A 53,894-nucleotide genomic window follows, 5' to 3' on the forward strand; every position below is an offset into this window, starting at 1 on the left:
CTTATCTCTAGACCGATGATGGGGCCCAGGGCGGGTCCCAGCCCTGAAATTGATCCAACAACCTGAGCCATATACATTCTGGATTTAGAGAAACTATTTATCCTTTGCCGTGATATCTAGGGTATTATATCTCTGTGGGTCTGTTGACGGACGGTGAAGTAAGCGGAGAACCACTTCCTCAGGCTCCACTTGCTGGAGTTCCATGGGAAGTGGAAGTCCATCCCGGAGAGCCTGTGCTTCATCGTCCTGAAGACCTGTTCAACCCTGTTCCTCACGAAGGCGATGTGCTCGTGTTCAACCGATGCTGGGAAGTTGTATGCGGGGAGGTCGTGGACGTAACTGGCCTTCACCCTTAGCTTAACCTCTCTCACTGCCCCTACTAGCTCGTCCAGACCTGACCTGGCCTCGTGAAGAAGGGCAAGACCCCCGTGTTAAGACCCATCACGACCCATAGATGGTACACCACGCCCTTCACAGCTTGGTCTCGTCCACCGAGTACTCTCCCGCTGACACGTCAACTCTCGCGCTGGACAGCCTTCTCCGGTAGTAGTGAACAGTGCTCCTGGTTAACCTGAACCTCCTGAGCGAGTGGCCCAGATAGTAACCAGCAAGGGCCCTCACCAACTCCAGGGAGTGGAACCTTGCAAGGTTATTAACCCTGAGAAGGTAACACGTTGGGTCAGGACGGGGAGAGACGCGATATTCACGCTCTCACCCAAACTTAACCCGTCCTGGCCCAACTTAAATTGTCTATTATAGCAATATTGTTGGACACACTCCTGTGAAATCTAGTTTAGATTTATTAATAGGTGAATATCACCATTATTTAGAGTGCGGCCGTAGTCCAGCCTGGATTAGGACGCTGGCCTCCCAAGCCAGAGATCCCGGGTTCAAATCCCGGCGGTCGCACTTGTCCAATTGTGGGGGCAGAGCCCCCATGCCCTCATTTTCTTTCAGTTTTGGGTAACCCTAACTTTACCGAGATAAGGTACAAGTAAGACAACGTGATTATTCGCAAGGGGAAAAGGATGTATTACGTTAACGTATTGGAGAACGTGAACGGTGAGATGAAGGAGCTTTACCTCGCTCCTTTAGATGACGTTGTTAAGTCTTGCCTTTAGGGTTACCACTTCACGCACGCAGATAATTGGCAGCCATCAAAATAGCCTGGCTTGAAGGCAGATTATAGGAAGTATGCAAAAATCATGTAGAGTTAGGAAAAACACAGGTGCCTCATGGAGCTACTGGGAGCTCTCCCGTCCTGTCCATCCCTCTACCCTCTCGAGGCAATACTCCATAAATCTATGGCTATTGTCGAAGGTCTTTCCGTCCAGCGATTCACATTCCACCCTCATGTATATCTCGTTATCCTCAACGAAAGTTCTGAGACGATCATTGTTCAGTAGGTCGTAGACTGGTTTACCGAACATGTCCACAAGATCCACAAGGAGATACTCCTCTTCTCGACGAGGAATAAAACCCATTCACCCATTTCGATTACATTCTCGTTAGTCCCCTGAGCCTCAACGTCCAGTAGTTATAACGTGTCTTTGTTCGATCTGGACCAAGCATCACTAACTATTCCTATGTGGAGGACGTATATCTCGAACGTTGCCTAACCTGTAGAAATAGAATATCTCTATTTCCAGAATCTAGCTGATAATATAACAATTATTGCCTTGTATAAATTTGTTTATATTATTTTTAATATAGGTAAACAGATCAGTCATACCGTTCTTCCTCATGTTACCTATGGATAATAGAAATAAGTTACCCCTTACAATACATTCAGGCCGTTCATCGCCATACTCCATTTCCGGTGAGAAAAGACCAAAGATCAACATGCCTGACAGGCTTGGTACTCTCGAGCTGAGTATCTCAATCACTTTGGATGCGTTGAACACTCCCCTGTCCCAGTCATATGCGGTTAAACTTACGTGAACTATTTCTATCATAGTATATGATTTAATTCCGTTATTTTCCAGTCCTTTCTTAAAGGTCTCTAGGACAGATCTATCGATCTTATTAGTGCTGACCAGTAATACTTCCAATGTCGGGGTCCCTGGAGACCCTAATTCACAGACACCCTAATAAGGGTACTCCTCGGGTGTCGCCGGACCCCCACTGAACCATGCGGAACAAAAGTTTTAAGTTTAGGCTCGTAAATCTAGATCCGTGCCGCCGTAGCTCAGCCCGGGAGAGCACCCGGCTGAAGACTTTGGTTTAGAGACCGGGTTGTCCGGGGTTCAAGTCCCCGCGGCGGCACTTACGTGGTTCTCAAGTTTGATTGAAAGGATTTAACGTTCTTATAAAGAGAAGGTAATTTAATGCCCAACGTTTTTTATTTAACGCTTAAGTTCCCCAACTAAGTAGTTGGCAGGATGAGGGTAAACGTAAAAACTACTAACGAGTTAATTGAGGGACACGGTCAACATGGTTAACACGGACGCGGTAGTCAAGACTCTTCGTGAGGGAGTGTGGGGAAGACAATGCTATTCGAGTTCGTGGAGAGGTTCGCCAGGGAGAGGAAGGGTCTGCTTAGGGAGATCGCGATGGATCTGGAGGGGAGGTGCAGGACCATGTATTTACCGTCTAGCGTGCTTTACGAAGGGAATTACTGGTGGACTCCTTCCTCCTTAATTCTCCCGGGAAGACCAGCCTGGAGATCATGATGGAGAAGCACAGGCTCAACGCTGTGAGCCTTGGACCTGTGGATAGGTTGAAAGTGTTCGTGAAGGCTAGGATTAGGGCGAGGACTAGGAGGTTCCAGGAAAGGTGGACCAAGAAGAGGACCAAGTCACACTTCGGCCTGAAGATCTTCTTCAATTTCCACGACGCTCTTCGTTCACCTTGGGGCAGAGTTCGCCAACTTCCTCGAAGTGAGGGTTGTCCAGAAAGGGACTTAAGCTCGTGGACCGGAATTTCAATGGACGCGGTACCTTCGCTTCCCCGTGCCTAGAGGGGCACTGGAGGCCCTACGCTGAGAGCAACATCAGGAACGAGGCATTCATCTACATGATAGACATCACGTACGATATGGTTCACTTCCTCTCTATCCAGAGGAGGACTCCTCTCCACCTACGGGCAATACAGCTCCCCTGACGTCCTGGAACGTGAAGGGTCAGGGCGTACACTATTTTAAAAATTAAGTATACCAACCAAACTCACTATAGATTTCTCCATTCAAATACGATTCTATAGCTCTCCTTACATATTGCACCATATTTTGTGGTAAACTTGATAATAAAAACCAATCTAAGGCGTCAGCTTTATCTGGTTCCATAATTTTTGGTTCGACACCAATTTTTGAAGTTCTAAAGAAGAAATCAACTCTTTCTTGGTTTTCAAACCTATGCATAAAATAAACTGGCTTTAATTCCTCTGGTTTGAAATCAACTCCTAACTCTTCTTTTGCTTCTCTAATTATAGCATTAGTAGCGCTTTCTTTTGCATCTACATGACCAGCTGGAACACTCCAATAACCATCCATATAACCAGTATTATATCTCCTTTGAAGTAAAATTTTATCATTTACAATCCAAAAGAGATGTACAGACAAAACCTGCGGATAATACTTTCTCATAATCTATGTTTGTTATAAGAGTTTTTAAATTTAATTGAAGTATTTTACCCTTATTATAGTTAAAATTAGCAAAATAAGAACAATCAAAAGAATAAAAATAAAAATATAACTAGGATAATAAAATGATATAAACAGAAAAATGGAAAGTGACAGAGAAGATTCTCTGGTGAGAAGAAATGTACATGCAAAAATTTCTTTCTTTTTCATTAACTATATTTACTTATAAAAACGCTGAAAGAGGATATAAACTCGGTATCTCCATAGATCATGAGAGAATCGGGATGAATCTTTCTTTACTATTGATGTGTTAGGGAAAGAGTACTACGGAAAAGGAGGGAGCGTGTCCGTAGTCTCTTCATAAAGTTATAAATTCTGGCATTAGCCCCCTCTTCCACAGAACGAGACCTACGGAGTACCTCATCATCTCAAAGCTTCTGTTAACCCTAGTTGCCCTCTTGAACCTCACGAGCCTGTCCCTGAGGGATTCGTTGGGGTTAACGGGTGACACCACCCTGTGTTCGGAGAGGAAATAGAGATGTAGTCGTCCGTGACCCTGTCCCCTTTTCAGATGCGCGAGCTCCTGAAACACTCGCTCCTGTCTCCCACGGAGAACGCGACGTACATTCCCTTCCTTGATACGAATCCCGTAGACCCACGGGTAAAACGCCTTCACGTTCCTCCTGAAAGTTCACATCTCGTCCATCTTCACGTCCTCGTTTAGCTCATCCTTGGCCTTCCTTCATTCCACTAGCTTTGCTCACTCTTCCCTCCGTACCTCTTGATCCACGTGAAGACCGTGCCAAGGGGGACCTGAAGTACCCTGGAGATCTCATGCTCATCCCGTTCGCGTACATCCTGAGGGCCCTCTCCCTCACGCTCCTATCGTAACGATGTTTAGCTCCCTCCACGTCCTCCCGCACTCCCTGCACAGGTAGAACTGCCTCCCCATTATCTTCCCGTTCTTAACCACGTGATTCCACAAGAGGGACAGCGAACGTCCCTGTAAACAGGTTTCCTTCCCCTCCTGGCCATAAGTGATATCCCTTTACAAATATTTATACCTTAATGACGACACTATGGACGCACTCTACGCTATCATGTTAATCAATGACTCGTTAGTTTAACTAATCTAACACTGAGTGTCCTGGGTTCAAGTCCCCGCGGCGGCACTCACACGCTTTTAGATATCCACTACAAACGTAATCTCAACCTTTCCGTTTGTCTTTATGGACATTTCGTGATATGTCATTGCCTTGACCACAGTTCTTCTTTCGTGTTTCTTCTCATCAAACCTCTCTCCAAAGGCCTGGGCCTTCAAGCTTAATCCGTCTATTTTGACCTGAAATTTGCTGAATAATAATAACTCCGTATCGTAATAGAACAAAAGAGATTCAATCCATCTATAAAGAAGATTCTCAAGGTCATATCCCTCCACTTCCACATCCACTGAAACCTTTGGCTCCACCTTGGAGGTGTCAGTCATGATCTCAAAAACAGCCAGCGCTGAGTTCTCAAATGCCTCTTCTAGAGTATTTCCCCACGCCTTAATTCCCACATCTGCCGTATGATCAAAGAACTGGAAACCCATAACAGATTTTATAACCCCGAGAACTTTAACGTTATAGATTAACATGGGAGGAAGACAAAAAACTACTATATTCATGAATAAGGAAGTGAAGAAAGAGAAGAAGCAATCTAATCAGCAAGCCCAGAAGTGATTCTTGGAAGCAGAAATATAGCCAAGGCTATGACCAAGGAAATTATAGAGAGACCCAGATTTTTTGTTTCGATATAGGAGATTATGGACGCATAAACTAGCAGGAAAATCATCAAGGTCCTCGATTTCATATTATAACACCTAGAGGAAATCCACAGGTATAGGTAGCCTTGAATACGACCCCGATATAACTGATCCGATTCCCACGGATAGCGAGGCCAGAATACCTAGATAGACCAGGGGCATTAACACTGTTCCCTCAATATAAGCCGGAATAACTTGAGTAGCGAGTACAGTGAGATTATCTGCAGAACCCACAGTGCTTTGAAGGACATTCACGTTGAAGGCACTGAGGAAGGAGGGCAAGAGCGGAAGGCCTACATAGAAAACTATGGAAAAACCTATGAACGATCCGCCGATTGACCTCCCTATCCTAAATGGAATTGATATCATCAGTATACCCAGAGCTAAGATGAGTCCTACATAGTTATACACCAGCTGAGATATAACAATTAGGGTCCCTGTGATGCTCATGAAACCTGATATTAATGACAGGAATAGGCTAAGGGGTCCCACTATTGGGTTTATTCCTCCGTATGGAAAGGAGGTTATGGTGGCGTAAAGGGTCCTTATCAAGGTGTAAACCTGAAGCTCTCCAGTCAGAAGCTGGTAAAGCCAGCTGATATAGTAGGTCCAATTGATCCCCAGATAATTTCCCAGCTGAACCACGAACAGAATTAAGGTTTCGTATAGATTAACTAAAATTGAGGAATATATCCCATCAACAATAAGTTTGGGCCCCCACTTTTTGACCCCATAAACGGGTACTGGAATTGCCATCAGAAGAGTCCCGAGAAAGTATGTAAGTCCGGCCAGATCTTGTGAAATTGAAAGAATTTGAAAAACATTCATTAAAATCACCTAGAATTGACCCGCGAAATAGGAGATCAGGGCAAATACCGTGGTTCCTAGGGCCAGCCAGAATGCTGCCATTATGGCATCCTCAATGAAATCCTGACCTGCTCTTTTCACCTTAAATATTGGAATTGGCGATCCTCTTAACGCCCATCCAATGGCCCAAGCTAATATAAAAACACTCCACGATATCTCCGTAACCTGGGTTGTCAACTGTTGTATGAAAGATTCTACTCCAGCCATCAATCATTTCTATGCTAATTATTTACGGGGAGTCAACTGAATGTGAGAATCCAAAAAATATTCGATAAGGCCCAATACCCTCTCGGGAGAAAGTTTGGCGGTATTAATCACCAAATCATAGAGGGAGAGATCCTGAATATCTATTCCGTAATATTTCCAGAATCTGTAGTAGTGACTCTGTTCCCTCTCTAGGATACTCAACAATGCCTTTTCATAGGAGATACCGTCTCTCTTTGAGATTCTTCTCGCCCTTTCGTCCAATGGTGCCCACAGGTAAATACTAACTGTGGATTCCCCGGCAAGTATCCACCCAGCTATATGGGATTCAATCACAACATTGGATATCTTGGCTTGGTTTAGTATCTCCCTATCAATAACCTTGTCTATATCGAAGTCCTTCTCAGCCTCCCTGTTTAGAGAAAGTAGATCCAAACCCATTGCCGATGCTTTCTCCCTAAAAATTTGACCTCCTGAAATAAATCTAAGCCCGTACTTGAGGGACAGGGATTTAGCTATCGTGGTTTTCCCGCTTCCTGATGGTCCGCTAACCACAATTATCATGAAATTCCTCTCATTGATAATTTAATGAGGTTCTGGAGACATTTGTGGCAAAGATAGCCTCCGAACATCCGCTGTTTTGATCCCACGTTACCTCTCAGAGGTTTCTTGCACATAGCGCACTTTGCTACACCCTGCTTCTTTTTCCTGAAGATAACCCCAGTTTTAGAGGAAGGTAGCCTTCTATAAACCTTCTTTAAAGAAGATGTCCTCTGATAAGGCTTCATGAGATCACCTTTGTAGATCATTTTGGGGTTTAGTTTATATTTGCTTTGGGCCTGCGCAAGGACAGTGGAGTGAAAAGTAAGAACGATAGAATGTAGACTAGAATGGGACCTTCAAGCACCACATGCTTGGACGAAACAGTTTGTGTTAAAACCGGGATAGAAAATGGCAGATAAACTGGAAAATTCATTGAAAAAATAAAAAATAAACCAAGAATATATAGACCAAGAAGGGCAAAGGATTGTAACATGGAATAGAAATATAATCCACTATTATATTTTCTTATATCTTTGGAAAGTTTTCTATACACTCTTTCCCTTCTCTTCGAGGTAATTTTGTTTATCCTAGAGTTAAGGTCCTCAAGAACTACCATATACTGTAAAATTTTCCTTGAGATATAATACCTGTAGAGCAGATATAAAACAAGATTCAGAACAAAAGAAAAAAGGAAAATCTCAAGTATTTGTGCAATCATCCTAAACCAGCGACTTAATTATTTGATGCGCAGCTATTGATGGATCCCCTTCCACGTTTTTCACGACCTTTACCGAAGCGCCAACCAGAACAGCTGAGGCCATGGCGGAATATCTTGCAAAATCCATAGTTTCCCTGATTACTGCAGGATCCGAGTAGTCGGTCCTAGCCCTGGTTTTGTCGTTCTCCTGCCTCTTCAGGATCAGCTCAGGGTCACTCTCTATGAGAAATATCACCTGAGGTTGAAGTATCTCCACAATATGTTTTGGTAAACCTGGCAGATAACCTCCTGGAGTGCGAACCACTGCGTGGGTATCTAGAAATGAGAGACCGTCTCCTAGAGACGATGCGTCCTTATATATGTTCTTCGCTGCTTCAAGCTGGAGTTGTCTCTGCACTGCAAGCGGTAATTTCCTCATTTCGTCCCTGTTATTAACATATTTTAGTTCCATTGCCGTCTTTAGCATGTAGTCACCATAGTTCATTATTAAAAATTTTGAATTTTCCTTGGAAAGGATTTCCTTAATGGTATTAAGAATTGTTGTCTTACCAACACCAGGTATCCCAGTTACGATACCCAACTTCACGGCTATTCACCTATCAATCTCTTTAACAAGGGATACATCTCTATAGATCTTTCGTATGCTAACAGACTATAGTACTGCATTGCAATGGAGACCGCCAAGAGGATACCCACACCTGTACCGTATACCCCCAACAGTGTAGCTCCCACAGCTATCACGCTAACGATTAGGGAACTAAAGAACGCCAGAGGATAAATGTACTTAGCCAAGATGGCCTCTATCATTTTTGGGTTATTCCTCATACCGGGAATCTCTATTCCAGCGTCCACAAGATTTTGTGCTTGGGTAGCTGGATCTAGACCAGATACTTCTACCCAAACTATTCCGAACAATATGCCCAGTACAATAAAAACTACAGAATAAATGACAGCTCCTATAGGATCCAATACTACGGCGTAAACACTATGTGGAATTGTGGTGCTGGGTGGTGGAAATATAAACGCGGATTGAATGGCATTAAGAACGCTACTGGCTGAAGAAGATATGTAGGAGGTTAAAGAGGAGAATAGCTCTATATCTGCACCAAGTACGCTGACGAAAATGACAGGTATGCTACTCACGTAAAGGAAATTAAGCGGAATCGTTCTTCTTATTCCTCTCAACTTCTGGGAGGTAATTGGTATTTGAACGTTTATAGAAGTAAGATATATTATCAGAAATATCAGCCCTATAGTTGTTACAAGTCCCACCAGGTCTGGCTGGAAAGCCTTAGTGGTGTTAACTATCAGATTGAGGAGATTACCGTGATCTATTATGGTTGTAACCAAGGATGGGAAGAATCCAACTGGAAGGTTCTGGGACTGAACGTTAACTATTCCAAACATGTACCAGAATATAATCTTCATTGTTCCGGCTAAGATGAATAGACTGACCCCTGAGCCAAGTCCCCAGCCCTTCTGTATTAGTTCGTCAAGCAAAAGTATGAGATAGGTGGCCACAATTAGTTGCCCAGCTACTATCAACGGAATGTTAATGTTTGAGAGTCCACTTGACCTAGTTAGCGCGAAAGCGAACAGGAATGATTCTAAGAGAATGAAAAGGAAAGCCAGACCCTTCTGTGCCTCTGTAAACTTGGCCTTATCATCCTCATTATTCAAGTTAAGGTTGAGAAGTTTAGATCCAACCAGAATCTGCATTATTAAGCCCGCGGTAATTATGGGACCTATTCCCAATTGGGCTAACGTTCCCGCCGTGGATGCAAATATAACCTGTTCTAGGAGAAAATTGCTAAGAGAGGTGCTCTGGATCCCGTAAAGAGGAACTGAAGACATTAAAAGGTAAACTACTACCCCTACGATGGACCATAATAGCTTCTTGTTTAATGTTGGCTTTTCGTCAGGCTTTCTAACAGCTGGAAGTACCTGACCTAGCTTGGCCAGTGCGTCCGTAAGTGACATGAACTAATCAAAACAGTTAGCTTTGGGGGGTTAAAATAACTTGCCCACCAGATTTTTCTATCTTTTCTTTTGCTTTATTGGTCACTGCCGATACTTTAACGATCATGGAAATCTTAACTTGACCTCCTCCCAATAACTTATCATATCCTAACTTTTCAAGATCCACCTCAAATTTTCCATCCTTATTTGTAACTTGTATCTTTCCGGACTCGATTAACTCTCCAAGTTTCCTTAAGGATATTGCATTTAATTTTCTCGCTGTAGGATTGATAAATCCATGTTTCCCATACCAATCCTTTCCATACTTTACTATCCACGACCACTTCTCCTTATGCATTCCCACATGTCTTCCACCCTCAGCACCTCTATCCCTATGTTGCCCCTTTGTACCCCAGCCCATGGTCCTATGGGCTCTCATCTTCCTAGATTTTTTTGCACGTCTAACTACCATCTTATACCATCCTCCTTACAAGTTCATTTATTTTTTCTCCCCTATAGCCTAGTTCGCCTCCGGATCCAATGAAGGAGTTGATTTTACCCTTAAATCCTTTCCTAGGTGGATGAAGCCTTATTGGTAATTTTAAGGAGGAAATGGAATTCAGTTTAATCTCCCCTTCCACAAGCTTCTTGATGAAGTCCTCCATGGATAATCCTAACTCCTTCTCCACAAACTGCTGATCAATTACACCCTTAGCAGTCTCAATCCTAGCCAATAACGCCTTAGCGCCATCCATGTTGAGCTCGCCCCAAGTAACGTAGGATTGAACCTTTCTTATCATACCCACAATATCATCTCTTTTTGGATATACCATAGCGCTGTATTGCTTGCCTAACCTCAGCATCTCCAAGACCTCCTGAAGATCCCACGGCGCGGAGGCATTTCCCCTTATTCTTACGACAAGAATTGATGGCATAACCTTCACTTCCTCCTTGCCCAATCTATTGGAGTAACGAATCTATATGTGTTATAGAGGGCTTTGTACCCTGCCATAATGAAATTGTCGGTAGTCCTAGTCTCACCCCTGCTAAATGACCAAACGTCCTTTATTCCAGCATAGGTTAGCAATGTCTTCAAAACCCCTCCCGCAACCAGACCGGTTCCCTTGGGCGCAGGCCTTAGCACCACCTCCGCACTGCCAGATTTTCCGGATACCAGGAAGGGCAAACTATGCGATTCACCGCATGTACATTCCCAGCTTCCGCATCCCCTCCTGACAGGGATCACGTGCATCTTAGCATCTCTGACCGCCTTCTGGATAGCTACCCTTAACTGCTTTGATTTACCTACTCCTATGCTCACATAGCCGTCATAATTACCCATCACTACCAATACCTTATACCTAGATAACTCTCCTGCATCCGTCTGTTTCTGTACCATTCCTATATCAATTACTTCGTACTTCATATTGGGCAACAGAACGTCAATGATTTCGGGTTCCACAATACTCATGTTCCTAGCATAGAGCTCCTTTATGGAGGTTATCTTACCCTCCTTTACTAACTGCCCGATTTTAGTCCTAGGCTTCCACTCCTCTACATTTGAAACAGGCACTTCCTCTGCCATCATTTCTCACCTGACTTAATCGAATTCAGAACCTCCTTGAAATGGGAGGGCAGATCCTTAGGATCCAAACCTCTTGCCAAATACCTTGAGAACAACCTTCTGTATTTCTCGGGATCCTCCTGCTCAAGCTTCTGTGCATATTCAGCTACATGCTTTCCTGTGATCCTTTCATTACTAACTCCGACATCTCCCATGGGAACCTTAACACCACTGTCAATAACTCCCTTCAATGCGTAGAATATCCTTGCTCCCTTAGTGGGAGTGAATAACCCAATGTCCGCATTGGCCATGGTCATCCCTGATTTCTTAGCTCTGAGACCAGCTAAGTATCCAGTTAAATAACAAGCAGTGGAATTATTTTCGTCGCCCTTCCAACCGAACTTCTCAAGTTCCCTTGAATGGGCAGCGGCCACAGTTACATCCCCCTTCGGGTCAAATTTCATAAACTGAACTATCACATATTTATTTGTCAATCTAACAACCACCCGATCAGTCCTGTTCAGCACATAAGTATATCTCCTGTAATAGTTGGTTTTTCCTTCTCTCCTTCTTCTAAACTTAACCTTGTAATTTGGACCTTGTGCCATCTACGATCACTCCTTCAATTTACCCATCTGCTTAAGCACAGTCTTTACATCGTTGAGGTTCTTAAATGTGCCTCCCTTGGCTTTGATGTATAGGGTTCTATAGGTTCTCGAATCTATAACCTCGTGGTCCCTCAACCACTTCAGGTATTTTCTGATCTTTCTAATTCTAGCAATCCACTCCTCCTTTCTTCCCGTTCTGGCCCCCTTCCTTCCCTTTTTGCTCCCGGTCTTTCTGCCCTCTCCTTTCCTCTTTCTGCTACGTCTTCTTTCCTTTACTCTTCCTCTACTATTACCGCGAGTTGATAGAATTACAATCTTGCCGTCTTTTATCAATCTCTTTATCTCCTCCCTAGTCAGGGCACCTGCAACTTCATCGATATATTCTGGGGGAATTCTCACCCTACTAACTCCAGCGTTCTTAATGTCCGCAGCCAACCTTTTCTGAAGCTCAAGTTCCGCCATGTTCATTCACCATTAGCTATACGAAATCCCATTTCCTTCGCCTTATTTATTATTTCTAATCTTTTCTTCAGACCTACCTTTCCAGAAATTCGCAGGATAATCTTATCCTTACTATCCTTAAGCGATTCAACTTCATTCACATTATTCACTATAACTTCCCTCAAACCTGACGGATGTAGGTATCTAATCACCTTGGGGCTCCTAAACCCCACCATAACTGGTTTAGGAAAGCCCTTTATTCTCAGCCTAGTCTTGTTATCTTGTCCCCTAGTTCTTCTCCATCTCTCCTGTCTTTCCAGCCTGAAGTACTTATCCCAATCATATCTAAGGAATTTTGGGAGAAGCGCCTTATGTTTTAATTTCATTTTATATATCTTTTTCTTATTTAATTTCATCTCAGTTTTCATTATGAGATCACCTCTTTCTTATAAATATAAATGCCATCTGAAAATATTCTTCTGTCGAAATCCCTAATCTTAGTGACGGTTTCTATATTAGCTGCTGTCTGAGATACTTTTTCAAGATCTATCCCTTCTACCACTATATCCTCACCTTTCACCGTCACCTTTACCCCTGGCATGATCTTAGCTACCCTTACGTTCTTTTCTCCAATAAGGTTAGTGACCTGCACCTCGTCATTAACGACCTTCACGGTTGTAGGGAAGTGTGTGAATATAATTTTTAGATAGTATCTGTAACCATTTTGAACTCCAGTGAACATATTTTTGATATGTCTCACTATACTATATGCAGTAGCTTTCTCCTTCCTTCCAAGGAAAGACGCTTCAAGCACTATCTTGCCGTCCTGAAGGGAGATGTCAAGGAAACGAGCGAAGGAAAAGTCTCTTGATAGTTCCCCTTTCTTACCCTTCACCTTTACTACTTTTCCATCAATACTGACAGTTACCCCGGCAGGTACCTGAATCTCTTCCCTGAACGATACCATCTGCATCTATTTCACCTCAATAAACGTAACCTAGGACTATACCTCCTGTTCTTTGTCTGGCTGCTTCCTTGTGTGTCATAACTCCCTTGGGTGTTGATACTATGATCACTCCTATCTCCTTAGATGGTAGGTATCTCCTAATGTAATCTGGGAGGCTGATCATTTCCCTATAGGTCAGGGAATAACGCGGGGTTATGGCACCGCATTTGTTAATTCTGCCCATCAATTGGACCACGATCTTTCCCCATCTACCGTCATCTATATATTCAAACTCACCTACGTATCCCTCCTTCTGCATGACACGAAGAACATTCACTATCAGTTTCGAAGATGGCATTATGATGGCCTGCTTGTTCCTCCTAGTCTCATTATTATACAGGGAGCTTAGTGCGTTTGATAGAGTGTTAATTACTGTCATCTAACATCACCTCAACCTCTTGAATCCCAACGGATAGGCTACTTCCCTGAAACATTGCCTGCACAGATATATCCCGTATTTTTGGATCACGGAGTCAGTACTCCCGCACCTTCTGCAGTACTGAACTCCTTTTCCATGCTTCCTCTCAGCCGGTGGTTTATACTTACCCATTCATATCACCTCAAACAATAGTAACCCCAAAGTTTTCCGTGAGGAATTTCATGGATTCCTCCTTCCTCACCCTCACGGAATTTGGAATTCTAGATTTCTTCCTTTTTCTCTCGCTTACTCTGAAACCTGGACGCTGAAAGGTTATAGCCACGTCCAGTCCAAATATACCTACTTCGGGATCATAACGGGTACCAGGAATTACCACATGCTCTGCAATTCCGAAACTAACGTTTCCGTGCCTATCGAAGCTACTGGATTTTATCTTATAGTTCACGGCAGCTAGCACCTTTTTCAGAAACTCTTCTGCCTTTTCATGGCGCAAGGTCACCATCACCCCTATGGGAGCACCCTTCCTCACGTCAAATTCCTTAATTGACTTCTTAGCCTTGGTGTAAACAGGCTTAGCCCCTGTTAGTTCCTCCAACAGTTGATAGGCCTTCTGTAATCTTTCGCCAGACTCACCTAGTCCAATATTTACGGTTACCTTTGAAATTCTTATATTTCTCATTGGATTTTGTTTAGTTACCTGCTCCATTTACTCCACCTTCACCTCAGGTTTCTCCTCTCCTATTACCATTGCATTTTCAAGGTTAGTCTCATACTCGGATCCGTCAGGGCTCCTGATCACAACTATTGAGTACCTTCTAGTCTTGTATGGTGATGACTGGATTCTTTTTAATTGGCCAATAACGCCAGCATTCTTTCCACCCACTGCCATCACGTAAACGTTTTCTTTGAATCCATACGTGGCTAAGATTTCTTGCTTCGGTATGGATATCTTCAGAGTAGTTAGGGTGGGAAGCTTAAACATCTCTGTTGAGTCCTTGTTTACCAAAATATTCCTCCCATCCTCAAGGTTCAACTGAAGTAGACCTCCCTTTACGACAGTCTTTTTTAACAATCTCACCAATTTGAATTTACTCTCCTCTTCTGAAATCTTTACAGGTTTAAGAAGCCTCACGCGGTCAGGAACAACCCTCAAGTACAAATCAGCGTGAGGAATGGCAACGACGTCCATCAGACCCACGGGGTACTTATAGTCGCGCCTAATCCTACCATCTACTAACACCTTTCCATCTGAGATTATCTTTTTGGATTCCTTGAGAGATGACGTAAATGCCAAGTAATCCCTAAGAAGCAAACCCAGTGGAATGCTTCTATGCAGCGGATGAGGTCCTGGAGATGCCCTAACGGTCCATTTATACTCCTTCTTACTTGCCCTTAGAAACCAAGGAGCTTCTAACCTAGTAATATGGGTCATTGTGCCTTACCCCCTTGCTCATCCTTTTGTTTTGAAGCCTTCCTGTTTATGATATCTTTTCTTTTCGGATCATTTGTGTTCAGCTTAGTTATTTCAACTTTAGAAGCATGAATCTTAATATACACAGGAGTTCCGTCGGCCTTCTTCCTTGTAAGACCCTCTATGGCTACTCTGCCTGAATCAGGGAAGACCTGTGTAACCTTTCCTTCAAAACCGAAGTTCTCTCCTCTCATAACCCTCACCGTATCATCCTTCCTGATCCCGATCCTCTTTATCCCATACTCCTTGGATAGTTCCTCGGAGAGGGGAGCCACAAGCTTGGAAGATGCCATATGGATCACCTAAACAATCAGGGTAGCTAGGCTAGCCACCTTGGGCCACCTTTCAGCGGCTTCCCTCGCAACGGGACCCCTAATCTCCGTTCCCTTTGCCGTACCGTCTGGATTAACAATCACCACAGCGTTATCATCAAAGGAGATCCAAGTACCGTCTGGCCTTCTGAAGGGCATTCTTTGCCTAATTACCACAGCCTTAAACTTTTGCTTCCTGACATCTGGAGTTCCCTTCCTTACGGACACCATTACTAGGTCGCCCACATTGGCGTAGGGAACCCTCCTCAAAGCTCCCCTGTATCCGAACACACTAATGATCATGGCCTCTTTGGCTCCACTGTTATCTGATACGTTCACCATGGTGTAGTTCTGAACAGCAGGAGTTAACCCCTTTCTGGATCCTAATACCTGCATCTTTTCTGGCATTCACCTTCACCTCTTACCTAAAACCACGAAAGAAACGGACTTGGATAGGGGTCTTGTTTCCCCTATTATAACTCTATCCCCCTCCTTAACGTCAAGGCAACTGGGAACTCTAGCATGTATCCTGCTGGTTCTCCTTTCATACCTCTTGTATTTATGATCGTAGAACAGATAGGTTCTCTCCACTACACCCATCTTGGGTGCCCTGTTCTTCACAAGGATACCCTCTATTAAGGTACCCCTCACCCTTAAACTCCCATGGAATGGGCAATCCTCGTCCTCGCACTCCCTGCTAGGGGGAGTGACACCTGGAATGCCCACGTTTTTTGTTTTTACTTGAGACATGAAATCACCTCAACCTCTTTATCGGCTTACCTATCAAGGCGTCGCCACATATACTTAATCGACGTCTTTTAAAATCTATCTCATAAATTCCATTGGGTTTGTACACAGAAATGGTTGAATCTCCTGTATCGACTACAAGTGTTTTCTCAGTTTCTAGAATTATTACCCCTTCCCTACCTACCAAGGATGGGTCGGAGTGAGTAACTATTCTCACTCTCTTCCCAATTAGATCATATTCTAAAAACTTATTTTTTCTCATTTCTCTTTTTTTCAGAGAGAATAGTATAAATACGTGCTATATCCTTTCTAATATTCTTTATAGAGGATGTATTCTTAAGAGTCCCCATTCTTGCCTCTGCTTTTCTCTTAAGGAGATCAGATTTGAGCTCCTCAAGGCGTTTCTTTAATTCCTCTTCTCCCAAATTCCTAAGCTCATTGACTCTCTTGGTCATTTCCCCCTTCACCTCTTTGTTGTTCCTCCGGTTTAACGTTCTGGGTCTCATCTATTATTCTCACATTAGTAACTCTGATTTCGCCAGTTTCCCCAGTCGCACCTGCCTCAGAGGGCTGTTTGAGAGATATCTTATCTATGGTTCTCAATGGCTTAGTTATAACAACCTCGACACCGTATATTCCCATCTTAAGCGTAGCTATTGCTATTGCCCTGTCAACCATTACATCAAGATTGTTACCGGTCTTGTACACTATCCCTTCTTTCAGCTTTTCGAACTTTGCTCTCTCTGATGTAATCTTTCCGCTAACGATAACCTCAGCACCTAGGGCTCCAGCACTCATGATCTTCCTTATTGTTATGAAGGCAGCTCTCCTGAAATGATATCCCTTCTCGAGAGTTACGGCTAACCTGAAGGCCATGACCCTAGCGTTTAACTCAGGTTTCTCAGGCTGAGTAACTGTAATTTGCGGGTTTTCCAGGTTAAAGTACTTCTCTAATATCTGGGCTAACCTCTTTATGGTCTTTCCGTCCTTACCTATAATGATAGCTGGCCTGCCCGCATAGATCGTTACTCTAGTTCCCATTGGAGTTTTACTAATTTCTGAACCCGCGTATTCCGCATTATAATACTCCTTTGCCAGAAATTCGTCTACCATTACTCTTGTCATGGATTTTTGCAGAAAGTATTTCTTTATATCAACCAAAATTCACACCTCACCAACTATAACCTCAATATGCGAGGTCCTATTGTATTTCTTTGTCGCCCTTCCGAAGGCTCTTGGTAGAAACCTCTTTATAATTATGCCCTTGTGGGCTGCTATATGAACTATTTTCAATTTATCCTCATCTAGTCCCTTCCCCTGCGCATTGGCCATCGCATTTTCAAGGGCTTTAATCACGTACTTTATGGCCTTCTTGGGATATCTTCCGCTCTTAACCTTCCACTTCTTTGAGATATTTGATTTGTGGGAAGCTCCGTGGCTATATCTCCAGTATGGTAGGGCCTCCTTCTCCTCTATTACCCTTTGAAGAAAAGCCTGAGCCTCCTTAACGTTCATCCCCCTGATAGCCTTGCAAACGTTGTAGAGATCTTTTATGGAAACTGGTGCATTCCTTACCACAGCTTTACCTGTTCTACTATCATCAAGGGACAGAATTGGATAGTTCCACGACGCCATGTTATCACCCTTTCATTGCCATAAAGAGGCTGGATCTTGTAGCCTTTAGACCCGGCTCTCCATGTTCTACCTTCTGGATTGGAATAGAGAACTCACCAAGGTAATGTCCTATCATCTCTGGGACCACCTGGAATTCAACGAATTGCTTTCCGTTATATACCGCAAACTTCAAGCCTACCATCTCGGGAAGAATCACCAAGCTTCTCACGTGAGTCTTTATGGCCTTGTCTGTCTTCGAATCCCTCCTGGTTTTTCTGATCTTCTCAATCAAGGACCTCTCCGCAGGAGTGAAGCCCTTTTTCAAGGACCTCCTCTGCCTAGCAGGTAGCAGCTTAATGAAATCATCCATTGGCATATTCAGTAGTTCCTCCAAAGACCTACCCCTATACCTAAACTTCTTCCACTCAGCAGGAATCTCCACTGACATCTAGAGATCATCCCCTCCAGCATTATTTAAGTTCACTTTCTATCCCTCCTACCTGTCCTGCGTGCAGCTATATGTCCAACCTTTCTACCGGGTGGTGTGTTCCTAGCCACGGTACTCGATCTGCTCACGCTTTGATGTAGACCTCCTCCATGCGGATGAGACACGACGTTCATGGCAACACCCCTGACATCCGGCCACTTGGTAGCCTTGACCTTATATTTCCAGTAATTATTGCCAGCCTTGAGCAGAGGCTTTTCTGAAACACCTCCACCAGCAACTATCCCTACAGTAACTAACGCATTTTCATCGATTTCCTTTATCTTCCCTGAAGGCATTCTTAAAATGACCTTGCCCTCTGACTTACCAACAACAATGGCATAGGATCCAGCCGTTCTGGCATACCTTCCTCCATCCCCTCTATGAAGCTCTGCATTGGATACATAGGCGCCCTCAGGAAGATCCTTGGCAGGGACTATGTTCCCCATGGATGCTGGAGAACCCTCCCCAACCTCTATCTTCTGACCTGCAATTAATCCCTGAACTGCTGGTATGAAGAACTGAACTCCATTGTCCAACTTTACCTTTGCCACGGGCTGAGTCATCCCAGGATTGTGTAGAATGTCGACAACCTTAGCAATATGATGACCCGATATGCTTGGATACCTTACCTTACCTACCCTAAGCCATCCAGGATTTCTAAAATTAATGTTTCCTCTTCCTGCCCTCTGTTGTAAGAGTTTCTTACCCATTCAGATCACCTAAAGAATCCCAAGCTTTTGGGCAATTTCAGACGCCTTATATTCTGGCGCCAGCTTTACATATGCCTTTTTCTCGCCCCTAGGAGTAATGACCGTATTAACCTTCTCCACCTTCACTCCAAACGCCTTCTCCACTTCCCTCTTTATGGTTGATTTGTTATCCTCCCTATCCACTATTAGAACTAAAGTATTGTTGGACTCCAAGAGTCTAACGGACTTCTCTGTGGAAATACTTTCCTTGATCATTTCACCAGCCCCTTAAATCTATCCTGCAGAACCTTTAGAGCTGACTCGGTATAAATTACTAATCTGCCTGGATGACCTCCTGGCGCCAAATGGATTACGCTGACATCCTTGGCTGACACGACATCCACACCCGGCAAATTGAGCGCAGCCTCCACTACAGGCAGTTTTGCGTCGTGAACTACGAGTAATGGTCCAACAGTACGCTTATACCTCCTTCCTCTCATCTTTCCTTTTCCCGCCCTTATCCTCTTATAAGAGGCTCTCTCCAGTTCCTCTTCAAGTCCTAACTTAACCAAAATCTCCTGGAGTTCGCTTGTCTTCTTAACTCCTCCTAGTTCATCAACAATGACAAGGGGCAGATCGCCATTGAACCTGTGCCCCCTTTCCGTAACAATCTGCTTCACTGTCGTAGATGCCAAAGCGCTCAAGACAGCCAACCTCTTTTCCTTTTCGTTTATCTCTTCCTTTATCCTCTCCCTAGTAGATGGAGGGAAAGCAGCTCTTCCACCTACTGTATTGGGAGCTAGAGCACCCTCACCTGCTCCCCTGATACGTGGTACCCTAGCCAAACCCAAGTTTATACCAAAGCTCTTCGCTGTGGTTCTCTTGCCAGCCATTGGATCCCTTCCTTTGGGCTGGAGACCCTGTGTGAAGGAGGAATGAAAAGCCCTCCTTATGAGATCCTTCCTCACCGGATAACTGAAAATTGAAGGTAATTGAATATCCTTTACTTTATTTCCTGATAGATCTAATACTTTTGCGGTTTTTTCTAAAAGAATTGTGTACATTTATTTCACCCCTGCTTACTATTCACATCCACGTAAGTAACTTTGGGAACTGGAAGTTGAGTGGAGTAAGGCCTAATGGGATACCTCAGGAAGAGTGGTCTCTTAATGGAACCAATAGTTGATCCTTCAACTAGGAGATACGTGTTCTTTACAAGTCCATACCTCACAAAGCCACCCTTGGGATTGATCAGCTTTGTATCATCTGATATTTTTAGGATTCTCTTGTTATATTCTGTTCTCCTGTGGAATCCCATTTGACCTGGTTGCGGAACATAGCTTGGAGTTCCTAAAGATGGACCCTTAGTTCCCACCTTTCTACTCCCCTTTCTATGCTTATGCCATCTGGGTAACTCCTGTACTCCGTACCTTTTAATCACGCCCTGAAACCCATGGCCCTTGGTTACTCCTATTATATCCATTAACTGGCCCTCCTTAAACACATCCTTCACTGAAAGTGTGTTACCGAGAAGCTTCAAGCCGTACTCCAGCTGGCTCTTAGGATTTCCACCGCCTATCTGAACCTCAACCAGATCGGGAGTTTTCTTGCTAAGGGCCGGGATAAGATGCGGTTGGGTTGAGATGAGAAGCCTAAAGTAACTGATGTTATCCATGCTGGATTCAATTTTCTTCAACTGTTGCTCTGTTTTCTCCTTCTGTACCTTCAGACCCTTTACTCTCCTTGTGACGAATTTAGTAAAGTCTCCCAGATCTCCCCAAACTTCACCTATGACCGAGTGCTCTCCCTTACTGTCCAAACCATACGCCCTCAAAGCTAAAACGTAAACTGGGGGAGTCTCCAGGATTGTAACGGGAACGTAAATCTCCTTCCCGAACATGGACGAGGACCTATCTTCATCTATCATGAAGATGTGGGTCATGCCCACCTTATACCCCACAAACCCTAGTGCAACGGGATTGGGTAAGTTCAATTCGGGATAAGATCTTGGAGATGGTAAAAGCTCCTCCGATCTTTTTCTAGGCCTTAATCCGGCCGATCCTCTCCTTGGCGAGGATAACTTTCTATGTCCCATCCTATACCCCTTCTCCTATCACATCAGATCGAAGACCAATAATAAATTTGATGTCCAATAGTCTCATAGACGCGGGATGGTCCTATCTTCAAGGTACCTGATAAAAATGCCCACGAAGAGGAAAGTTCAGAAACCTCCTTCCTTTTTCACTCTATGTTAAGATAGAATTTAGTATGGCCAAGCTCCCTATCAGAGCTTCCTTAGACCTAACATCAGAGACCCCTTGCTTATGTATAAAATTAAAAGCAGGAATATCTCCAAATAACGACATTATACCACCGACCGGTGGTCCAACCAGCAGGGTTAGCCCTCGCCTTTGATACATGGATTTTAGATCTCCAATATGCTCCAAGGGATCATGACCGGATCTGCTGGCCAAGATAACGTTGTTCATTTTACCTATATCGCCCTCCGGGATAACCTCAAGTGAAGGTCCTTCATAGAACGGGGAAAAATAACCTATGGTTCTACATTCCTTTGAATCGACTACCAGAACGATCCCATCTTCTCCCTTACAACCTTCTAAACCAGTATTACCCTTCTCCACTACCCTTATCTCTCCCTCCACGGGTACGCTGGACACGGCGTGGTAGGGCGTGTTAACAGGTTGAAGTAAACCCACTTTACTTAGATCCGAATCCATCTTCAGGTTCCTCTTCAGGTAGGGAGGCTTCATGGAGTAGATCATCAGTTTCCTTATCTTCGTCAAGATAGAATCATTGCCACGTCTAACTAGGTAAAGCTTTGTAACCCTGAATTCGACCATCGCCCTTATTACGTCAGAGACCTCTAAGGTGAAAACTGTAAAATTATTTTTCAGAGTAAACATTTCAGGATAGATTATTACATTTAGCGGATGAGCCCTTGGGAAGGGGAACATTTACTAAACCTTTCTTATGCCTATGATATACTCTTCTCCCTCTATGTCCCACGTACTTATCTGATCTCCCCCTTGCTGTCCTATAACTATTTCCTTAGATCTAGTCTCAGAGGAGATGTAATCCCTGTACTTTTCCAGTAACTGAACTCGGTCTTGAGGTGGAACTATATTGACAATGATGTAGTCAGTTACATTCAAGTTCATCAATTTTCTCATATACTGTATTCTTCTTATCACATCTCTCACTATCCCCTCTTCCTCTTCCTTCCCCCCAATCTCCTTGGGTATAAGGACAACTCCGAGCTCAAAGGAACCGCTAGCGTACTCAGGTTTCACCTCCTCAGTAATTCGCAGGTGTGATGTGGTAAGTTTCACCTCAGTATCGTCAATGAAGACAGTGTGGAAACCCTTTTCAAGTATATCCCTGGCTATTACATCCTTATTGTTCTCCACGTATTGGACAATCTTGGGAGATAATCTCTTGTACTCCTTTCCTATCGCTCCCTTGTCAGGATATATATTCAGCTCACTAAACTCGTAAAACTTGGCCATATCGTATAACTTCAGTTCCTTGGAGTTGAGTAACGTCTTTAGCAGTTCCTTGTTTTCCTCCAGTTTACCCTTCAGTTTACCATCCTTTAGGAAGATGTGAGCAGTTGAGACTGGCCATCTGAGTTTTATATTGGCCTTTGCCCTAGCGTTCAGACTAGCCTCCGTTATTATTTTCATTAACTCCACAGAGGCCTCAAGCTCGTTATCGATCAGCTCTCTCCTCACATCCCCGAGGGTCTCCATGGAAACAGACAGTTTCTTGTCATTTACCACAAAGTTCTGATAAACTTTCTCGGCAAAATATGGAATTACTGCTGAGGCCATTATCAACCATTCGCGCAATATATGATACAGTATGGTGTAGAGAGCCTGTTTATCCTTATTCAATCCTTCCTCCCAGGCTCTCTTCCTTGCCAACCTCAGATAGAACCTGCTGACATCCTCTATCATAAATCTCATTAACTCATTGGCCAGTTCGTGGACCTTGTAATCCTTCATTGCCTCATGAACTCTCGATCGCATATTGTAAAATCTTGAGACTATCCACCTGTCCTCCACTCTAGCTTGTTCCAGTGCCTCATCTAAGCTCATCTCCCTGGGGTTAAAGTTGTCTAAGTTCATATACATTGAGGTGAAGAGGAATACATTCCATGCTATCTGAAGATCCCTCTGTGACAATTCAAGGTTCTTCTCTGAGAACTTAACGTCCTCCCATGTGGTATTCTTTAACAACATGAGCCTCAATACATCCCTTCCATACTTCTCTATCACTACAGATGGTTCCACATAGTTGCCTAGACTCTTATGCATCTCCCTTCCCTGCTCGTCCAACATGAAGCCGTGAACCAGTACTGCCTCGTAAGGAGCCCTATCATCCAGTATCACTCCGGACCTGAGGAGACTGAAGAACCAGCCCCTGAGCTGATCATGACCCTCAAGCACCAAATCCACTGGACCCAGTTCCCTCCACTTATTCACCCAGTCACTGCCCAAGCTGGAAAAGAAAGCTACACCGCTGTCAAACCAGACATCTGCCACGTCCGGAACTCTTTTGGCATTGGCTCCACATTTCTCGCAACGAATTACTACGTTATCTATCCAAGGCTTATGTAAGTCCTTGGGAACTTCGTTTAGGGCTACCTTCTTTAGTTCCTCTACGCTCCCAACAACATTCACATGGCCTTTTTCGCATACCCAAATGGGAAGTGGATTACCCCAGAACCTTTGCCTGCTTATTACCCAGTCCCTGAGCTCCGCAACCATGTTACCTATTCTAGTTCTCCCCCAGGAGGGTATCCAGTTCACCCTCTCTATCTCAGACTGCAATTTGCTCTTCAGTTTGGTAACCTTGATGAACCACTGATCTATTGCCCTTAATATCAGGGGAGATTTGCATCTCCAGCAAATTGGATAACGATGAACTATCTTGCCTGCAAAGAGAAGTGCCCCTCTATCCCTCAGATCCTGGATGATGGTGCTGGCAGACTCCCTTACATTCATACCGGAGTATTTACCGGCCATTTCAGTGAAATGTCCCCTGTCGTTTACAAGCATGACCACTGGCATTCCATTCGCCTTACCCACTTCGAAGTCCACATCACCGTGGCCTGGCGCAGAATGAACTAAACCTGTACCATCCTCTAAGGTTACCTTATCTCCTCCGTCAACTACCACGTGATACTGATCGATACTTTGCTGTGCGGGAACCAGATCCCGCAAAGGATGCTCATAGCGAAGTCCAAGAATCTCTTCTCCCTTGAAGGTCCTCAATACCTTGAACTTCTGGACCTTCGCTTCCTTCATTACGGCCTCCACTCTTTGCTCAGCGATTATGTAGACCTCATTGTTAACCTCTACCTCAGCATAATTGTAATCCTTGTTTATCATAACGAAAACGTTAGAGGGTAGAGTCCATGGGGTCGTAGTCCAGATGACCAAAAACTTGTTCTGAGTGCCCGAGATCCTGAACTTAACGTATATGGAGGGATCCTCTATGTCCTTATACTCTGATACTTCGTAGTCAGACAACGTAGTCTCACATCTGGGGCACCAATGCAAAACCTGAACGTCCTTGGCCAGTAGCCCCTTCTCATGAGCTCTCTTTATCACGGCCCAAGAATTACTAATAAACGTTGAATCAAGGGTAAGATATGGGTTTTCCCAGTCCATAAATACGCCAACATTCTTGAAGTTCTCCGACATTGACTTCAGGTTAGTAAGGGCGAAGTCCCTGCAGAGCTGGACGAATTTTTCAACGCCTACTTTATCATAAATGTCCCTCTTCTGGGTGATGTTCAGCTTCTTTTCCACAGCTACTTCTATGGGTAAACCGTGAGTATCATAGCCGGGCTGATCATGAACCCTGTAACCCTCGAGCCTTTTGTACCTCAGAATTGAGTCCTTGATTACCTTGTTCCATATGGTGCCTATGTGGGGAACGGGAGCAGATGGATAAGGCGGCCCATCTATGAAAAGGAATTTCTTGGTAAACTTTCCGTTATATTCCTTCAGAGTCCTGTAAACGTTTTTCTCGGTCCAAAAATCTGAAACCTCCTTTTCTATCTTCAAAGGTTCAAATTTTGATTGAAGGGGCTTCACTGAAGATAAGTCTGACACGAAAGGGATTTCAATGTATGAATTTAAAAACACTATGTTATCTTGGAATATATTTCGTCTACTATATCATTTAACTTAGCACTTCCACCCACGTCTGGCGTGAGTCTTTTGCCATCGCTGTACACCCGATAAATTGAGTTGGTAAGGGATTGGGAGGCCTGCAAGTATCTCTGGTCTTTACTAACCTGATACATACGTTCCAGCATCATGCTGACTGAAAGTAAGAAGGCGGTTGGGTTTACAATACCCTTTCCTGCTATATCAAACGCGGCTCCATGGACGGGTTCGAAGAGTGACTTCTTGTCTCCCACGTTGGCTGATGGAGCTAATCCCAGGCTGCCAGCTATCTGAGAGGCTTCATCGCTCAATATGTCCCCATACATGTTCGTGGTAACTATAACATCAAACATGTTAGGATCCTTCACTAGATTGGCTGCAGCTGCATCCACATACATCTCGTTATATTCTACCTTACCCTTCAGCACAGAACGGCATGACCTTGCGAACAAACCATCCGTAATCCTCATAACGTTGGCCTTATGAACGCAGGTCACCCTATTTCTTCTCCTCTTTGCGTATTCCAGTGCAACGTTAGCTATTCTTACAGATGCTGAGGCTGATATCACCTTAAGTCCTACTGCTACACCCTCTGAGACTTCATGCTCAAATCCCTTATACAGGTCCTCAGTATTCTCCCTTACAATCAAAACATCCACATTCCCATATCTGTTGGGAACACCCGGAAGCGACTTTGCTGGCCTTATATTGGCATACATGTCATACATTTGCCTTAATCTAACCACTACATCCATAGCTGACTCCCCCACAGGTCCCTTCAGTATCATATCTGAGGACTCTATCACCTTAAGCGTCTCCTTCGGTAATGCCTCACCGTACTTGGCCTGAGCGGAGTCTCCGGCCTCAACTTCAATAAATTCTATAGGCAAAGAGTAAATTTCTACTAATTTCGCCAGTATCTTTTTACTGGCAAAAAATATTTCAGGTCCTACTCCATCCCCTGGGATCACTGAAACCTTGAACATGGGATGGCTTACCTAATCGAGCTTATATCCTTTTGACCTAACCACGTCCAAGATCTCCTCGAGATATTTCTCCAGATAGGGGCTTGTTCTTTTAATCACACCTATTTCATACCTGATAATTTCAAGTAGTTTGTCTCTTTCTTGGGGCAGAATATCTAATCTTGTAAGGTGAACCAGAAGATCCACGAATAGGCTGTCTCCCCTAGAAAAGGGTCTTTCTTTGCACTCTCCCTTAAACTCCAGAGGACGCAACGAATATTCGCTAGGATTTCCTAGAACCTGTATATCGCACTTTGCAATAATTACGCAAGAAACGTTCAACACAGGGAGACCGTACATGAATGAGGTGGGTTTCAATTTACCATTCAGACCCTCGTAGAAGAGAACCGGATCCTGGGTTATCAGAATGGAGCAATAGGGATGCACGGTAATGTTCCTTGAGGTAACGGATCCCCCGTATAACCTGAGCCTGTAATCTTGGAAGTGTCTCAGCCCCACCGGGGAAATATTATCAGAAACGCCAGCAGTACCTAGTAATACTTCATATATTCCAGGTCGCCCAAAAACTTGATTTAAGCTGTCCATGTAAACTATCGAATAAGTTACCAAGGTTAGGCTAATGAGCATTGAGCATGGTCTAGCGGGAGACAAAAATGAAGGGAGAAGGGTTGAGAAACTGAGAGAGATACTGGAGGATGTGAGCGATGAAGTGAAAGTATACAGAGAGAGGATATTGACATGGGAGGTTAACCATTCCCTAGTGATCATAAACGGTGAAAGGATTGAACATCAGGTACTACCCTACTCGCCGACCTCCTATATCAGGGGACATATAGTGGAGAATCCCAGAGAGTGCGGGAAAGGTACAGTCCTTGTGAACGGAGATGAGTCCCAGTCTAGCGTGTATTATAATCTCGTTCTAGCAAAGAGGTTTGGTTGTCAAGGTGTGCTATTAACCAAAATCCGCACAGTCTCAGTGTCTCCTCCCTATCTACAGGATGGGGCCTCCGAGCCTCCGTTACCCCTTATCCTATTGAGGAATGCCAACCCTAAAAGAGGAAATCTGGTGGAGATAAATCTTGAGGCAAAGGCGAGAATCGGGCATGCATACTCGATCCATGCTATAAAGAATGGAAAAGAACAATCCAAGAAGATCCTCCTCGTCTCTAACCACGATACATGGCTCAGCGGAAGTAATGCATGGATGACCTCTGCCAAAATTTTCAGAGAACTGAAGAACAACCCTGATCAATGGGAATACCTCTGCATGTCGGGGATAGAGTCCGGGGCGCCGGGATTTTCCTCCCTATACTGGGGCTATGTAGCTAGGCAACTGGGAAAGAGGTTTATTGATAGGCATCTAGCGGTGGAGCTCAGCGATACGCTGGGATTGAGTCTCTCCCCTGGAATGAAACACCCGTCTATGGAGGGGAAACTAATTAGCCCAGCCTCCATATCCTTTGAGCTATTGAGGGCTGGTATTCCATCAGCCAATCTGGGTATACGACAAGTCTTCCCTTCATCCCAGCCTGTGGACTTGATAAAGATGATAAGCGCTCTCTCGTCGAGTTTCCAATTTTCTCTGGAAAAATTGATTAATGATCTTGTAGGTGACTATTCTCTACTATCCGCGGAGATTAAGGCCCTGCTGACCAATCTTCGCGGAGAGGCAAAGGAGGCTAAATATCTACTTAGGTACCTGGGAAGATATATGGGATTACCAGGAGAAATGGAATACGCCCTATTTCATAAGATTGTAGCCATAAGGAAGTCTCCCAGGTATGAATTCATGTTCGTTGAGGGAAATCCTGCGCTAACAATTGAAAGAGCGAACAATGAGTTCCTCAGAGGTTATAGATCAGAACTTGATAAAGAAGTCACGGACGCATATCTAAGTCAGTTATATGAGGATTTACAGGAACTCCTCTAGCTCCTTTAGACTTGAAACCACGAAATCGGCGTACAGCTCCGGATACTTCACAGACGAGTCCCGATCTATGAGTATACTCTTGAGGCCAGCCTTTTTGGCAGCTAAGCAATCCTTAACTGGATCATCCCCAACCATTACGCATTCATTTCCCTTGGCTTTAAGTTCCTCACAGGCTAGGATGAATGGTTGAACACTGGGTTTAGGCCTAACGTTATTTTCCCCACCTATAACTATTACATCGAACTTATCTATGAAGGGGAACTTAGCTATCCTGGACTTCTTATCCCCGCCCTCACCATCACTGTTGGTAACGAGGCCAATTTTGTAGCCCTTCTGTTTGAGGTAAATTAATATGTCCAATGCGTCTTCAAAGGGAAGAGTCTCCCCGGCTATGGACCAATAGAGACTGGTCCACTCAAATAATTGCTCCTTCTCAATATCACTTATTCCAATCTGTTTTAAAACCTCAATCCACCACACGTTTCTGTCATACACTCCTTCGGAATCAAGCTTCTCTGAAATGTGGAGAAGTTTCTGTTCAAGTAGTTCCGGGGAAATAAGAGTTTGTCCGTTATCCTTAAGGAAATTATAAATATCTGAGGAAACGGCCTGAATGGCCTTCCTAAAAACAGGTTTAGAATTGACTAGGGTGTTGTCATAATCAAAGAGAATTGCCTTAGAGCCCGCGAAAGGGTTGAATTCTTCCATCTCAATTCACGACAGGAAGTCCTCAACCTTGGGTAATTCCTTGGGCAATCCCTTTCTCTCCCTGATCTTAAGGATTACGTCTGTGAGGATGCTGTCTGGCACAGGTGCCCATTTGCTGAACTCAGTCCCCCAGAACGCTCTACCACCTGTGGAGCCTCTGAGATCACTGGCCAATTCATAGGACTCTGACACAGGAATCTCTGCCAAAATCCTAGCAACGCTTCCTGACTGCGTCATGTTAAGCACTTTGCCCCTCTTCCTACTCAAGACTGCAGTAACGTTACCGACGAACTCCATGGGGACCCTGATATCCAGCTTCTGGAGCGGTTCCAAGAGGGTTGGTTTAGACATAAGCATGGCAGCAAATATGGCGTTTCTCACAGCTGGGTATATCTGTGCAGGTCCTCTGTGTGCAGGATCCTCGTGTATCGTGGCGTCATGAAGGACAACCTTTACTCCCCTGATGGGTTCGTGGGCTAGAGGTCCCTCCCTCATTGCCAGCCTATAACCCTGAAGCATTGTATCCATTATCTCTCTCAGGTGCTGAACACCGCTTGTGGCATCTATGAGAACATTAACGTTCTCGTCAATCGCTATTATTTTCTTGGCTTCGTCGTAATCCCAGTCAGCCTGATCTCTGAGAATCTTTGCCATTTCCTTAGAGTCCATGTCCTCCTTGATGGTACCATTAGAAATTAGCTCGATTGTTTTATCATTAAGGGGTTCCACGCTAATGTAGAATTTGTTATGCTTGTTGGGAGATTTGCCCTCAAAGACTTGACTCTTGTTTCTTACACTCTCCCTGTATACCACGATTGGCGGTGTTGTAACGACATCCACTCCATAATTGTCTTTCAATAACTGTAAAGATACCTCCACATGGAGGAATCCCATTCCTGATAAGAGATACTCTCCTGTCTCCTCGTTTATCTTAACCACAAGGTTGGGATCCTCAATGCTCAACTTCCTCAGCGCATCTATCATCTTGGTCAAATCTTTGGGGTTCTTGGGCTCCACGGCTATGGTTACAACTGGCTCAGACACGTAATGGAGCTTCTCGAAGCTTCCCTGAAGATCCTTATACCTTATATCAATGAGAGTCTCACCAGATCTGGCCCTCTCTAGGCCTAGTACTGCCGCAATGTTTCCTGCTGGAATCTCATCTGCGAGTTCCCTGAATTGACCCATGTAAATGCTAACCTGTAGAACCTTCTGGGGAGCCTTTGCGTTAACCAGCCAAACCTCGCTACCTGGCCTTATGGTACCAGAGAACACTCTACCAGTTGCGACTAGACCAGCATGCGGATCAACCTTCATATCTGTGATCATCATTACTACAGGACCATTTGGATCTGCATTGAGCATGGATTTTGCTAACTCGTTGTCTAGATCGCCCTTCCATATCTTAGGAATTCTATATTTCTGGGCATCTACCGGGTTTGGTACGAACTTGATGACTGCGTCCAGAAGTGCCTCATTTATAGGAACCTGGGACGCCAATTCGTTAATCTTGGCCTTGTCGGTGGTTGAGTAAGCATCAATCACATGCTTCATGTTAATGCCCTTTTTCTGGGCCATTGGTATGCTAAATCCCCATCTGTCCTTGGCAGAACCAAAGACCACGTTACCTAAGGTTGGATTAATGGCCCACTTCTCCTTTAGTTCAGGTTCGGCATATATGTTAATGAGGTTGTTCACCTCCTTAATGATATCCATCAGCTTTTGCATCATCTCCTGAGGACCTAACTTCAACTCCTTAACTAGCCTATCCACCTTATTAACGAACAGAATTGGCCTAACCCTCTCTTCTAGACTCTGTCTCAGGACAGTTTCTGTCTGAGTCATCACTCCTTCAACTGAGTCCACCACAACAATAGATCCATCCAATACCCTAAGGCTCCTAGTTACCCTTCCGCTGAAATCCACGTGTCCTGGGGTATCAATCAGGTTAATTACGTAACCTTTACCTTCAACCTCGTGATAGAGGCTTACGTTCGCCGCCTTAACAGTTATTCCCCTTTGTTGTTCCACGGATAGATAATCTAGAGCTAGAGCCTCTCCAGCCACCTTAGGTGAAATTATACCCGAGGCGGCCAGTAGCTGATCGCTGGTAGTGGTCTTACCGTGATCCACGTGGGCGATAATTCCGATATTCCTTACCCTAGTTCTATCCTTCATCAGGCTCAAAACTTGTTCTGATGTCTTGTATTTGGGCAAGATATCTCACCTAGTATCGTAAACATGTAGTACTATAACTAGAGGTATTAAAGTGTGATTATAGGAAAGTTATCATTCGTTTTTACCACATCGGTTCATTTCCTGAATGTAAAACCGTCACAGCTATTAGTAATATCATTCTTGACCTGAAATGCGCAACCTGTTGTCCGTATTATTCCTCAACAAAATCTGTTAGAGACGCCGATTTCTTTTCCGAATTATCAGAAAACTTCGTGTTAAATATTTTATACAGAAGTTCGGCTTTTTTCCTGCTCTTCATCACTCTCTCCAAGTCCGCTATGCTAGAATTACATATGTTTCTTATGGTAGAAAATTCAGTTAACAGCCTTAGTGCTATCTTTCCACCCACGTTGGGCAGAGATTGAACAAGGTAAAGTTGCATCTCATCTAAACTTTCAAATTTTGGCTTATCATGAAGAACTATAGGCTTCTCTACCCTCATCTCTTGATACCTTTTTGCTAAGGTAACCAGAATCTCTGCTGACTCCCTTTTATCCACGGAGTACAGAATATTGACGCCATAATCTACGGTGGCAGAAACTAGGGCCGAATTGAAAAGCTTCCATTTAGTGGTGATAGCCTTGGCTCCTTCTAGATCTCCCTCGATGAGGATGAACACCCTGGAATAGACGTCTTTAAGTCTTTTCAATTGATCAAAGAATCTCTTATCAAAAACCGAGTTCATGAGATCAAATACGTTCTTTCTTTCCACCGCTACGCCATCAGCTACAATGTAATCTCCCACCGTTAATTGCTGTAAAAAGACTAAAGCCCCGAGATCACGTAACAGATCCGGAATTCCAGACTGCTTCTCCCTACTATCGGCGTAAATTCTTAACATAACAATATTCTTCGGTCCACTAAACTAAAAATATTAAGCCTTTGGAGGAGAAGTTCCGGGTGTGCCCTGGGGATAATATTTCTGAATGAGCTCGTTGACCTTCTTCTGCAGATCCTCAAACTGTTTTCTGAGAAGCCCCTCTTGCTTCTGATACGTCCTGCTCTTAAGCTCCAATAACTCCTTCCTCTCGTTGAGTTCGTTTTGAACATTAGTCCTATCCTGCTTAATTAGAAGGTTACCAACGATCTTGTATACAGGTGAGTCTTGGGGTATATTTGCAAGTTCCTTCAGAACCTCGTTAACTTCTCTTAGCTCACCCTCAATAACGCTCTTCTCATAAGTCAATCTCTCTAACTGGCTTTGTAACTGTTGTAATTTTAAAAGTTGGGTTTGAAGTTCAGGGGGAATTCTTTCTGCCATCTCATTCTACCTCATTTAGAGTACTCAACACACTGTAGATCCAGAATATATAAGAATTCATTATAGCCCTACACCTAGACACACTATCACACCTTATAATAATCGAATCGTCGCTCATGGAAACGTATTCCCTATCCACGTCCTCTATAATTAAGGCATTTTTTATTAAGTCTTTGAGTTCCGGATCCAGTGAATCCAATGTAATATTGATAACAATCATTCTGCTAGCCCCATGAAAAGTATCTCCCTGTTCATGGAATCAACGAATCTCACATTACAGCCGTTATCGAATTTTACCTCAGCGTGAACTGTGCACTCGCGAGTTCTTGTAGCTCCTAGGTCGATCAAAAGGGAGTTCACCTTGGTGCACCCATACTCAGTTTCCCTTATACATAATATGCGCCTAGTATTATATAACGAAATCTTTTCGTAGTCGCTTCTAAGCCTCAAACTTTGTATCAAAAAATGGTAGAGTCTTTCTCCAGATATCACATCATAAACCTCTAGAGAGCTGGGATTACCCTTGAAAACATTAACAAGAAGGAGTAACTCTCCTCCCAATACCCTTGCTATTCTAAAGACTTCCTCTAGGTTTCTTTTTCCCCTGTTCACCTTCACAGAAAAGGGAAAAATGTATTCCAAATAGTTTAAAAAACTCCTTGTTCTGCTAGACGTATCCCTTGAGCTACTGATCACAATCCTAACTCGGTGTATAGGCCTGACCAGCCCACTTGCTGCCACACTTCTTGCAACTCCAAACTCCTGACGCAATCCTGTAGACCTTTCCTGTGGTCTTACAAACTGGACAGGTGTGATCTGCATATCTCTTCTCCATTATTTCGCTCCACTTCTTCCTCAGCGAGGAACCGTATCTTGCACCAAACCTGCCAGCTATCCTTGAAGTCCTCTTGGATGGCATTACGACTCACCTTTCCCAATTCCTATGAGATTTTTAAGCTCTTCTAGTAGCTTCTGACTTGTAGCTGACGCCATGCTCTCAGCAATCTCTACCTCCTGTTGACTGAAACTCCCTTCTCCTGACTTCTGAATGCCCACTATATTACCGCTGGGTATATAGGAAAATGATATTTTGGCGTCCATTATGCCTTCCTCCTCCAGGTCAGGATCCACCACAAGGAACTTACCTATCTTGGCCACGGAAACAGTAACAACTGGGTACTTGATAGGAAGTGGAGTTGTTTTTTCCTCTTTTTGTATAATTATTGTATCGTTTTCCCTTACTACCCTAGGAAGTTTGGCATCATAAAGTGCGGCGACAGCGGCAATGGTACATGCGTCCAGAGCGTTTCCCCCGTAATCCAAAACCGAAATGTCTACCCACACAGTCCAGACCTTTTTGCCTGGCTCTATAACTAGCCCTGTTAGGTCAACAGATTTAGAGTCTCTTAGGCTCCTGTCCACAACTCTAGATAACTCAATGGCATTCTCATCTGGAGGCCCTGGTTCAAAGGTCTCATAGGCCAAGGGAAGCAACTCAGCATTGACCACAAGGTTACCCTGATTGGGTGTATCGGGATATGGCTCATCCTCCTCTATCTTTACTCCAGCCAGAACGGTGGTGTCTCCGAGCTTAACTAGAGCCGAGCCATCTGCCTTCTTGGCGTAACCTAAAGTAATGGATAAGGGCCTATAATCGGTGAATTTCCTTCCATCGCTTCTGGTTCCTCTCTCCAGGAGAGCGATTATGCTTTCCTTCTTTATCAAAGGAATTACGTTTTCGTTGGTTGGCGTCATGGACATGTCAGGATCCCTCCTCGTGAATTTCGGCGAATTTGCTCCTTAGTACTTCCTTTTCCAAGTTATAAATGGTGTTAATGCCCTTATACGCCAGCTCTAATCCCTGTTTAAATTCTTGCTGTGTCATGTTACCATTAAGCTGGATTAGGGTAATTTGTCCCAATGAAGGTAGCATAGCCACTGGCATATCTGCCTCTCCCCACATGTCCTCAGGTTCGTTTAGGTCAAGAACCACGACCCCATCTGCCTTACCAACTGCCACAGCTGCTATTACATCCTTCACCGGTATTCCAGCATCGACGACTGCCAGAGATGCGGCCATTAAAGAGGCCAATCTGGTTCCGGCATCTGCCTGAATTACTTCCATGAACACGTCAATGGAGGATCTTGGAAACTGTTCCACAAGTATGGAGGATTCCAGTGCTTCCCTTATTACCTTGGAGAGCTCTATCTCCCTTCTGCTGGGTGCGGGACTCTTTCTCTCATCGGTGGAAAATGGAGTCATATGATATCTCACTCTTAGAGTGGCCCTGTTTGGAAGAGCTAGGTGCCTGGGATGCATCTCCCTGGGACCATAAACAGCCGCTATGATCTTTGTATTACCCACTTCAACTAAAGATGAACCGTCGGCGTTCTTTAGCACCCCTATCTCCATCTTCATAGGCCTTAATTCGTCGGGTTTCCTCCCGTCAAGCCTTCTTCCATCCTCAAGTATTAGTTTGGGCTTCTGAACTTGTAACACTCTTATCACCTAGTGATTCTTTTATTAGTTTTTTAATTCTATCAGTCAACCCTTTAGTGTGGGACTCGCGTTCTATGGTTCTTATGGCCATTATGAGAATATTCTCCTTTTCCTTTGATGGGCAATTTGCCAGAACTCTCCCGTTCTGAGCCACCAAAATGTCGCAGCCGGTCTCCGTACTCAAAGTTTCCAACATACTTTTTCCCTTTCCCACAACCCTGGGAACCTTTACGGGGAGAATGTCAATCACTGTACCTGAGGATACTCTCCCAAGTCCCTTTCCCTTAACTGAGAGAACTGGATCGCTAGTTCTATCAAAACTCTCTACCTTTGCAATCACGTAATCCCCTACATCTATATATCTCCTAAGATCTTCACCTACGTTAGCTGGTCTTCCCAAAAGGGAAGACGCGGGCAAATAAGCCGAATAGGGAGCCTTAATGTCTGTAGTCCAGCCGTAAAGTTCCACATCCTCCACCAGAGCTATTACAGTGTCTCCTATTCTTGGGTAGTAATGTGAACCTTCCAGAGGAATAACTTCAAAGATGGAGTCCTTTACCTCAACCACTCCAATTACTGAGGCGAAATACTTGTTCCCTTGCCTAATTATGTATGGAGACCATGGTATTTGAAAATTGCCCTCAGCTATTAGATCGCCTGGGACCACCACGGTCCTGTCCTGTAGATATATTTTATTTTCTGTGGACATCTTACTTCACTTGAAGTACTCTAACTTCTACTTCGCCTTTAGTTATAGAATTTAACTTATCTATTACATCTTGTTGAGCTCCAGCCGGTATTTCTATCTCAGCCACCAATGTACCGTCGTCGAGCCAGATAGTTTTCTTTACACTGCCCAGGGAGCTGAGCTGTTGCTTAGCCTTACCGGCATATCTTTGCGGGATCTTAACCTCGAGAAGAGCCCTAGCAATTTTGATGGGTATTATTCTGGTCAATTCATGAATGATCTGTAGGGCTTGAGCCTCAACCTCCTTGTTAATATCTATTTGCACCCTCGCCTGCTCTAGCGCCATTTCCAGTCTTGCCGGTGGTATGGGGAGATTGGTCTTGGGATCAACTGCGTTCCTATGGATGAAATCAATTATTTGTTTTCTCTTTGCCTCAAGCATCTCCTTTCTTTGTTCTGCCGTAATTGGGATTTCTCCCTTGAGTATTATTTCCCTGGAAATTGTTTCAAAGTCCGTGGTTCCAAAAACCTTCTTCAGTGAAGATGGGGAGGCCTTTAACCCCTTCTTCACATCCTTGTAAATGGTGTCGGAAACAACCACATCGGAGAGGGATATGCTTTTACCCTCCCTTATTTCCATGGCTTCTTTAGGCTTAACTAAAATCTCGAATCTCTCCCCGTGACTCTCGTACTTCACCACGACGTAATCCTTTGGGCCCATATATTTTTATCACCTTAGATTTTCTGAAGATAGTTAGCCCTTTCCTCAAGAGTCATCTTCCTGAATTGACCTTCCCTAGTGGCGAATCCTATCTCAACGTTTCCTGGGCCCAGCTTCTCTCCAGGCTTCAATGTAACCTTTAGTGCGTTCAACGCAAGGAGAATGGTCTCCTCAACGCTTAGGTCCTCCTTATAGTTCTTCTCCAGATAATCAGTAGCGTTATATCCACCCTGTCCTATAGCTACCGCCTGATAGGGCATGAACTGCCCGCTGGGCTCGGTCATGAATAGTTTAGTGACCCCCCTGTCAACACCTCCCACTATTAGGGCCACGCCAAATGGTCTAACTCCTCCGTGTTGTGTATACATTTGCTTCACATCAGATATTAACTTGGTCAGGTAGTCTATGCTAATGGGTTCGTCATAAACTAGCCTGTGTTGAAGTGAGGAATTCCTTGCGTAATCTATGAGTATCCTTCCATCTGAAGCTAGACCTGCAAAGCTACATCCCACATGATCATCCAAAAGGAAAACCTTCTCAATACTGTCAACGTCCAGTAGCTGAGACGCCTTCTTTTTCTCTCCCAAAATGACTACGGCGTTCTTGGTCTTAACGCCCAAAGTAGTCCATCCTTTCTTTACTGCCTCAAAGGCATAATCTACTTGGTATAAGGAGCCGTCGGGCGAAAATATTGTTATTGCCCTATCATAACCCATTGCGGCTGGTCCAAAAGCCATATATGATCAATTTATACGAAACCTAGAGGCTAATAAAAGTGTCATAATCAGATCGTCGCAGGGAACATCATCATGCAGTCTGGAGCGGCGTCATCATCCAGTTCGTATGAGGCTCTTGGCCTTTTTTAAACTTCCGGTTGTCCTCAAGGGTACCAGGAGAACCTCCATTCCGGCAACGGATTTAACAAGAGGTAAGGAGGCCAGAACTGCCCTATAGCCCAGCCTATTGGTGGATATTATGCCACTCATGGTAGAGGGACTGTAAAAAATCACGTGAGGATCGGAGATCTCTAACCACATTCTCCCCACAAACTCCTTAACAGCGTCCCTGACTGAGGTTTCCAAGGCCTTACTGGTCAGTTGGCCCTGCCCTCCCACCACTCTAAAAACAATATATCTTTTCTTATTTTTACCAATTTTACGTCTACCCTTAAGCACTACGACGTTTTTGCTTGTAAGAAGTATCACAGTTAGTCCTGACAGCCATATCACAATTACCATGTCAAGGATCGTCTGATACAAGCTGAAACAACTCCAAGGGATTTGTATAGACCCAGCTTATCACGTCCTCCATATAGGCTCCGTGAAACGTTATATAATTCACTAGGCTTAAGGGAGCCCACAGCTCCGATATCCTAGAGGCGCAGGATGAGAACACTATCTTTGCACCTTTATACCCCCACTCTATGGCTCTACGAATAACATTTGAAGATGAATTACTCAACCTGATCTCAATAAATTTCTCTTTACTTTTAGATAAATTCAAAAGATTCTTCCTCAGTAAATAGAAATTATCGTTATCCACGCTTATGCCGTGAATCCCAGGATCATTCAGGGCTTTGACCAATTGTCCCCTGGAAAGGGGCCTGAAGAAGACGATCGAGTTATTTGGACTGGCGCTCCTCGAATCTCCCTGCAAGGTTACCCTCCTCCTGAGCCCCTCTTCTCTCAGGTCCTTTCTCGTCTCAACAAGATACCGCTGAAATCCCAGTTTCCTGGAAACTTCCACTAGCCTAGGATCTAGTATACATGTTTCCACTAGCAAGTTGCTTCAATTCCTCCATAAACTGTTTAATGTTATCCTTTAAACTTATAACTATTTTTATTACATCGTCCCCATCTTTTAATAAAACCCTGCCCTGAGATATTAAGGCCTGCTTGTCTATTCTAAGATATATTCTATTTCCCTCTGATCTACTTTGAATTGTTGATAAAAGGAAGATTAGGTCTCCCTTATCCAGTCTAGAGAGCAACCTCTGAGTGACCTCGCTGGCAACTTTACCCTCTAGCTCAACCTTGAAGGTTACAATGGAGTCTCCGTAGTGTCCAGTTGCGTCATATCTGGTTATAGAGGTTCCCTTCTGATCGTCAAGAAGTGAAAGAAGTGCATTGAGAACCTTACTTTCATCTTCTGTAGAATATAAAAATACAGAGGCGGTTATCCTGTTAACCCGCATGTCCCTTACTTGCCTGGAATTCTATCGTATTTGGATAGCCTGTAATACCTGCTTGCTTCATGTCTCTTCTTCTGCTCTCTCTCCTTCTTCTTCCTAGCTATCTTGTGGTGTATTGTTCCCTTAAGTCCGCGAGACTTAAGAAGTCCACGGGTTCTCCTGCCGGCTGAGGTTAGACCTCTGAATACCCTTCCCCTATTGGCCGGGTTCTTTAACCAGCTAAATTGAGGATCGGACATAATAACAGGGTTATGTGGATCCACCAGGATTACCTCATAATACTTGTACTTGCCGTCCTCAGCAACGTAGTAGCTCCCAAGAACCTCAAGACCTGGGAACTTCCTTGCAGCCTTCTCCTCTGCAATAAATTGAAGGCTTTTAGCGGGCGAGAAACCGTAAACACCCATCCTCTTGGGTCTTCTACCACTGTTTGGTCTTTGCTTATCCATTCCACCCTTCTCAACCTTAACTCTAGCAACTATAATGCCCTGTTTAGCCTTGTATCCCAAAGCTCTTGCCCTGTCCAGCCTAGTTGGTTTCTCAATTCTGGTTACCGTGTTCTGGTTCCTCCACTCAACAAGTCTTTGCCTGATAACTGTTTTCTTCCACTCCTCACTGGCCCAAGTAGTTGCCATGAAAGAGTACGCTGAGGCTACCATATCATTTCTCCTATAGTGCTAGCTATCAACTACTTAAAAAACTGAACGGTACCTATATCACAGAATATACATGATAACCATAGGCCTCATTGGCAAAACCAACGTTGGCAAGAGCACGTTCTTTTCCGCCGCTACCATGCTGGAGGTAGAGATAGCCAATAGACCTTTCGTTACAATTGAACCCAACGTGGGTGTGGGGTACGCAAGGAAGAGATGCGTCCACGTAGAACTCGGGGTTAAGTGCCAACCAAAGAACTCAATCTGTATAGGGGATTACAGGTTCATTCCTGTTAAGCTACTGGATGTTGCGGGACTAATTCCTGGAGCACATGAAGGTAGAGGTCTGGGTAACAAATTCCTCGATGACCTCAGAAAAGCTGATGTATTAATTCACGTCGTGGATGCCAGTGGGTCCACCAACGAAGAGGGTGTGATGGTGAGCCCAGGGAGCAGGGATCCTGAGGAGGACGTTAAGTTCGTGGAAAGGGAAATAGATGAATGGTTTTTCTCGGTTATTAGGAAGGATTGGGATAAATTTGCCAGGACCACCGATCTCAGCAGTAAAGACGTTGTGGAATCTCTCCTCAGTAAGGTGTCCGGGTTATCTGTTAACAGGAAACATGTGGTCATGGCCCTAAAGGCCAGCGGTCTTGAAAACGTCAAGCTGATTCAGTGGGGCGATGAGGGACTTAGACAGTTCAGTTCAGTATTGCGCAAGATATCTAAGCCCATAGTTATAGCTGCAAACAAGGCAGACATACCAATTTCAAGGGAAAACATTTCCAGGTTAAAGGAGAAACATTCCCACGTGGTACCGGTGAGCGCTGAATCCGAGCTTGCGCTAAGAAGGGCAGCGAAGGCTGGCCTCATAGACTACATCCCTGGAGATGGTCAATTCAGGGTAATAGGGAATATTGAGGAGAAGAGAATGAAAGCCCTGAACTACATCAAGAGCAATATGCTTGACGTGTACGGCAGTACCGGGGTTCAACAGGCCATAAACGAGGCCGTCTTTGGAGCGTTGAATATGATTCACGTGTATCCAGTAGAAGATGAAAGAAAATACACGAATAGGGATGGGGACGTTCTACCAGACGTCTTTCTGGTAGAGAAAGGTTCCACACCCAAGGACCTAGCGTTTCTCATACACACGGACTTAGGAAAGGGATTTCTCTACGCAATAGAGGCCAAGAAAAAGGTAAGGGTAGGAGAGGACTACGAACTTAAGGATGGGGACGTGATAAAGATAGTATCCACTTTAGCCAAGGGGTGAACTACCCCACCCTCACAATAAGGCTTCTTGGTTCATTCACCATGCTCGATCCCCTCTAACCCACAGCATCTAATGAAACCCATCCTTGACGCCCCGAGTGGGAGGGTTAAGGTGGCTAGATCTCCGCAAGCTTGACTTCGGTTCCATCCCTGGGTGGCCATCCCATGTGATCGCACGTTGGGGTTTAGCAGACCACAGTTGATTTACGCTATCATCAAAACCTTTCTTTGGGCTATCCATCCTCAACCTTACGGTGGGTATTCCCCACCAACCCCCAAAGAGATAAAATGGGTGAAGAGGTCTTCAACTTCCCTGACCTACATAATCCTAGGTTTTCAACCCTTGAAGAACTCTCCCCTATTCACGTCCCTGTTCACTACCGCTCCGGGATAGATCATGGCGTAAGCTCCTATCCTTATCCCGGGTAGTATGGATACGTTTATCCCGGTCCTCACGTGTCCACCCACAACTGTCCCCATCTTTTTCCTCCCTGTTCCCTGTCTCTTTCCCTTAATGTTCATGTACACTTCCTTTTCATCAAACCTCAGATTAGCCACCAGAGTTCCGGCACCAAAGTTAACATCCTCAGAGATTACGCTGTCTCCCACATAGCTCAAATGGGGGATTTTTGTCCCCTCCATTACAACTGACTCCTTAATCTCCACGAATGATCCTATCTTCACATTACTTACCAGGACAGTGTAAGGCCTTACGAAGGCGTTTGGTCCAACTACACAGTTCCTCCCGATGTACGCTGGTCCTTCTATCCTTGTACCTGAAAGTATCTTGGCTCCCTCCTCAATGACCACCTTCCCCATCAGCTTCACATTTTCCTCTAGTTCGCCCTCAATCTTACCGGGTATCGAGTCCAGTTCCACCTTGTTTATGTCAATGACATCCCACGGCTTTCCCACATCCCTCCAGAAGTCGTTACTCTTAACCACCTTTATCCTAGACCTCCTAGCGAAGGTAGTAATGGCGTCTGTAAATTCATATTCTCCCCTAGGGGAAAGCTCTAGTTTATCCACCAGATCCAGAATCGAAGAGGAAAGCTTGTATATCCCTCCATTAATTACGTTGGAGGGTGGATTGGGGCTCTTCTCCACAATTCCCTGAAGGTATCCTCCCTCATCCATCTTAAGGGACCCGTATTCGCTGGGATTGGGAACCTCAACACCGAGCATGGAATTGCCAGGCTCTGAGACCACTCTCTCCACAGAGTTACTCGTGGTATAAATGTCCCCGTAAAAAATAAGGAGTTCGTCATTGGAAAACTTTGGAACGTACTGAAGAGCCCCTCCAGTCCCTTTCCTTTCGCCCTGTTTCACCAGATTGACTCCCTGTAACCGCGAAAAGAAAGACTCATATTCGGGAGGATACTCCTCGGGTATCACCACAAAAATCTCTGGATCCTTCACAATCCTCCTAACTATCTTCAAGTTCCTTTCAATCAGGGTTTCTCCTAGAACGGGAACAAAGGGTTTGGGCCTAGTATGGGTGATGGGCTCTAGTCTTTCTCCCTTACCCGCTGCTAGGAGCACTACTTTCAACGGCTTGCTTGACCTCCTTTATTACGGGTGCAAGTAGAACCTTGGACTTCTCTATTTCAGCCTTCCTGAGAGGGGCTATCTTCTTTGCCTCATTGAATATGTTGTTTGCCAGGTTTCCAAATATCATCTCCTGAACAAATTCGTCGAAGGTCTTACCCTCCGCTGTCTTCTTAACCACGTCCTCCATGATCTTCCTGATAGTGGTGGCCTGTTCCCTGTGAACCCTGTAGGCAGTTAAGGCCAGCGTCTTTACCCTAAGGGTATAACCGTCCTTCGTGACTATATCCACAACCTTGTTGATCTTGGAACTTTTCCTTCTAACCAAGGATCTTACGTAATCCCTGGAAAGTTCGTGGCCTGCGAACTCCGTGAAAAGCCTATCACCTTCGCTCCTCACAACCTTAAAGTACAGGTGAACATACACAGTACTGAAGTCACCCGTTAAGTCGTAGAGGGTGGTCTCCACCTTCCTGCCAATAGTCTGCGACACATCAAAAGCGGGGGTAGAACCCAGGGACACCTCTCCAAATACCTTAGGCGAGTAAATTGAGAACCATTTCTTCATCTTCCACTTATCTTTGAGTGCACCAGCACTACCCTTGGCACCTGATCTAGCTGACATTGAACAAACATCTTTAGTAAAGAGTATAAAAACTCATTCATTGCCGTGAATCATTCTCATGTAGACCTTCCTGAGAAACCTGACAACCGCCCTCCCTTCCTCCTCATCCCTTATACCCCGCAATAATGATCTCTTAGTTGCAATATACATCGCATCATCCCCATCTGATCTTTTAACTGTGTCGTAGAGAGTTTTTACGTACTTCTCAACCAGTGTTATGGTCTCCTGTGAGGGAGCAGGACCAGCCTCGCCTGGGCGGAGATGAGTTGACTTCCAGATCTCGTACAGGATTATTCCCACGGCGTGGGACAGGTTCAGCACGGGGTAATCCCTGTTGGCCGGGATATGAACCATTATATCCGTCATCATTATTTCCTCTCTGGTTAAACCCACGCTCTCCCTCCCGAACACCAGTCCTGTCCTTCTGTTCTCCATTAACTTAACAATCTCCCAGGGAGGCATGGACTTACGCAACATATCTCCCTTGGAATCTGCGATGCTGGACGTGGATATCTTGAGATCTAGATCCCTCAACGCTTCCTGCAGTGTAGAGGTAACTGTGACCCTCTCCATGAAATCCCTTCCCTTGGCCGAGAACTCCATGGCCTTGTTCAGGTCACATCTGGGATTGACCACGTATAGCTGGTCCACTTCAAAGTTCTTACATAGCCTAGCCACGAAACCCACGTTATATTCCCCTTCAGGCTCTACCAAGATCACCCTTAGCAACTACCTTCACCGCCTTGAGAACCTCAAATCCGATTACCCTCTCTTTAACTTTATTTATTTCCAATCCACGGTCTTGAAGGAACCTGGTTATCTCCTCCTCATCCGTGAAGCTAGAGTACACGAAATAGTAATTCTTTGCATTAACCTGTCTCATCACCCCAAGAAGGACCTCTACTCCTCCCCTCCCTCCCGACCAGCTATATCCTATCCAGCTGGATGTTTCATACACAGGTAAGTAGGGTGGATTGAATATCAATGTATCCACTTTGACTTCTCTCAAACAGGTGATAGAGTCGCAGTTTATCACCTCAAGATCTACCCCGTTTAACCTAGAGGAGCAGAGAGTTGCCTCCGTGGCATAGGGATTGACGTCTATCGAGGTTACCCTGCCTCCCATTTTGCTGGCGATAATTCCCAGTAACCCACTGCCTGAACCCATATCCAGCACATTCTCCCCCTGTCTCACGTCCAGAATTGAGGCCAGAATCTCCGAGTCCTCTGCAGGTTCGTATACTTCCTCGTTCACACAGAGTTTATACCCATTGAACTCAACAATTCTGTAACCATCCATGGCTTGAAGTCCCTCACTCTTCTGGTCTCACTTGAGGTCAAACCGCACAGTTGAGACGCATTTCTCAGGGTCTTGTTCCTGTACCTGCTAAGGCATTTTATTATCTCCGTTACCCTCTCGTTATAGCTCCTCCTCCTCTCCAGGAGTACCAGGGACGAGAAGACCCTGGGAACGGGCCTGAACGCCCTGGGAGGGATAACCAGTAGCTTGTCTATTACATAATAGTAATTTAGGAGGAAGGATAGAAAGGTTGGATAACCCAGTATCTTGTTCACGAAGTCCTCCTGAAGGACGAGGAGAAGCCTGGGGAAGGAGTCCAGTTTAGAAACCTCGACGAAGAAATCCGAAGTAATGGAGTATGGAAGAGAGGAGACTATCTGTCCCCTTGATACTGGAAGTCTTCTGGCATCCCCATGAACTGGATTGAATTCAGAGAGATGAGGAAGCAGGCGGGTGTCAAGCTCAATACACACGTCAGGGTTAAGGAACCTGGAGAGGTTTCCCCTCCCGCAACCTATCTCTATAAGGGGCCTCAACCCGGAGACATGACCCACAATACGAGAAATTATTTCTTGATCTACTAGAAAATTCTGTGAATAATTCATCCCTGCTTTAATCTTTCTAAGTAGCCTATATATTTCTGCTCCTGAGGCTTCCTCTCTCCCTCAGCTCCCCTCTCCGCCTCGCCTGGATAGACGAAGAGGAAGTACTTGTCCTCCCTCTTGATTTCCACCAGCAACCTCTTCACCAGTATCTCCTTCACATTCTTTATTCCCACCCTGGCCTCTATGTCAGCAAAGCTGACGAACGGAGCACGCTTTCGCTCCTCCAGGACGGTCCTGAGGGTCTTTTTCCCTATATCGGGAAGGAGCTCAAGGGCGTGAAGTTTCAGAGTGAGTGACTCAGCTCTGTTAAAGAAGTTGACGAACTGACTCTCCTTTGCGCTGACTATTTTTTCCAGGATTTTCCCAAGATTGTCCTTGGCCAGTGAGGTCAGGTCCTCGTAATCTATGAGCACATCGACCTTGATAACGGGCGGATCCTGATCCCTGTCTATCCTCTCTTCCAGCTGGATCTGCTCGGTCAACGGGATGGCTTCCATGAGAATGAAGTAATCCTCACCAATTACCTGGACTATGGGTTTGTTCTTATGCCATTTATGCCTGTCAAGTGGATTTCCCTCCCTGAGGTAGTCCAGCACATAAACGTAGCGCTCCCTAGGCCCTCTCTTACTCATAGTGCCACAGATAAGGATATATGCAATTAGAATATTAAAGACAATCAGTTGTTTCTGTATCTTTTTATTAAATCTAGAATTTTCTCCAATTCATCCTGAGAAAATGCCTTACCCTCCAAGGTTAGGATGGCCCTAAGTGCGTCCGGATTGTCCGGGCAAAGACTGCTTATCATGGCCATAACCTCCTTCTTAGAGACCAGTCCCTTGAGCTCCTCCATGAGTTTCCGCGCGTTCTCTGCACTGCATTTCTCCAAGGAGTTAAGGTACTCAAAGGTCTTCTGGAGAATGGAGGAGGAAGATCCTGACTCAATGGCCTCCTTCAGGATCTCCTTGGCCACAGAGTAGGGGACGTAATCTTCCTCAATGATCTGAATAGATGACATAGAAAAATCACTTCTGAGCCTTTATCTGGTTGAGGTGCTCGGGTCTGACTATGAGAACCTTTTCCTTATCCCCAAGCTTCACCTTAACCTCGTAGGATTTTCCCCTCTTTCCGAGGACAGTTCCAACCTTGCCCTGGTATCTCCTGTGTGGCATACCGTTGTGTGTGGATGAGTTTATCTTTATAACAACCCTCTCACCTTCCTTCAGGTCAAGCATTAGCCTGCCCAAAGAAGGAACTGCTCCCCTCTCCCTAGGTGCCTTCCTGAGAAGTTTCCTGCTCCTTGTCCTGTTTCCTCTCGAGTGCTTCACCATCGTAAATCTGGTAACAGAGAGTATCAGTGATAAATTAAATTTTCGGATAAACCTTTAAGCAACTGGATCAAGTTTATGTGTGCGGGGGTGCCCGAGCCTGGTCAAAGGGGGCGGACTTAAGATCGCATAGGAGATCCGCTGGAGCAGTCCTGCGCGGGTCCAAATCCCGCCCCCCGCATTTGGTCGCAGACAACCGCGTCCTGAACTGTACAATGTACATTTATCCCCGGGACAATAACGTGGGTTAACTCCACATCTCCCGGGCTTTATCCGGCTGGTCTTGCGTGCATCTTCGTAACATGAAAGTTTGAGTTTAGAGTTCATCTACGCCTTCCCGGTAGGAGGCAATGGGGATATTGGTTATGGTCAACTAAACTAGAATTCTTGTAGTTTCTAGTTAGTTAAATTCTCGCCATAACAAAACCAGTCTTTGTCTCGTCGTGACGAAACCTCAATGAAATACTACCAAAACCATGACCAAGATCATTCCCATCCAGAGAAATGCGTGGGACTCATGGTGTTGCGTGAATTCCATGGGAGGGATATATCCGCTTCAGGCATTCCTGGTATCTGCTCTCATTGAACTTGGTGCAGACCTCCCTGCACTGGGCCTGAGAGGCCCTCCTAATGTCATATGGCGAGGGAGAGAGGTGGAGCATGTCTATAATGGGCAGATGCTTCAGGTAGTCAGACACCCTATCCACGCAATTCCAGTAACAGGTTTCATCCAGCGTTGTGGCCTCTTCATGACAGATCTCCAGCGCCTCCAGCTCCTGGTCAGATCCTAGCTGGCTCAGCACGTTATAAATGTCTTGAGCCACCCTGCTCATCTCAGAGTAGCAATGGCCCTGATCGGAACAGCTGAAGTGATGCTTGTACAACTCCTTCTCCAGTTCATCTACCACGTCCTCGGGATACTGGGAAAGAATATTTCCTATAACTATTGCGAAGTTCACTGCTGAGGAGAGGTAATCCTGGGAGTAGCCCAGGGAAGCAGACCACTCCATCACGTCCTGATAATTCCAGCTCCTGGGTGGAGGAAAGACTAATGCAACGGAGGAGGACTCGACGAAACCTTCAAGCTGAGGATCGTTGTCCACTTTTCTGTTCTGCGACTGGGCATACGCGCTCAGAACTTGAGAGAAGGATACCAGGGAGGAGATGAAACCGGAAATGACTGGAACGTTGCACTGGGAGTTCCCAGAGTAGACAGGAGAACCCAGGTAGTAGTCGTCTACGGGATCCTCGGGATATCCGGGTATCAAGTAGTAGCTCTGACCTATGAAGGGAACGAAGGGAGTAGAGAGAGCCGGAAGGAGATCAGGGAAGGTGCCACTCACGTAGGATGCTATTGAAGTACATGTATTGCATACACCATGAGATGTAGGAGTTTTGTAGAATAGACCTCCGCTCTTGGAGCTCGCTTCGCGTATCTCTCTCCTGTATGACTGTACAAATGCGGAGTAACTTGAAGGTTCGGGAGGTAGGGGGTTCGTGAAGGTCTGGGATGTTCTCTCTCCTCCAAAGAGGATGCCTACGTTGAATTTCCCTATCACTCTAGATAGCTCGCTCCTTACGCTGGAGGAAAACCTGAATCTCCTCTCTGCACCATACTGGTAAACTGAAACGTGATCTCCTCTCCAGTTGGGGGATATCCCTCCCATATACACCATGATGTTCTTGCCAGAGGGAGTTGTAAGGCTTACCATAACGCCCTGCCTGAACACCAGTTTTGGTGCATCACTATAGGGATTTCCCACCACGCTTGCGGAAATATCATTGTCTGTGGCCACTGAGACGAAGGCAAGCTTCATGAAGTCCCTGTCGGCTTGATCAGCTCTAGCCCTCATATTACCCTCCGTCTTTCCGTTGCACCGAGCCTCTTCGTTGGCCTGATCATTGTTAGTTACGTAGGTAAAGGGGGACCCAACCCTGGCCATGGCTATGGCATTGAAGGCAACGGACTCCAGGGCTCTGTTGCTGTAGATGAAGTTATTGAACTCCCTGTTCATAGCCGTTATTGCCTGGATCACCCCATTCAGATCTCCCGTTGACTCAGCCTGAACCAATTGTTCCTTCTGTTCTAGGAGAGACATGGATAATAATTGATCTGAAAGTATATAAGTATTCCCAGTTTATATAGTAGAGAGTAGGCTGAAAGTGGATTGGGAATACAATTCTTATCTTTTCAAAATTTGAAGACGAGCCTATACGCTTCTCCTTAGAAGTTGTACAAACATGAAACAGGAAAAGTTTCTTTCGAGTACCTAACCATAAATTGAGTTTCTGTTAGATGAATAGTAAAACATTTCTCTACTTTTAGATGGTACTGTGAGTTTTAAGAGGGTCGTATAAGTATGGTAATACAACACAAGTTTCAGTACTGAAGCGCTAAGTTGATTTGTGGTAAGGATCGGACACACATTTACATGTTCAGTGTTGCTTAGAACCAGAGAGATGGACATAGTTAACTATCAATCGATGTGAAGAGTTAATGCGAGAAGAGAACCTTGCAATGGTAGAATGGAAACCGAGAAAGAGCTGTCTGGTTCTAGTCCCGCATTGAAAGGTGACCGTCACAGTGTTGGGTGAGTTACCTTAGAGGGATATATCTGCCTCAGGCACTCGAGGTACCTCTCCTCATTGAATTTCGTGCAGGTCTCCCTGCACTGAGCCTGGGCATCGCTCCTCAACTCGTTGGACGAAGGAGACAGATGGAGTCTATCGAAGAGCGGGAGACGCCTGAGGGACTCGTAGACCCTATCCACGCAGTTCCAGTAACAGGTCTGGTCAAGTATGGTGGCCTCCGCATGACAGATTTGTAACGCCTCAAGTTCCTTATCCCAATCCTGCTGGACGAGGACGTTATAGATATCTTGGGCTATCTTATTCATCTCGGAGTAACACTGCTCCGGGTTGGAACAGCTAAACTCGTGCTTGTACAGCTCTTTCTCGAGATCATCTACCACGTCCTCAGGGTACTGGGAAAGGATGGTTCCCAAGACCACAGCGAAATTAATGGCCGAGGATACATAATCCTGCGAGTAACCCAAGGAGTAGGACCACTGGATCACGTCGTCATAGCTCCAGCTTCTTGGTGGGGAGAGGACGAATGCGACCGAGGAGGACGACAGGAACTGATTCAGTTGACTTTCTAAGTCTTTGTTAAGCTGGACTGACCTGTTCTGGAGTTGGGAGTAAGCCTGTAATGCCTGGGAAAAGGGTATAAGGGAAGAGATGAAACCTACGATAGCAGGCATGTCACAGTTGGAGTTACCAGCATAGACAGGGGAGCCAAGGTAATATTCGTCTATGGGGTTTTCTGGATAGCCAGGGACTAGGTAATAACTCTGACCTATGAAGGGAACGAAGGGAGTAGAGAAAGCTGGAAGGAGATCTGGAAAGTTAGAGCTAGCGGATAAGGCTATAGAGGTACACGCATTACACGCTCCGTGCGAAGTAGGAGTTTTGTAAAATAAGGCAGGACCTTTCTTGATGCTATCCTCCAGTATATCTTTCCTATACGACTGCAAGAAAGCGGAGTAGCTTGATGGCTCAGGCGAGGGAGGATTCACAAATACCTGAGATGCCCTTTCTGCGCCAAATAGCACTCCAATATTCAACCTACTCAGAACGCTTGAGATCCCGCTCCTGACCCCGGAACTGAACTTGAATCTCCTCTCTGCACCGTACTGGTAAACTGAAACGTGATCTCCTCTCCACTCCGGTGAAATTCCGCCTATGTAGACCATAAGCTCCTTCCCTGAGGGGGTCATGAGCCTCACCATAACGCCCTGCCTGAACACTAGCTTGGGTGAGTCCTGGACGGGCTTGCTCACAACCTGCGCCGCTATATCATCGTCGCTGGCTATGGAAACGAAGGCAAGCTTCATGTATTTCCTGTCCCCCACATTGAACCTGTCTCTCATATTACCCTCCGTCTTTCCGTTGCACCGAGCCTCTTCGTTGGCCTGATCATTGTTAGTTACGTAGGTAAAGGGGGACCCAACCCTGGCCATGGCTATGGCATTGAAGGCAACGGACTCCAGGGCTCTGTTGCTGTAGATGAAGTTATTGAACTCCCTGTTCATAGCCGTTATTGCCTGGATCACCCCATTCAGATCTCCCGTTGACTCAGCCTGAACCAATTGTTCCTTCTGTTCTAGGAGAGACATGGATAATAATTGATCTGAAAGTATATAAGTATTCCCAGTTTATATAGTAGAGAGTAGGCTGAAAGTGGATTGGGAATAGTTGACGAATCTAGGACTGCAGCTATGCTCTTGATTTGGTGTAAGAAAAGATGTCCGTTGGTAATGGTTCCTTGACTACGATATAGAGTAAGATCTTATTGATTAACGGGCAGGCATATTAGCTTCTTTTTCACTATGCCTCCCTGTTGAGCTTCACCATGCACTGGCGAAGTACATCTTCGAGATTGTTAAGCACGTATTTAATTAACCGTTTCTGGAGGAGAACTTCCCAATCTTATTGCTAATGACCAGAGACACAGTCTTAGAAAGCTCTAAATAATCAACTGTGCAACTCTACCCCAGTCGCATTTATACCCGTACAAAAAGAAAAGATAACTTTAAATATTGAATGTAATAATATTAGTATGCCGCAGTAGTCTAGCCCGGTCTAGGATGGGGGCCTGTCGAGCCCCTGACCCGGGTTCAAATCCCGGCTGCGGCGCTCCTTTACCATACGATTTCTACGCCAGTCTCCTTGATGGAAAGGATTTATTCACGTTCCTGAGCGATCTCTTGATATAAACGTCCTTTAGAAGGTTATCTAGACCTCTTGTCCGTCTCTCACCATGTAATCAATGAGACAAAGCTAAATTGACACCCATTAAGGAAGCTTTATAACGTAGAATTACAAAATCCGTATTAGCCGGGTAGTCTAGCGGCCAAGGATCCAGGGCTTTGGCCCCTGGGACCAGGGTTCGAATCCCTGCCCGGCTACCTTACTTTTCACGTAAATTTCTCTGGTTTTGATTCGATCATAGTACTTTCAAACATCACAACCCAAACCTTATCTTCCGATCTTCGAACTCTCCGGTACTATCCCACCGCCAGAAGCATGGAAATCATGGACAGAATTACCAGCATGAGAAGAACGTTTCTATATTCCTCCCTTAGCTCTCTTTCCACTATTACGAAGGCAAGCTCCAGGACCACAACTATTGCGAACTCTATTTCCAGGTAAGCGAAGGAAACGTCGCTGAGCGGGTTCCCCTGCAGGGACATGAACTCCTCAGTGAGCCCAACCACAGCCAGGATAACAATAATTAAGGACGAGACCAGCTCCGGTTGTCCTTTTCTCAGTCTTCTCGCCAAGGATTTCATAATCTCGCCCATATACCCTCTCCAGTTACTCTCCACATAGAATGGAAAGGAAACAGTTCCTACTATGGCCCCAAAGAGGAATGCGATACCGAACTCCAGATTGGCAGGTGGGCCCAACCTGATATTCAGACTTTTCCATAGCCCCTCCGTATGAACCCATGTCTCTTGAAGGAAAAGGGCCCATAATAGGATATTCATCACCCACAGGAATGATCTCCAGAACTTCAGATATTGAAACTCCAACCCATATGCAATCTCAACGAATACCCGTCCTCCCTGTGAGTTGGTGGTTCTGAACTGCATGTCCACGGCTGTGTTGGACTCAACGACTCCGTTTTCGGGCGCAGGGTCACAGAACAGATCTAGGTTAATCCCGGGGAAAAGTTCCTGGTTCCTCCTGTTCCACTTCAACGAGTTTCCTGACACGATAGGCGTGGGCTTATCATCCTCGTCGCGAAGACTGAAGCTGATCCTTTGCAGACTGGTGACAACCCTATAACCCTTTGAGGGTATTATAACTATTCCTTCAGTTATGTTATCCAGGAGGGCTATCCTTATCTCGAACTCCTTCTTTCCTCTCCTTATTTCGTCATAACTCTTGAGGCTAATTGTACGGCACTCTCCAGGTTTCAGTTCCCTATTCAGCTCAACCACTACCGCGAATTCCATTTCATTTATCTTCTCGCCCAACAGGTCCCTCAACTGTCCATTGCTCAGTAGGATGAGATGTTCGTGGGCCTCATCCTCTATGCGTAGTCCCCTTACGTAACTATCCAACCCAAAGTACACATGCTTCACTGGGAAATCGGTTGTATTACATACGGTGTATTCGTGCCGGCGAAATCCCCTTACCGGATCCTCATGCTTGAAGAATATCCTTGTCCTGACGATGGAGAGATTGTCATATATCTCCAGCGTATCCACAAAGAGATTGTTACCGTAGATCCTCCCATTACTCGAGATATTGAAGTAAACATACCTGGGCTTCCCCTGACTTGACAGGTAAATTGCAAGGTTAAAGGGATACAGGGTGGCTGTGCTCCCCTCTCCCTCCTGTGGTGGTTCTGAGATGTAAGTGAATATGGAGGAACTTATTACAAGACGATTGAAAAATATGGTAAAAATTTTACCATCCTCGGATATAGCCCTAACCTCGGCCCCCTTCTCCTGCGGATCAAGCGTTATCTGTATGGTATTCAGAACCGTGTAGGATGCAGATGGTGGATCGTGGTACTCCAGCTTTACGTTAACTTTGTAGCTGTAGACCTTCTGCGACGACTTCGAGTGTGCTCCCTCCATAATATTGCAGGAAAAGTTTCAGGATATACTAATAATTTTCGCTGTTGCCTCTTCGATGTCCGTCGTCAGAGTTTAAGCCAGCTGAATGAAGGTATCGTCAACGGTAACCCTTAAACCTTTATATCTTAGCTGATCTATTTTACACGCGAGAAATGGTCAAAATTAGGGTCGTCCGTGGAAAGGATATAGTTGAGGCCTTCGAGGAGTTCGATAGGGAAGGGCCCAGAATGCCAGGATGGGCAGAATGGAAAGCTGCGGATGAAACAGAGGACGGGCAGGGAAAGGGAAGATCCAGAAGATAGAATACACGTTTAATTGAAAGTAATCAATTTTGAACCTATGTTAACTTCTTTATTGAACCTGAGTTTACTTGTTTACAGTATCTCTAACTGATTAGCATGGGGTTTCCGTCCATCTCTATGGAGCAATATTGCCCTATCAGGGATTGGGCTACACGAGTTCCCTATCGCCGTATACCATTTCAATTTCATACTCACTGTGCGCCTCAATCCAGCCCTGCACCACATGACCTCAAACACGTGACGTCCCTATCTGAAGACGCCGGGGGCGGGATTTGAACCCGCGCAGGGAAGTCCCTACTGGCTAACCAGGAAGCTCTCAAGGCCAGCCCCTTGGTCCGCTCGGGCACCCCGGCACTTAATTATCCAGTTTGCTCTCTTTAATTGTTTACGGCGAGGACAATGGAGTATCCCTTCACGCTCTTCATGACCCTGACTTCGGGGAAATAATCTCCAAATATCTTGGTTGCGTTACCCTCCCCCTTATACAGGACCATCTGTACGTATCCACCCTTTTCCAGCTTCTCCGGGGCCTGTTTGGCCAGTCTCTCCAGCACGTCTACCCCCTTGGAAAGGGGAGGGTTGGAGTAGATGGCCTTAACCCTGACCCCTAGCTCTGACAGAAGGTCGCTCTTGATCACTGTTACCCTATCCCCTAACCCGTATCTCTCCACGTTCTCTCTCGAGGCCTTTACTGCCAGGGGGTTCATGTCAAGCATGTAGACCGAGAGCCTTGGGTTCACTAGTGCCACGTATATTCCTATAGGACCATAACCGCATCCTACGTCGGCTACTGCCCCCTCCTCAGGAATTAGCAGATTCTCGAGAAGAACCCTAGTCCCTAGGTCTAATCTCTTCTTAGAGAAGAGACCTGGGTAGCTAACTAGGTTTAGGGGGACTCCATTAACCACATCAGTTACGATAAACATCATTTCTTCCATGCCTTGGGATATACATCTTTCTCCATTAATACCCTCTCAGGTTTAGCCACTTCTCCCTTTTTCCCCATGTTTCTGGAATCAATCAGGGCCCTCCCAAGGGCTATTCCCTCACCCTTCCAGGTGATGAGTGCCACTACGTCATCCTTTCTGAAGCTCTGAAAGGCCACTATCCCGGGTGCCATAAGGGGCGATCCATAAGCGAGGGAGTTAACGGTCTCGTCGTCCACGATGATCTTGGGGATTCCGCAGAAG

General features: G+C 45.2%; 72 protein-coding genes, 6 tRNA genes and 2 pseudogenes (1 of these 80 running past the window's edge). 11 read left to right on the forward strand and 69 right to left on the reverse strand.

Features of this window, described 5'->3' with window-relative positions; all coding sequences use genetic code 11:
- Positions 1–116: 116 nt before the first annotated feature.
- Positions 117–669, reverse strand: a pseudogene (locus tag L3N51_RS00005) (IS6 family transposase); the annotation flags it as partial.
- 164 nt (positions 670–833) lie between these two features.
- Between L3N51_RS00005 and L3N51_RS00010 the strand changes: the two are divergent.
- Together L3N51_RS00010 and L3N51_RS00015 are read left to right on the forward strand one after the other, a co-directional pair.
- A tRNA-Gly gene (locus L3N51_RS00010) sits at positions 834–909 on the forward strand.
- A gap of 95 nt (positions 910–1,004) precedes the next feature.
- Positions 1,005–1,121, forward strand: coding sequence for a putative integrase (locus L3N51_RS00015; protein ID WP_238024579.1), 117 nt, complete (start codon positions 1,005–1,007; stop codon positions 1,119–1,121).
- 120 nt (positions 1,122–1,241) lie between these two features.
- Here L3N51_RS00015 and L3N51_RS00020 read toward each other — a convergent pair whose 3' ends face one another.
- Together L3N51_RS00020 and L3N51_RS00025 are read right to left on the reverse strand one after the other, a co-directional pair.
- Positions 1,242–1,484 (reverse strand): hypothetical protein, encoded by a 243-nt coding sequence (locus L3N51_RS00020; RefSeq protein WP_238024580.1) that lies wholly within the window; start codon positions 1,482–1,484, stop codon positions 1,242–1,244.
- A gap of 168 nt (positions 1,485–1,652) precedes the next feature.
- The gene (locus tag L3N51_RS00025; protein WP_238024581.1) at positions 1,653–2,051 is read right to left on the reverse strand and encodes a hypothetical protein; all 399 of its coding nucleotides are present in this window, start codon (positions 2,049–2,051) and stop codon (positions 1,653–1,655) included.
- 126 nt (positions 2,052–2,177) lie between these two features.
- Between L3N51_RS00025 and L3N51_RS00030 the strand changes: the two genes are divergently transcribed.
- The 3 genes from L3N51_RS00030 (at position 2,178) to L3N51_RS00040 (ending at position 2,959) form a co-directional block, all read left to right on the forward strand.
- A tRNA-Phe gene (locus tag L3N51_RS00030) sits at positions 2,178–2,265 on the forward strand.
- Between the two features lie 224 nt (positions 2,266–2,489).
- The gene (locus L3N51_RS00035; RefSeq protein ID WP_238024582.1) at positions 2,490–2,672 is read left to right on the forward strand and encodes a hypothetical protein; all 183 of its coding nucleotides are present in this window, start codon (positions 2,490–2,492) and stop codon (positions 2,670–2,672) included.
- Positions 2,621–2,959, forward strand: a complete 339-nt coding sequence (locus tag L3N51_RS00040; protein WP_238024583.1) for a hypothetical protein — start codon at positions 2,621–2,623, stop codon at positions 2,957–2,959. Before L3N51_RS00035 ends, L3N51_RS00040 begins: the two co-directional genes overlap by 52 nt.
- 186 nt (positions 2,960–3,145) lie before the next feature.
- Here L3N51_RS00040 and L3N51_RS00045 read toward each other — a convergent pair whose 3' ends face one another.
- The 37 genes and pseudogenes from L3N51_RS00045 to L3N51_RS00225 all read right to left on the reverse strand — a co-directional run bounded on the left by L3N51_RS00045 (position 3,146) and on the right by L3N51_RS00225 (position 26,805).
- Positions 3,146–3,583, reverse strand: coding sequence for an NUDIX hydrolase (locus L3N51_RS00045; RefSeq protein WP_238024584.1), 438 nt, complete (start codon positions 3,581–3,583; stop codon positions 3,146–3,148).
- Positions 3,584–3,938: 355 nt separating this feature from the next.
- Positions 3,939–4,615, reverse strand: a pseudogene (locus tag L3N51_RS00050) (IS1/IS1595 family N-terminal zinc-binding domain-containing protein).
- Positions 4,616–4,763: 148 nt separating this feature from the next.
- Positions 4,764–5,171: an archease gene (locus L3N51_RS00055; protein WP_238024585.1), complete on the reverse strand. Its 408-nt coding sequence runs from the start codon at positions 5,169–5,171 to the stop codon at positions 4,764–4,766.
- 107 nt (positions 5,172–5,278) lie between these two features.
- The gene (locus L3N51_RS00060; RefSeq protein ID WP_238024586.1) at positions 5,279–5,431 is read right to left on the reverse strand and encodes a hypothetical protein; all 153 of its coding nucleotides are present in this window, start codon (positions 5,429–5,431) and stop codon (positions 5,279–5,281) included.
- Positions 5,432–5,441: 10 nt separating this feature from the next.
- Positions 5,442–6,212, reverse strand: a complete 771-nt coding sequence (gene cedA, locus L3N51_RS00065) for a DNA import protein CedA (protein WP_238024587.1) — start codon at positions 6,210–6,212, stop codon at positions 5,442–5,444.
- Positions 6,213–6,221: 9 nt separating this feature from the next.
- Positions 6,222–6,458, reverse strand: coding sequence for a DNA import protein CedA1 (gene cedA1, locus L3N51_RS00070; RefSeq protein ID WP_238024588.1), 237 nt, complete (start codon positions 6,456–6,458; stop codon positions 6,222–6,224).
- Positions 6,459–6,476: 18 nt separating this feature from the next.
- On the reverse strand, positions 6,477–7,019 hold the full coding sequence (gene cmk, locus L3N51_RS00075) for a (d)CMP kinase (RefSeq protein WP_238024589.1): 543 nt from the start codon (positions 7,017–7,019) through the stop codon (positions 6,477–6,479).
- Between the two features lie 253 nt (positions 7,020–7,272).
- A complete protein-coding gene (locus tag L3N51_RS00080; protein WP_238024590.1) occupies positions 7,273–7,614 on the reverse strand; it encodes a hypothetical protein in 342 nt (113 codons plus the stop codon).
- Between the two features lie 103 nt (positions 7,615–7,717).
- Complete coding sequence (locus tag L3N51_RS00085; protein WP_238024591.1) at positions 7,718–8,302, reverse strand: adenylate kinase; 585 nt, start codon at positions 8,300–8,302, stop codon at positions 7,718–7,720.
- Between the two features lie 2 nt (positions 8,303–8,304).
- Complete coding sequence (gene secY, locus L3N51_RS00090; protein WP_238024592.1) at positions 8,305–9,696, reverse strand: preprotein translocase subunit SecY; 1,392 nt, start codon at positions 9,694–9,696, stop codon at positions 8,305–8,307.
- A 16-nt stretch (positions 9,697–9,712) separates the two neighbouring features.
- The gene (locus L3N51_RS00095) at positions 9,713–10,147 is read right to left on the reverse strand and encodes an uL15 family ribosomal protein (protein WP_238024593.1); all 435 of its coding nucleotides are present in this window, start codon (positions 10,145–10,147) and stop codon (positions 9,713–9,715) included.
- Position 10,148: 1 nt separating this feature from the next.
- Positions 10,149–10,610, reverse strand: coding sequence for a 50S ribosomal protein L30 (locus L3N51_RS00100; protein ID WP_238024594.1), 462 nt, complete (start codon positions 10,608–10,610; stop codon positions 10,149–10,151).
- A gap of 5 nt (positions 10,611–10,615) precedes the next feature.
- Positions 10,616–11,260: a 30S ribosomal protein S5 gene (locus L3N51_RS00105; RefSeq protein WP_238024595.1), complete on the reverse strand. Its 645-nt coding sequence runs from the start codon at positions 11,258–11,260 to the stop codon at positions 10,616–10,618.
- A complete protein-coding gene (locus tag L3N51_RS00110) occupies positions 11,260–11,847 on the reverse strand; it encodes a 50S ribosomal protein L18 (protein ID WP_238024596.1) in 588 nt (195 codons plus the stop codon). The genes L3N51_RS00105 and L3N51_RS00110 overlap by 1 nt, the downstream gene beginning before the upstream one ends.
- 6 nt (positions 11,848–11,853) lie before the next feature.
- Positions 11,854–12,309, reverse strand: a complete 456-nt coding sequence (locus L3N51_RS00115) for a 50S ribosomal protein L19e (protein WP_238024597.1) — start codon at positions 12,307–12,309, stop codon at positions 11,854–11,856.
- Positions 12,310–12,311: 2 nt separating this feature from the next.
- Positions 12,312–12,716: a 50S ribosomal protein L32e gene (locus L3N51_RS00120; RefSeq protein WP_238024598.1), complete on the reverse strand. Its 405-nt coding sequence runs from the start codon at positions 12,714–12,716 to the stop codon at positions 12,312–12,314.
- The gene (locus tag L3N51_RS00125) at positions 12,716–13,261 is read right to left on the reverse strand and encodes a 50S ribosomal protein L6 (RefSeq protein WP_238024599.1); all 546 of its coding nucleotides are present in this window, start codon (positions 13,259–13,261) and stop codon (positions 12,716–12,718) included. Before L3N51_RS00125 ends, L3N51_RS00120 begins: the two co-directional genes overlap by 1 nt.
- 10 nt (positions 13,262–13,271) lie before the next feature.
- A complete protein-coding gene (locus tag L3N51_RS00130) occupies positions 13,272–13,673 on the reverse strand; it encodes a 30S ribosomal protein S8 (RefSeq protein ID WP_238024600.1) in 402 nt (133 codons plus the stop codon).
- 6 nt (positions 13,674–13,679) lie between these two features.
- Entirely contained in the window at positions 13,680–13,844 is a 165-nt protein-coding gene (locus L3N51_RS00135) for a 30S ribosomal protein S14 (protein ID WP_011921251.1), read from the reverse strand.
- A 10-nt stretch (positions 13,845–13,854) separates the two neighbouring features.
- Positions 13,855–14,379: a 50S ribosomal protein L5 gene (locus L3N51_RS00140; protein WP_238024601.1), complete on the reverse strand. Its 525-nt coding sequence runs from the start codon at positions 14,377–14,379 to the stop codon at positions 13,855–13,857.
- Complete coding sequence (locus tag L3N51_RS00145; protein WP_238024602.1) at positions 14,380–15,105, reverse strand: 30S ribosomal protein S4e; 726 nt, start codon at positions 15,103–15,105, stop codon at positions 14,380–14,382.
- Positions 15,102–15,437, reverse strand: coding sequence for a 50S ribosomal protein L24 (gene rplX, locus L3N51_RS00150; protein ID WP_238024603.1), 336 nt, complete (start codon positions 15,435–15,437; stop codon positions 15,102–15,104). Before rplX ends, L3N51_RS00145 begins: the two co-directional genes overlap by 4 nt.
- 9 nt (positions 15,438–15,446) lie before the next feature.
- A complete protein-coding gene (locus L3N51_RS00155) occupies positions 15,447–15,863 on the reverse strand; it encodes a 50S ribosomal protein L14 (protein ID WP_238024604.1) in 417 nt (138 codons plus the stop codon).
- Positions 15,864–15,869: 6 nt separating this feature from the next.
- The gene (locus L3N51_RS00160; protein ID WP_238024605.1) at positions 15,870–16,205 is read right to left on the reverse strand and encodes a 30S ribosomal protein S17; all 336 of its coding nucleotides are present in this window, start codon (positions 16,203–16,205) and stop codon (positions 15,870–15,872) included.
- Between the two features lie 4 nt (positions 16,206–16,209).
- Positions 16,210–16,464: a ribonuclease P protein component 1 gene (locus tag L3N51_RS00165; protein ID WP_238024606.1), complete on the reverse strand. Its 255-nt coding sequence runs from the start codon at positions 16,462–16,464 to the stop codon at positions 16,210–16,212.
- Positions 16,451–16,657 (reverse strand): 50S ribosomal protein L29, encoded by a 207-nt coding sequence (rpmC, locus tag L3N51_RS00170; protein ID WP_238024607.1) that lies wholly within the window; start codon positions 16,655–16,657, stop codon positions 16,451–16,453. The genes L3N51_RS00165 and rpmC overlap by 14 nt, the downstream gene beginning before the upstream one ends.
- Entirely contained in the window at positions 16,638–17,363 is a 726-nt protein-coding gene (locus L3N51_RS00175) for a 30S ribosomal protein S3 (protein ID WP_238024608.1), read from the reverse strand. The genes rpmC and L3N51_RS00175 overlap by 20 nt, the downstream gene beginning before the upstream one ends.
- 3 nt (positions 17,364–17,366) lie before the next feature.
- Positions 17,367–17,837: a 50S ribosomal protein L22 gene (locus L3N51_RS00180; protein WP_238024609.1), complete on the reverse strand. Its 471-nt coding sequence runs from the start codon at positions 17,835–17,837 to the stop codon at positions 17,367–17,369.
- Positions 17,838–17,841: 4 nt separating this feature from the next.
- A complete protein-coding gene (locus L3N51_RS00185; protein WP_238024610.1) occupies positions 17,842–18,264 on the reverse strand; it encodes a 30S ribosomal protein S19 in 423 nt (140 codons plus the stop codon).
- Between the two features lie 32 nt (positions 18,265–18,296).
- The gene (locus L3N51_RS00190; protein ID WP_238024611.1) at positions 18,297–19,013 is read right to left on the reverse strand and encodes a 50S ribosomal protein L2; all 717 of its coding nucleotides are present in this window, start codon (positions 19,011–19,013) and stop codon (positions 18,297–18,299) included.
- A 9-nt stretch (positions 19,014–19,022) separates the two neighbouring features.
- The gene (locus L3N51_RS00195) at positions 19,023–19,268 is read right to left on the reverse strand and encodes a 50S ribosomal protein L23 (RefSeq protein ID WP_238024612.1); all 246 of its coding nucleotides are present in this window, start codon (positions 19,266–19,268) and stop codon (positions 19,023–19,025) included.
- A complete protein-coding gene (gene rpl4p, locus L3N51_RS00200) occupies positions 19,265–20,056 on the reverse strand; it encodes a 50S ribosomal protein L4 (protein ID WP_238024613.1) in 792 nt (263 codons plus the stop codon). Before rpl4p ends, L3N51_RS00195 begins: the two co-directional genes overlap by 4 nt.
- 5 nt (positions 20,057–20,061) lie before the next feature.
- On the reverse strand, positions 20,062–21,087 hold the full coding sequence (locus L3N51_RS00205; RefSeq protein WP_238024614.1) for a 50S ribosomal protein L3: 1,026 nt from the start codon (positions 21,085–21,087) through the stop codon (positions 20,062–20,064).
- Between the two features lie 151 nt (positions 21,088–21,238).
- Positions 21,239–21,967, reverse strand: a complete 729-nt coding sequence (locus L3N51_RS00210; protein ID WP_238024615.1) for a hypothetical protein — start codon at positions 21,965–21,967, stop codon at positions 21,239–21,241.
- A 3-nt stretch (positions 21,968–21,970) separates the two neighbouring features.
- A complete protein-coding gene (ileS, locus tag L3N51_RS00215) occupies positions 21,971–25,117 on the reverse strand; it encodes an isoleucine--tRNA ligase (RefSeq protein WP_238024880.1) in 3,147 nt (1,048 codons plus the stop codon).
- 50 nt (positions 25,118–25,167) lie between these two features.
- Positions 25,168–26,178: an isocitrate/isopropylmalate family dehydrogenase gene (locus L3N51_RS00220; protein ID WP_238024616.1), complete on the reverse strand. Its 1,011-nt coding sequence runs from the start codon at positions 26,176–26,178 to the stop codon at positions 25,168–25,170.
- A 12-nt stretch (positions 26,179–26,190) separates the two neighbouring features.
- Entirely contained in the window at positions 26,191–26,805 is a 615-nt protein-coding gene (locus L3N51_RS00225) for a DUF447 domain-containing protein (RefSeq protein ID WP_238024617.1), read from the reverse strand.
- On the opposite strand from L3N51_RS00225, the gene L3N51_RS00230 reads away from it, so the two are divergent.
- Positions 26,798–28,108: a hypothetical protein gene (locus tag L3N51_RS00230; protein WP_238024618.1), complete on the forward strand. Its 1,311-nt coding sequence runs from the start codon at positions 26,798–26,800 to the stop codon at positions 28,106–28,108. The two genes, L3N51_RS00225 and L3N51_RS00230, sit on opposite strands and share 8 nt — an antisense overlap.
- Here L3N51_RS00230 and L3N51_RS00235 read toward each other — a convergent pair.
- The 15 genes from L3N51_RS00235 to L3N51_RS00305 all read right to left on the reverse strand — a co-directional run bounded on the left by L3N51_RS00235 (position 28,091) and on the right by L3N51_RS00305 (position 39,074).
- Positions 28,091–28,816 carry an HAD family hydrolase gene (locus L3N51_RS00235; protein ID WP_238024619.1) on the reverse strand — a complete coding sequence of 242 codons (726 nt, stop codon included), beginning with the start codon at positions 28,814–28,816 and terminating at the stop codon, positions 28,091–28,093. The genes L3N51_RS00230 and L3N51_RS00235 overlap by 18 nt on opposite strands.
- A 6-nt stretch (positions 28,817–28,822) precedes the next feature.
- The gene (locus L3N51_RS00240) at positions 28,823–31,033 is read right to left on the reverse strand and encodes an elongation factor EF-2 (protein ID WP_238024620.1); all 2,211 of its coding nucleotides are present in this window, start codon (positions 31,031–31,033) and stop codon (positions 28,823–28,825) included.
- A 172-nt stretch (positions 31,034–31,205) separates the two neighbouring features.
- Positions 31,206–31,895, reverse strand: coding sequence for a 3'-flap repair endonuclease Xpf (gene xpf, locus L3N51_RS00245; protein ID WP_238024621.1), 690 nt, complete (start codon positions 31,893–31,895; stop codon positions 31,206–31,208).
- 33 nt (positions 31,896–31,928) lie between these two features.
- Positions 31,929–32,315 (reverse strand): prefoldin subunit beta, encoded by a 387-nt coding sequence (locus L3N51_RS00250; protein WP_238024622.1) that lies wholly within the window; start codon positions 32,313–32,315, stop codon positions 31,929–31,931.
- A 216-nt stretch (positions 32,316–32,531) separates the two neighbouring features.
- Positions 32,532–32,957 (reverse strand): hypothetical protein, encoded by a 426-nt coding sequence (locus L3N51_RS00255; RefSeq protein WP_238024623.1) that lies wholly within the window; start codon positions 32,955–32,957, stop codon positions 32,532–32,534.
- A 58-nt stretch (positions 32,958–33,015) separates the two neighbouring features.
- A complete protein-coding gene (locus L3N51_RS00260; RefSeq protein ID WP_238024624.1) occupies positions 33,016–33,234 on the reverse strand; it encodes a 50S ribosomal protein L37ae in 219 nt (72 codons plus the stop codon).
- Positions 33,234–34,076 (reverse strand): exosome complex protein Rrp42, encoded by an 843-nt coding sequence (gene rrp42, locus L3N51_RS00265; RefSeq protein ID WP_238024625.1) that lies wholly within the window; start codon positions 34,074–34,076, stop codon positions 33,234–33,236. The genes L3N51_RS00260 and rrp42 overlap by 1 nt, the downstream gene beginning before the upstream one ends.
- Before the next feature lies 1 nt (position 34,077).
- A complete protein-coding gene (gene rrp41 / locus L3N51_RS00270; protein WP_238024626.1) occupies positions 34,078–34,815 on the reverse strand; it encodes an exosome complex exonuclease Rrp41 in 738 nt (245 codons plus the stop codon).
- Complete coding sequence (gene rrp4, locus L3N51_RS00275) at positions 34,781–35,524, reverse strand: exosome complex RNA-binding protein Rrp4 (protein ID WP_238024627.1); 744 nt, start codon at positions 35,522–35,524, stop codon at positions 34,781–34,783. Before rrp4 ends, rrp41 begins: the two co-directional genes overlap by 35 nt.
- A 1-nt stretch (position 35,525) precedes the next feature.
- Entirely contained in the window at positions 35,526–36,224 is a 699-nt protein-coding gene (locus tag L3N51_RS00280; RefSeq protein WP_238024628.1) for a ribosome assembly factor SBDS, read from the reverse strand.
- Between the two features lie 14 nt (positions 36,225–36,238).
- The gene (gene psmA / locus L3N51_RS00285) at positions 36,239–36,961 is read right to left on the reverse strand and encodes an archaeal proteasome endopeptidase complex subunit alpha (RefSeq protein WP_238024629.1); all 723 of its coding nucleotides are present in this window, start codon (positions 36,959–36,961) and stop codon (positions 36,239–36,241) included.
- Between the two features lie 93 nt (positions 36,962–37,054).
- The gene (locus L3N51_RS00290) at positions 37,055–37,483 is read right to left on the reverse strand and encodes an Rpp14/Pop5 family protein (RefSeq protein ID WP_238024630.1); all 429 of its coding nucleotides are present in this window, start codon (positions 37,481–37,483) and stop codon (positions 37,055–37,057) included.
- Positions 37,464–38,006: a hypothetical protein gene (locus L3N51_RS00295; RefSeq protein ID WP_238024631.1), complete on the reverse strand. Its 543-nt coding sequence runs from the start codon at positions 38,004–38,006 to the stop codon at positions 37,464–37,466. Before L3N51_RS00295 ends, L3N51_RS00290 begins: the two co-directional genes overlap by 20 nt.
- Positions 37,975–38,418, reverse strand: coding sequence for an RNA-binding protein (locus L3N51_RS00300; RefSeq protein WP_238024632.1), 444 nt, complete (start codon positions 38,416–38,418; stop codon positions 37,975–37,977). Before L3N51_RS00300 ends, L3N51_RS00295 begins: the two co-directional genes overlap by 32 nt.
- A 5-nt stretch (positions 38,419–38,423) precedes the next feature.
- The gene (locus tag L3N51_RS00305; protein WP_238024633.1) at positions 38,424–39,074 is read right to left on the reverse strand and encodes a 50S ribosomal protein L15e; all 651 of its coding nucleotides are present in this window, start codon (positions 39,072–39,074) and stop codon (positions 38,424–38,426) included.
- Positions 39,075–39,144: 70 nt separating this feature from the next.
- Between L3N51_RS00305 and L3N51_RS00310 the strand changes: the two genes are divergently transcribed.
- Positions 39,145–40,347, forward strand: a complete 1,203-nt coding sequence (locus L3N51_RS00310; protein ID WP_238024634.1) for a redox-regulated ATPase YchF — start codon at positions 39,145–39,147, stop codon at positions 40,345–40,347.
- 335 nt (positions 40,348–40,682) lie between these two features.
- Here L3N51_RS00310 and spn read toward each other — a convergent pair whose 3' ends face one another.
- The 8 genes from spn to L3N51_RS00350 are packed head-to-tail and all read right to left on the reverse strand — an operon-like array spanning position 40,683 to position 45,752.
- Positions 40,683–41,897 (reverse strand): bifunctional sugar-1-phosphate nucleotidylyltransferase/acetyltransferase, encoded by a 1,215-nt coding sequence (gene spn, locus L3N51_RS00315; protein ID WP_238024635.1) that lies wholly within the window; start codon positions 41,895–41,897, stop codon positions 40,683–40,685.
- A complete protein-coding gene (locus L3N51_RS00320) occupies positions 41,869–42,519 on the reverse strand; it encodes a 30S ribosomal protein S3ae (RefSeq protein WP_238024636.1) in 651 nt (216 codons plus the stop codon). The genes spn and L3N51_RS00320 overlap by 29 nt, the downstream gene beginning before the upstream one ends.
- A 33-nt stretch (positions 42,520–42,552) precedes the next feature.
- Positions 42,553–43,248, reverse strand: coding sequence for a tRNA (cytidine-2'-O-)-methyltransferase TrmJ (gene trmJ, locus L3N51_RS00325; protein ID WP_238024637.1), 696 nt, complete (start codon positions 43,246–43,248; stop codon positions 42,553–42,555).
- Complete coding sequence (locus L3N51_RS00330; RefSeq protein WP_238024638.1) at positions 43,220–43,774, reverse strand: HemK2/MTQ2 family protein methyltransferase; 555 nt, start codon at positions 43,772–43,774, stop codon at positions 43,220–43,222. Before L3N51_RS00330 ends, trmJ begins: the two co-directional genes overlap by 29 nt.
- A complete protein-coding gene (locus L3N51_RS00335) occupies positions 43,771–44,424 on the reverse strand; it encodes a 16S ribosomal RNA methyltransferase A (protein WP_238024639.1) in 654 nt (217 codons plus the stop codon). The genes L3N51_RS00330 and L3N51_RS00335 overlap by 4 nt, the downstream gene beginning before the upstream one ends.
- Positions 44,421–45,056, reverse strand: coding sequence for a DUF655 domain-containing protein (locus L3N51_RS00340; protein WP_238024640.1), 636 nt, complete (start codon positions 45,054–45,056; stop codon positions 44,421–44,423). Before L3N51_RS00340 ends, L3N51_RS00335 begins: the two co-directional genes overlap by 4 nt.
- 44 nt (positions 45,057–45,100) lie before the next feature.
- Entirely contained in the window at positions 45,101–45,439 is a 339-nt protein-coding gene (locus tag L3N51_RS00345; RefSeq protein ID WP_238024641.1) for a DNA-directed RNA polymerase subunit F, read from the reverse strand.
- Positions 45,440–45,446: 7 nt separating this feature from the next.
- Positions 45,447–45,752: a 50S ribosomal protein L21e gene (locus L3N51_RS00350; protein ID WP_238024642.1), complete on the reverse strand. Its 306-nt coding sequence runs from the start codon at positions 45,750–45,752 to the stop codon at positions 45,447–45,449.
- Between the two features lie 81 nt (positions 45,753–45,833).
- Here L3N51_RS00350 and L3N51_RS00355 point away from each other — a divergent pair.
- Positions 45,834–45,930, forward strand: a tRNA-Leu gene (locus tag L3N51_RS00355).
- Positions 45,931–46,264: 334 nt separating this feature from the next.
- Here L3N51_RS00355 and L3N51_RS00360 read toward each other — a convergent pair.
- Both L3N51_RS00360 and L3N51_RS00365 read right to left on the reverse strand, forming a co-directional pair.
- Positions 46,265–47,848 (reverse strand): hypothetical protein, encoded by a 1,584-nt coding sequence (locus L3N51_RS00360; RefSeq protein WP_238024643.1) that lies wholly within the window; start codon positions 47,846–47,848, stop codon positions 46,265–46,267.
- Positions 47,849–48,328: 480 nt separating this feature from the next.
- Positions 48,329–49,927 (reverse strand): hypothetical protein, encoded by a 1,599-nt coding sequence (locus L3N51_RS00365; RefSeq protein WP_238024644.1) that lies wholly within the window; start codon positions 49,925–49,927, stop codon positions 48,329–48,331.
- A gap of 445 nt (positions 49,928–50,372) precedes the next feature.
- Here L3N51_RS00365 and L3N51_RS00370 point away from each other — a divergent pair.
- Positions 50,373–50,447: transfer RNA gene (locus L3N51_RS00370), tRNA-Asp, on the forward strand.
- A 199-nt stretch (positions 50,448–50,646) separates the two neighbouring features.
- A tRNA-Gln gene (locus L3N51_RS00375) sits at positions 50,647–50,719 on the forward strand.
- Positions 50,720–50,818: 99 nt separating this feature from the next.
- Here L3N51_RS00375 and L3N51_RS00380 read toward each other — a convergent pair.
- Positions 50,819–52,402 (reverse strand): hypothetical protein, encoded by a 1,584-nt coding sequence (locus L3N51_RS00380; RefSeq protein WP_238024645.1) that lies wholly within the window; start codon positions 52,400–52,402, stop codon positions 50,819–50,821.
- Between the two features lie 152 nt (positions 52,403–52,554).
- Here L3N51_RS00380 and L3N51_RS00385 point away from each other — a divergent pair, with 152 nt between their 5' ends.
- Positions 52,555–52,704, forward strand: a complete 150-nt coding sequence (locus tag L3N51_RS00385) for a hypothetical protein (RefSeq protein ID WP_238024646.1) — start codon at positions 52,555–52,557, stop codon at positions 52,702–52,704.
- Positions 52,705–52,961: 257 nt separating this feature from the next.
- Here L3N51_RS00385 and L3N51_RS00390 read toward each other — a convergent pair.
- From L3N51_RS00390 to L3N51_RS00400, 3 genes are all read right to left on the reverse strand, one after another.
- Positions 52,962–53,057: transfer RNA gene (locus L3N51_RS00390), tRNA-Ser, on the reverse strand.
- Between the two features lie 24 nt (positions 53,058–53,081).
- A complete protein-coding gene (locus L3N51_RS00395; protein WP_238024647.1) occupies positions 53,082–53,642 on the reverse strand; it encodes a class I SAM-dependent methyltransferase in 561 nt (186 codons plus the stop codon).
- Positions 53,630–53,894, reverse strand: partial view of an RNA-guided pseudouridylation complex pseudouridine synthase subunit Cbf5 gene (locus tag L3N51_RS00400; protein ID WP_238024648.1) — the end only. It continues 437 nt past the right edge of the window; the window shows 265 of its 702 coding nt (coding positions 438–702); the start codon falls outside the window, past its right edge; the stop codon is at positions 53,630–53,632. Before L3N51_RS00400 ends, L3N51_RS00395 begins: the two co-directional genes overlap by 13 nt.

Origin of the sequence: Metallosphaera javensis (ex Hofmann et al. 2022) (genome assembly GCF_022064045.1) — an archaeon.
In the GTDB taxonomy this organism is placed as follows: domain Archaea; phylum Thermoproteota; class Thermoprotei_A; order Sulfolobales; family Sulfolobaceae; genus Metallosphaera; species Metallosphaera javensis.

What these genes read in the sequence shown, in the direction of transcription:
- L3N51_RS00105 (WP_238024595.1), bottom strand. Translation starts at nt 11,260, where the DNA reads ATGGCAGAGGAAGTGCCTGTTTCAAATGTAGAGGAGTGGAAGCCTAGG.
- L3N51_RS00385 (WP_238024646.1), top strand. Translation starts at nt 52,555, where the DNA reads ATGGTCAAAATTAGGGTCGTCCGTGGAAAGGATATAGTTGAGGCCTTC.
- L3N51_RS00100 (WP_238024594.1), bottom strand. Translation starts at nt 10,610, where the DNA reads ATGCCATCAATTCTTGTCGTAAGAATAAGGGGAAATGCCTCCGCGCCG.
- L3N51_RS00280 (WP_238024628.1), bottom strand. Translation starts at nt 36,224, where the DNA reads ATGGGCCCAAAGGATTACGTCGTGGTGAAGTACGAGAGTCACGGGGAG.
- rplX (WP_238024603.1), bottom strand. Translation starts at nt 15,437, where the DNA reads ATGGCATCTTCCAAGCTTGTGGCTCCCCTCTCCGAGGAACTATCCAAG.
- xpf (WP_238024621.1), bottom strand. Translation starts at nt 31,895, where the DNA reads ATGTTAAGAATTTACGCCGATAGTAGGGAGAAGCAGTCTGGAATTCCG.
- psmA (WP_238024629.1), bottom strand. Translation starts at nt 36,961, where the DNA reads ATGGCTTTTGGACCAGCCGCAATGGGTTATGATAGGGCAATAACAATA.
- L3N51_RS00110 (WP_238024596.1), bottom strand. Translation starts at nt 11,847, where the DNA reads ATGGCACAAGGTCCAAATTACAAGGTTAAGTTTAGAAGAAGGAGAGAA.
- rrp42 (WP_238024625.1), bottom strand. Translation starts at nt 34,076, where the DNA reads ATGTCCATGACGCCAACCAACGAAAACGTAATTCCTTTGATAAAGAAG.
- L3N51_RS00060 (WP_238024586.1), bottom strand. Translation starts at nt 5,431, where the DNA reads ATGAAATCGAGGACCTTGATGATTTTCCTGCTAGTTTATGCGTCCATA.
- L3N51_RS00360 (WP_238024643.1), bottom strand. Translation starts at nt 47,848, where the DNA reads ATGTCTCTCCTAGAACAGAAGGAACAATTGGTTCAGGCTGAGTCAACG.
- cmk (WP_238024589.1), bottom strand. Translation starts at nt 7,019, where the DNA reads ATGATAATTGTGGTTAGCGGACCATCAGGAAGCGGGAAAACCACGATA.
- L3N51_RS00320 (WP_238024636.1), bottom strand. Translation starts at nt 42,519, where the DNA reads ATGTCAGCTAGATCAGGTGCCAAGGGTAGTGCTGGTGCACTCAAAGAT.
- L3N51_RS00380 (WP_238024645.1), bottom strand. Translation starts at nt 52,402, where the DNA reads ATGGAGGGAGCACACTCGAAGTCGTCGCAGAAGGTCTACAGCTACAAA.
- L3N51_RS00055 (WP_238024585.1), bottom strand. Translation starts at nt 5,171, where the DNA reads ATGGGTTTCCAGTTCTTTGATCATACGGCAGATGTGGGAATTAAGGCG.
- L3N51_RS00395 (WP_238024647.1), bottom strand. Translation starts at nt 53,642, where the DNA reads ATGGAAGAAATGATGTTTATCGTAACTGATGTGGTTAATGGAGTCCCC.
- L3N51_RS00190 (WP_238024611.1), bottom strand. Translation starts at nt 19,013, where the DNA reads ATGGGTAAGAAACTCTTACAACAGAGGGCAGGAAGAGGAAACATTAAT.
- cedA (WP_238024587.1), bottom strand. Translation starts at nt 6,212, where the DNA reads ATGAATGTTTTTCAAATTCTTTCAATTTCACAAGATCTGGCCGGACTT.
- L3N51_RS00260 (WP_238024624.1), bottom strand. Translation starts at nt 33,234, where the DNA reads ATGCCATCCAAGAGGACTTCAAGGATAGCTGGCAGGTTTGGTGCAAGA.
- L3N51_RS00350 (WP_238024642.1), bottom strand. Translation starts at nt 45,752, where the DNA reads ATGGTGAAGCACTCGAGAGGAAACAGGACAAGGAGCAGGAAACTTCTC.
- secY (WP_238024592.1), bottom strand. Translation starts at nt 9,696, where the DNA reads ATGTCACTTACGGACGCACTGGCCAAGCTAGGTCAGGTACTTCCAGCT.
- L3N51_RS00045 (WP_238024584.1), bottom strand. Translation starts at nt 3,583, where the DNA reads ATGAGAAAGTATTATCCGCAGGTTTTGTCTGTACATCTCTTTTGGATT.
- L3N51_RS00205 (WP_238024614.1), bottom strand. Translation starts at nt 21,087, where the DNA reads ATGGGACATAGAAAGTTATCCTCGCCAAGGAGAGGATCGGCCGGATTA.
- rrp4 (WP_238024627.1), bottom strand. Translation starts at nt 35,524, where the DNA reads ATGTCCACAGAAAATAAAATATATCTACAGGACAGGACCGTGGTGGTC.
- L3N51_RS00195 (WP_238024612.1), bottom strand. Translation starts at nt 19,268, where the DNA reads ATGATCAAGGAAAGTATTTCCACAGAGAAGTCCGTTAGACTCTTGGAG.
- L3N51_RS00095 (WP_238024593.1), bottom strand. Translation starts at nt 10,147, where the DNA reads ATGGTAGTTAGACGTGCAAAAAAATCTAGGAAGATGAGAGCCCATAGG.
- L3N51_RS00020 (WP_238024580.1), bottom strand. Translation starts at nt 1,484, where the DNA reads ATGGGTTTTATTCCTCGTCGAGAAGAGGAGTATCTCCTTGTGGATCTT.
- L3N51_RS00335 (WP_238024639.1), bottom strand. Translation starts at nt 44,424, where the DNA reads ATGAATTATTCACAGAATTTTCTAGTAGATCAAGAAATAATTTCTCGT.
- L3N51_RS00340 (WP_238024640.1), bottom strand. Translation starts at nt 45,056, where the DNA reads ATGAGTAAGAGAGGGCCTAGGGAGCGCTACGTTTATGTGCTGGACTAC.
- L3N51_RS00145 (WP_238024602.1), bottom strand. Translation starts at nt 15,105, where the DNA reads ATGACCCATATTACTAGGTTAGAAGCTCCTTGGTTTCTAAGGGCAAGT.
- L3N51_RS00225 (WP_238024617.1), bottom strand. Translation starts at nt 26,805, where the DNA reads ATGCTCATTAGCCTAACCTTGGTAACTTATTCGATAGTTTACATGGAC.
- L3N51_RS00305 (WP_238024633.1), bottom strand. Translation starts at nt 39,074, where the DNA reads ATGGTAGCCTCAGCGTACTCTTTCATGGCAACTACTTGGGCCAGTGAG.
- L3N51_RS00160 (WP_238024605.1), bottom strand. Translation starts at nt 16,205, where the DNA reads ATGTCTCAAGTAAAAACAAAAAACGTGGGCATTCCAGGTGTCACTCCC.
- L3N51_RS00035 (WP_238024582.1), top strand. Translation starts at nt 2,490, where the DNA reads ATGCTATTCGAGTTCGTGGAGAGGTTCGCCAGGGAGAGGAAGGGTCTG.
- L3N51_RS00220 (WP_238024616.1), bottom strand. Translation starts at nt 26,178, where the DNA reads ATGTTCAAGGTTTCAGTGATCCCAGGGGATGGAGTAGGACCTGAAATA.
- L3N51_RS00300 (WP_238024632.1), bottom strand. Translation starts at nt 38,418, where the DNA reads ATGCGGGTTAACAGGATAACCGCCTCTGTATTTTTATATTCTACAGAA.
- L3N51_RS00080 (WP_238024590.1), bottom strand. Translation starts at nt 7,614, where the DNA reads ATGGTAGTTCTTGAGGACCTTAACTCTAGGATAAACAAAATTACCTCG.
- L3N51_RS00250 (WP_238024622.1), bottom strand. Translation starts at nt 32,315, where the DNA reads ATGGCAGAAAGAATTCCCCCTGAACTTCAAACCCAACTTTTAAAATTA.
- L3N51_RS00345 (WP_238024641.1), bottom strand. Translation starts at nt 45,439, where the DNA reads ATGTCATCTATTCAGATCATTGAGGAAGATTACGTCCCCTACTCTGTG.
- L3N51_RS00180 (WP_238024609.1), bottom strand. Translation starts at nt 17,837, where the DNA reads ATGGCGTCGTGGAACTATCCAATTCTGTCCCTTGATGATAGTAGAACA.
- rpl4p (WP_238024613.1), bottom strand. Translation starts at nt 20,056, where the DNA reads ATGTACACAATTCTTTTAGAAAAAACCGCAAAAGTATTAGATCTATCA.
- L3N51_RS00115 (WP_238024597.1), bottom strand. Translation starts at nt 12,309, where the DNA reads ATGGCGGAACTTGAGCTTCAGAAAAGGTTGGCTGCGGACATTAAGAAC.
- L3N51_RS00130 (WP_238024600.1), bottom strand. Translation starts at nt 13,673, where the DNA reads ATGACAGTAATTAACACTCTATCAAACGCACTAAGCTCCCTGTATAAT.
- L3N51_RS00235 (WP_238024619.1), bottom strand. Translation starts at nt 28,816, where the DNA reads ATGGAAGAATTCAACCCTTTCGCGGGCTCTAAGGCAATTCTCTTTGAT.
- L3N51_RS00365 (WP_238024644.1), bottom strand. Translation starts at nt 49,927, where the DNA reads ATGTCTCTCCTAGAACAGAAGGAACAATTGGTTCAGGCTGAGTCAACG.
- L3N51_RS00135 (WP_011921251.1), bottom strand. Translation starts at nt 13,844, where the DNA reads ATGGGTAAGTATAAACCACCGGCTGAGAGGAAGCATGGAAAAGGAGTT.
- L3N51_RS00155 (WP_238024604.1), bottom strand. Translation starts at nt 15,863, where the DNA reads ATGCCAGAAAAGATGCAGGTATTAGGATCCAGAAAGGGGTTAACTCCT.
- L3N51_RS00310 (WP_238024634.1), top strand. Translation starts at nt 39,145, where the DNA reads ATGATAACCATAGGCCTCATTGGCAAAACCAACGTTGGCAAGAGCACG.
- L3N51_RS00210 (WP_238024615.1), bottom strand. Translation starts at nt 21,967, where the DNA reads ATGTTCCCCTTCCCAAGGGCTCATCCGCTAAATGTAATAATCTATCCT.
- L3N51_RS00125 (WP_238024599.1), bottom strand. Translation starts at nt 13,261, where the DNA reads ATGCAGATGGTATCGTTCAGGGAAGAGATTCAGGTACCTGCCGGGGTA.
- rpmC (WP_238024607.1), bottom strand. Translation starts at nt 16,657, where the DNA reads ATGACCAAGAGAGTCAATGAGCTTAGGAATTTGGGAGAAGAGGAATTA.
- L3N51_RS00120 (WP_238024598.1), bottom strand. Translation starts at nt 12,716, where the DNA reads ATGAAAACTGAGATGAAATTAAATAAGAAAAAGATATATAAAATGAAA.
- L3N51_RS00140 (WP_238024601.1), bottom strand. Translation starts at nt 14,379, where the DNA reads ATGGAGCAGGTAACTAAACAAAATCCAATGAGAAATATAAGAATTTCA.
- L3N51_RS00185 (WP_238024610.1), bottom strand. Translation starts at nt 18,264, where the DNA reads ATGTCAGTGGAGATTCCTGCTGAGTGGAAGAAGTTTAGGTATAGGGGT.
- L3N51_RS00230 (WP_238024618.1), top strand. Translation starts at nt 26,798, where the DNA reads ATGAGCATTGAGCATGGTCTAGCGGGAGACAAAAATGAAGGGAGAAGG.
- L3N51_RS00165 (WP_238024606.1), bottom strand. Translation starts at nt 16,464, where the DNA reads ATGAGAAAAAATAAGTTTTTAGAATATGATCTAATTGGGAAGAGAGTG.
- cedA1 (WP_238024588.1), bottom strand. Translation starts at nt 6,458, where the DNA reads ATGGCTGGAGTAGAATCTTTCATACAACAGTTGACAACCCAGGTTACG.